This is a genomic window from Streptomyces sp. NPDC049915 (assembly GCF_040656475.1).
Classification (GTDB): Bacteria; Actinomycetota; Actinomycetes; order Streptomycetales; family Streptomycetaceae; genus Streptomyces.
This window is the reverse complement of the sequence record NZ_JBFAMH010000009.1, coordinates 1-56138: the sequence shown is the minus strand read 5'-3', so window position 1 is coordinate 56138 and position 56138 is coordinate 1. Positions and strand designations below refer to the sequence as shown.

At 70.8% G+C, this 56138-nt stretch carries 50 protein-coding genes, 1 tRNA gene and 4 pseudogenes (1 of these 55 running past the window's edge); 29 read left to right on the top strand and 26 right to left on the bottom strand.

All coding sequences use genetic code 11. The features are described from left to right. Positions 1-1815, top strand: partial view of a peptidoglycan recognition protein gene (locus tag AB0J12_RS17640; protein WP_363265196.1) — the 3' portion only. Its footprint begins 432 nt before the window's first position; 1815 of the gene's 2247 nt are visible here — the last part of the coding sequence; its start codon lies off the left edge, out of view; its stop codon occupies positions 1813-1815. A 57-nt stretch (positions 1816-1872) separates the two neighbouring features. Here the strand turns inward: AB0J12_RS17640 and AB0J12_RS17635 are convergent, their stop codons facing one another. Beyond that, the gene (locus AB0J12_RS17635; protein ID WP_363265195.1) at positions 1873-3000 is read right to left on the bottom strand and encodes a serine/threonine-protein kinase; all 1128 of its coding nucleotides are present in this window, start codon (positions 2998-3000) and stop codon (positions 1873-1875) included. Positions 3001-3217: 217 nt separating this feature from the next. On the opposite strand from AB0J12_RS17635, the pseudogene AB0J12_RS17630 reads away from it, so the two are divergent. From AB0J12_RS17630 to AB0J12_RS17620, 3 genes and pseudogenes are all read left to right on the top strand, one after another. Further along, a pseudogene (locus AB0J12_RS17630) lies at positions 3218-3645 on the top strand (cupin domain-containing protein); the annotation flags it as partial. A gap of 127 nt (positions 3646-3772) precedes the next feature. Continuing rightward, positions 3773-4753, top strand: coding sequence for an ATP-binding cassette domain-containing protein (locus AB0J12_RS17625; RefSeq protein WP_363265194.1), 981 nt, complete (start codon positions 3773-3775; stop codon positions 4751-4753). Continuing rightward, a complete protein-coding gene (locus AB0J12_RS17620) occupies positions 4750-5544 on the top strand; it encodes an ABC transporter permease (RefSeq protein ID WP_363265193.1) in 795 nt (264 codons plus the stop codon). The genes AB0J12_RS17625 and AB0J12_RS17620 overlap by 4 nt, the downstream gene beginning before the upstream one ends. Positions 5545-5583: 39 nt before the next feature. Here AB0J12_RS17620 and AB0J12_RS17615 read toward each other — a convergent pair whose 3' ends face one another. Beyond that, on the bottom strand, positions 5584-8736 hold the full coding sequence (locus AB0J12_RS17615; protein ID WP_363265192.1) for a BTAD domain-containing putative transcriptional regulator: 3153 nt from the start codon (positions 8734-8736) through the stop codon (positions 5584-5586). Between the two features lie 112 nt (positions 8737-8848). Here AB0J12_RS17615 and AB0J12_RS17610 point away from each other — a divergent pair, with 112 nt between their 5' ends. Continuing rightward, positions 8849-10366, top strand: a complete 1518-nt coding sequence (locus tag AB0J12_RS17610; protein ID WP_363265191.1) for a multicopper oxidase domain-containing protein — start codon at positions 8849-8851, stop codon at positions 10364-10366. A gap of 92 nt (positions 10367-10458) precedes the next feature. Here the strand turns inward: AB0J12_RS17610 and AB0J12_RS17605 are convergent, their stop codons facing one another. Then, on the bottom strand, positions 10459-13455 hold the full coding sequence (locus AB0J12_RS17605) for a protease pro-enzyme activation domain-containing protein (RefSeq protein WP_363265190.1): 2997 nt from the start codon (positions 13453-13455) through the stop codon (positions 10459-10461). Positions 13456-13840: 385 nt separating this feature from the next. Continuing rightward, entirely contained in the window at positions 13841-15337 is a 1497-nt protein-coding gene (locus AB0J12_RS17600; protein ID WP_363265189.1) for an MFS transporter, read from the bottom strand. 101 nt (positions 15338-15438) lie between these two features. Here AB0J12_RS17600 and AB0J12_RS17595 point away from each other — a divergent pair, with 101 nt between their 5' ends. Further along, entirely contained in the window at positions 15439-16311 is an 873-nt protein-coding gene (locus AB0J12_RS17595; protein WP_363265188.1) for a helix-turn-helix transcriptional regulator, read from the top strand. Between the two features lie 50 nt (positions 16312-16361). Here AB0J12_RS17595 and AB0J12_RS17590 read toward each other — a convergent pair whose 3' ends face one another. Next, positions 16362-16985 carry a sulfotransferase gene (locus AB0J12_RS17590; protein WP_363265187.1) on the bottom strand — a complete coding sequence of 208 codons (624 nt, stop codon included), beginning with the start codon at positions 16983-16985 and terminating at the stop codon, positions 16362-16364. Between the two features lie 394 nt (positions 16986-17379). Here AB0J12_RS17590 and AB0J12_RS17585 point away from each other — a divergent pair, with 394 nt between their 5' ends. The 6 genes from AB0J12_RS17585 (at position 17380) to AB0J12_RS17560 (ending at position 24069) form a co-directional block, all read left to right on the top strand. Continuing rightward, a complete protein-coding gene (locus AB0J12_RS17585; protein WP_363265186.1) occupies positions 17380-17985 on the top strand; it encodes a MaoC family dehydratase N-terminal domain-containing protein in 606 nt (201 codons plus the stop codon). After that, entirely contained in the window at positions 17982-18416 is a 435-nt protein-coding gene (locus tag AB0J12_RS17580) for a MaoC/PaaZ C-terminal domain-containing protein (protein WP_363265185.1), read from the top strand. The genes AB0J12_RS17585 and AB0J12_RS17580 overlap by 4 nt, the downstream gene beginning before the upstream one ends. Positions 18417-18793: 377 nt before the next feature. Beyond that, a complete protein-coding gene (pabB, locus tag AB0J12_RS17575) occupies positions 18794-20905 on the top strand; it encodes an aminodeoxychorismate synthase component I (protein WP_363265184.1) in 2112 nt (703 codons plus the stop codon). Then, the gene (locus AB0J12_RS17570; RefSeq protein WP_363265183.1) at positions 20902-21918 is read left to right on the top strand and encodes an aminotransferase class IV; all 1017 of its coding nucleotides are present in this window, start codon (positions 20902-20904) and stop codon (positions 21916-21918) included. The genes pabB and AB0J12_RS17570 overlap by 4 nt, the downstream gene beginning before the upstream one ends. Before the next feature lie 6 nt (positions 21919-21924). Continuing rightward, entirely contained in the window at positions 21925-22866 is a 942-nt protein-coding gene (locus tag AB0J12_RS17565) for a diiron oxygenase (RefSeq protein WP_363265182.1), read from the top strand. A 66-nt stretch (positions 22867-22932) separates the two neighbouring features. Further along, the gene (locus AB0J12_RS17560; RefSeq protein ID WP_363265181.1) at positions 22933-24069 is read left to right on the top strand and encodes an acyl-CoA dehydrogenase family protein; all 1137 of its coding nucleotides are present in this window, start codon (positions 22933-22935) and stop codon (positions 24067-24069) included. Here AB0J12_RS17560 and AB0J12_RS17555 read toward each other — a convergent pair. Further along, on the bottom strand, positions 24052-24528 hold the full coding sequence (locus tag AB0J12_RS17555) for an ArsI/CadI family heavy metal resistance metalloenzyme (RefSeq protein ID WP_363265180.1): 477 nt from the start codon (positions 24526-24528) through the stop codon (positions 24052-24054). The genes AB0J12_RS17560 and AB0J12_RS17555 overlap by 18 nt on opposite strands. Positions 24529-24608: 80 nt before the next feature. On the opposite strand from AB0J12_RS17555, the gene AB0J12_RS17550 reads away from it, so the two are divergent. The 3 genes and pseudogenes from AB0J12_RS17550 to AB0J12_RS17540 all read left to right on the top strand — a co-directional run. After that, the gene (locus tag AB0J12_RS17550) at positions 24609-24986 is read left to right on the top strand and encodes a metalloregulator ArsR/SmtB family transcription factor (RefSeq protein WP_363265179.1); all 378 of its coding nucleotides are present in this window, start codon (positions 24609-24611) and stop codon (positions 24984-24986) included. Beyond that, positions 24983-25123 (top strand): annotated as a pseudogene (locus tag AB0J12_RS17545) (aquaporin family protein); the annotation flags it as partial. The gene AB0J12_RS17550 and the pseudogene AB0J12_RS17545, both read left to right, overlap by 4 nt. Further along, positions 25108-25493 (top strand): annotated as a pseudogene (locus AB0J12_RS17540) (N-acetyltransferase family protein); the annotation flags it as partial. The pseudogenes AB0J12_RS17545 and AB0J12_RS17540, both read left to right, overlap by 16 nt. A 23-nt stretch (positions 25494-25516) precedes the next feature. On the opposite strand, the gene AB0J12_RS17535 reads toward AB0J12_RS17540, so the two are convergent. From AB0J12_RS17535 to AB0J12_RS17520, 4 genes are all read right to left on the bottom strand, one after another. After that, complete coding sequence (locus AB0J12_RS17535; RefSeq protein WP_363265178.1) at positions 25517-25852, bottom strand: SCO5918 family protein; 336 nt, start codon at positions 25850-25852, stop codon at positions 25517-25519. 66 nt (positions 25853-25918) lie between these two features. Next, positions 25919-27412, bottom strand: coding sequence for a DEAD/DEAH box helicase (locus tag AB0J12_RS17530; RefSeq protein WP_363265177.1), 1494 nt, complete (start codon positions 27410-27412; stop codon positions 25919-25921). Positions 27413-27615: 203 nt separating this feature from the next. Further along, a complete protein-coding gene (locus AB0J12_RS17525) occupies positions 27616-27819 on the bottom strand; it encodes a cold-shock protein (protein ID WP_093912074.1) in 204 nt (67 codons plus the stop codon). A 227-nt stretch (positions 27820-28046) separates the two neighbouring features. Continuing rightward, positions 28047-28514, bottom strand: coding sequence for an SgcJ/EcaC family oxidoreductase (locus tag AB0J12_RS17520; protein WP_363265176.1), 468 nt, complete (start codon positions 28512-28514; stop codon positions 28047-28049). A 125-nt stretch (positions 28515-28639) separates the two neighbouring features. Between AB0J12_RS17520 and AB0J12_RS17515 the strand changes: the two genes are divergently transcribed. From AB0J12_RS17515 to infA, 3 genes are all read left to right on the top strand, one after another. Continuing rightward, on the top strand, positions 28640-29089 hold the full coding sequence (locus AB0J12_RS17515) for a MarR family transcriptional regulator (RefSeq protein WP_363265175.1): 450 nt from the start codon (positions 28640-28642) through the stop codon (positions 29087-29089). 195 nt (positions 29090-29284) lie between these two features. Continuing rightward, positions 29285-30049: a GNAT family N-acetyltransferase gene (locus AB0J12_RS17510; protein WP_363265174.1), complete on the top strand. Its 765-nt coding sequence runs from the start codon at positions 29285-29287 to the stop codon at positions 30047-30049. Continuing rightward, a complete protein-coding gene (gene infA, locus AB0J12_RS17505; protein WP_363265173.1) occupies positions 30046-30267 on the top strand; it encodes a translation initiation factor IF-1 in 222 nt (73 codons plus the stop codon). The genes AB0J12_RS17510 and infA overlap by 4 nt, the downstream gene beginning before the upstream one ends. A gap of 40 nt (positions 30268-30307) precedes the next feature. On the opposite strand, the gene AB0J12_RS17500 is transcribed toward infA, so the two are convergent. From AB0J12_RS17500 to AB0J12_RS17480, 5 genes are all read right to left on the bottom strand, one after another. Beyond that, entirely contained in the window at positions 30308-30652 is a 345-nt protein-coding gene (locus AB0J12_RS17500; protein WP_363265172.1) for a MerR family transcriptional regulator, read from the bottom strand. Between the two features lie 563 nt (positions 30653-31215). Further along, a complete protein-coding gene (locus AB0J12_RS17495) occupies positions 31216-31530 on the bottom strand; it encodes an SCO5918 family protein (RefSeq protein WP_363265171.1) in 315 nt (104 codons plus the stop codon). Between the two features lie 60 nt (positions 31531-31590). Then, a complete protein-coding gene (locus AB0J12_RS17490; protein ID WP_363265408.1) occupies positions 31591-31911 on the bottom strand; it encodes a CBS domain-containing protein in 321 nt (106 codons plus the stop codon). A 70-nt stretch (positions 31912-31981) separates the two neighbouring features. Then, positions 31982-33469, bottom strand: coding sequence for a DEAD/DEAH box helicase (locus AB0J12_RS17485; protein ID WP_363265170.1), 1488 nt, complete (start codon positions 33467-33469; stop codon positions 31982-31984). 179 nt (positions 33470-33648) lie between these two features. Beyond that, positions 33649-33852: a cold-shock protein gene (locus tag AB0J12_RS17480; RefSeq protein ID WP_030648194.1), complete on the bottom strand. Its 204-nt coding sequence runs from the start codon at positions 33850-33852 to the stop codon at positions 33649-33651. A gap of 683 nt (positions 33853-34535) precedes the next feature. Here AB0J12_RS17480 and AB0J12_RS17475 point away from each other — a divergent pair. Then, entirely contained in the window at positions 34536-35570 is a 1035-nt protein-coding gene (locus tag AB0J12_RS17475; protein WP_363265407.1) for a DNA topoisomerase IB, read from the top strand. A gap of 7 nt (positions 35571-35577) precedes the next feature. Here the strand turns inward: AB0J12_RS17475 and AB0J12_RS17470 are convergent, their stop codons facing one another. Together AB0J12_RS17470 and AB0J12_RS17465 are read right to left on the bottom strand one after the other, a co-directional pair. Then, positions 35578-36822, bottom strand: coding sequence for a PP2C family protein-serine/threonine phosphatase (locus AB0J12_RS17470; RefSeq protein ID WP_363265406.1), 1245 nt, complete (start codon positions 36820-36822; stop codon positions 35578-35580). Positions 36823-36959: 137 nt separating this feature from the next. Next, the gene (locus tag AB0J12_RS17465) at positions 36960-37697 is read right to left on the bottom strand and encodes a GAF and ANTAR domain-containing protein (RefSeq protein ID WP_363265169.1); all 738 of its coding nucleotides are present in this window, start codon (positions 37695-37697) and stop codon (positions 36960-36962) included. Positions 37698-37917: 220 nt separating this feature from the next. Between AB0J12_RS17465 and AB0J12_RS17460 the strand changes: the two are divergent. Further along, positions 37918-38130, top strand: a pseudogene (locus AB0J12_RS17460) (VapC toxin family PIN domain ribonuclease); the annotation flags it as partial. A 178-nt stretch (positions 38131-38308) separates the two neighbouring features. On the opposite strand, the gene AB0J12_RS17455 reads toward AB0J12_RS17460, so the two are convergent. From AB0J12_RS17455 to AB0J12_RS17435, 5 genes are all read right to left on the bottom strand, one after another. Further along, a complete protein-coding gene (locus AB0J12_RS17455; protein WP_363265168.1) occupies positions 38309-38593 on the bottom strand; it encodes an SHOCT domain-containing protein in 285 nt (94 codons plus the stop codon). A gap of 36 nt (positions 38594-38629) precedes the next feature. Continuing rightward, entirely contained in the window at positions 38630-39052 is a 423-nt protein-coding gene (locus AB0J12_RS17450) for a DUF6325 family protein (RefSeq protein WP_363265405.1), read from the bottom strand. Positions 39053-39485: 433 nt separating this feature from the next. Beyond that, complete coding sequence (locus AB0J12_RS17445; RefSeq protein ID WP_363265167.1) at positions 39486-39752, bottom strand: hypothetical protein; 267 nt, start codon at positions 39750-39752, stop codon at positions 39486-39488. Between the two features lie 184 nt (positions 39753-39936). Beyond that, positions 39937-41553, bottom strand: coding sequence for an MFS transporter (locus AB0J12_RS17440; protein ID WP_363265166.1), 1617 nt, complete (start codon positions 41551-41553; stop codon positions 39937-39939). Positions 41554-41809: 256 nt separating this feature from the next. Next, a tRNA-Gly gene (locus AB0J12_RS17435) sits at positions 41810-41883 on the bottom strand. Positions 41884-42410: 527 nt separating this feature from the next. Between AB0J12_RS17435 and dcd the strand changes: the two genes are divergently transcribed. The 3 genes from dcd to AB0J12_RS17420 all read left to right on the top strand — a co-directional run bounded on the left by dcd (position 42411) and on the right by AB0J12_RS17420 (position 44416). After that, complete coding sequence (gene dcd / locus AB0J12_RS17430; protein ID WP_363265165.1) at positions 42411-42986, top strand: dCTP deaminase; 576 nt, start codon at positions 42411-42413, stop codon at positions 42984-42986. Between the two features lie 8 nt (positions 42987-42994). Further along, on the top strand, positions 42995-43504 hold the full coding sequence (locus AB0J12_RS17425) for a phosphoribosyltransferase (RefSeq protein ID WP_363265164.1): 510 nt from the start codon (positions 42995-42997) through the stop codon (positions 43502-43504). Between the two features lie 417 nt (positions 43505-43921). Next, on the top strand, positions 43922-44416 hold the full coding sequence (locus tag AB0J12_RS17420; RefSeq protein ID WP_363265163.1) for a hypothetical protein: 495 nt from the start codon (positions 43922-43924) through the stop codon (positions 44414-44416). A gap of 390 nt (positions 44417-44806) precedes the next feature. Here the strand turns inward: AB0J12_RS17420 and AB0J12_RS17415 are convergent, their stop codons facing one another. The 3 genes from AB0J12_RS17415 to AB0J12_RS17405 all read right to left on the bottom strand — a co-directional run bounded on the left by AB0J12_RS17415 (position 44807) and on the right by AB0J12_RS17405 (position 47422). Then, a complete protein-coding gene (locus tag AB0J12_RS17415; protein WP_363265162.1) occupies positions 44807-45628 on the bottom strand; it encodes a recombinase family protein in 822 nt (273 codons plus the stop codon). Continuing rightward, on the bottom strand, positions 45568-46233 hold the full coding sequence (locus AB0J12_RS17410; RefSeq protein ID WP_363265161.1) for a recombinase family protein: 666 nt from the start codon (positions 46231-46233) through the stop codon (positions 45568-45570). The genes AB0J12_RS17415 and AB0J12_RS17410 overlap by 61 nt, the downstream gene beginning before the upstream one ends. 196 nt (positions 46234-46429) lie before the next feature. Beyond that, positions 46430-47422, bottom strand: a complete 993-nt coding sequence (locus AB0J12_RS17405; protein WP_363265160.1) for a YIP1 family protein — start codon at positions 47420-47422, stop codon at positions 46430-46432. A 283-nt stretch (positions 47423-47705) separates the two neighbouring features. Here AB0J12_RS17405 and AB0J12_RS17400 point away from each other — a divergent pair, with 283 nt between their 5' ends. After that, positions 47706-48029, top strand: coding sequence for an antibiotic biosynthesis monooxygenase (locus tag AB0J12_RS17400; protein WP_363265159.1), 324 nt, complete (start codon positions 47706-47708; stop codon positions 48027-48029). A gap of 92 nt (positions 48030-48121) precedes the next feature. Here the strand turns inward: AB0J12_RS17400 and AB0J12_RS17395 are convergent, their stop codons facing one another. Further along, complete coding sequence (locus AB0J12_RS17395) at positions 48122-50404, bottom strand: (Fe-S)-binding protein (protein WP_363265158.1); 2283 nt, start codon at positions 50402-50404, stop codon at positions 48122-48124. A 234-nt stretch (positions 50405-50638) separates the two neighbouring features. Between AB0J12_RS17395 and AB0J12_RS17390 the strand changes: the two genes are divergently transcribed. The 5 genes from AB0J12_RS17390 (at position 50639) to AB0J12_RS17370 (ending at position 56042) form a co-directional block, all read left to right on the top strand. Next, complete coding sequence (locus AB0J12_RS17390) at positions 50639-51784, top strand: MraY family glycosyltransferase (RefSeq protein ID WP_363265157.1); 1146 nt, start codon at positions 50639-50641, stop codon at positions 51782-51784. A gap of 93 nt (positions 51785-51877) precedes the next feature. Continuing rightward, on the top strand, positions 51878-53722 hold the full coding sequence (gene dnaK / locus AB0J12_RS17385) for a molecular chaperone DnaK (RefSeq protein WP_363265156.1): 1845 nt from the start codon (positions 51878-51880) through the stop codon (positions 53720-53722). Continuing rightward, the gene (gene grpE, locus AB0J12_RS17380) at positions 53722-54375 is read left to right on the top strand and encodes a nucleotide exchange factor GrpE (RefSeq protein WP_363265155.1); all 654 of its coding nucleotides are present in this window, start codon (positions 53722-53724) and stop codon (positions 54373-54375) included. The genes dnaK and grpE overlap by 1 nt, the downstream gene beginning before the upstream one ends. Positions 54376-54420: 45 nt before the next feature. After that, positions 54421-55590: a molecular chaperone DnaJ gene (gene dnaJ / locus AB0J12_RS17375; protein ID WP_363265154.1), complete on the top strand. Its 1170-nt coding sequence runs from the start codon at positions 54421-54423 to the stop codon at positions 55588-55590. A 5-nt stretch (positions 55591-55595) separates the two neighbouring features. Further along, positions 55596-56042, top strand: coding sequence for a helix-turn-helix domain-containing protein (locus tag AB0J12_RS17370; RefSeq protein ID WP_103779400.1), 447 nt, complete (start codon positions 55596-55598; stop codon positions 56040-56042). The last annotated feature ends 96 nt before the right edge of the window (positions 56043-56138 follow it).

Genomic DNA, 56138 nt, shown 5'->3' with positions numbered 1-56138 from the left:
CCGGGTGTCGTCACCGACGCCGAGACCCGGGTGGGCGGTGCCGAGCCCGCCGCGTTCGTGGCCGAGGGGACGCCGGATGCCTCGCCGAGCGACTCCGCCTCCGCGTCCGCGCCGGTGACGGATTCGCCGTCGCCCACGGATTCCGTCTCCCCCACGGATTCCGTCTCGCCCACCGATTCCGCGCCGCCCACGGACTCCCCGTCGCCGACGGACTCCGTGTCCTCCTCGCCCACGGCCACGGTGTCCCCCTCGCCCACCGTCACCACCCCGCCCCCGCCCACCGCGCCGCCGTCCACCGTGCCGCGGCCGCCGATCAGTTCGCGGGCCGAGTGGGGCGCCGACGAGTCGCTGAGCCCCGACCCGTCGGAGTACAACGCCGACGTCAAGGCCGTCTTCGTCCACCACACCGACGGCGACAACACCTACGCGTGCACCGACTCCGCGTCGATCGTGCGCGGCATCTACGCGTACCACACGCAGGTCAAGGGCTGGAACGACATCGGCTACAACTTCCTCGTCGACAAGTGCGGCACCGTCTTCGAGGGCCGCAAGGGCGGCGTCGACCTGCCGGTGCTCGGGGCGCACACCTACGGCTGGAACCGGGAGTCCACGGGCATAGCCGTGCTCGGCACGTACAGCACCACCGGCGTGGGCAACGCCGTGCTGGAGGCCGTCGCCCGGGTCGCGGCCTGGAAGCTCGGGCAGTACGGCGCCGACCCGGCCGGCACGGTGCAGCTGACTTCGGGCGCCACGCAGACCAACTACGCGGGCAGCACGTACACGGCCGGGACCAAGTACACCTTCCAGCGCGTCTCCGGTCACCGCGACGGCTTCAACACCCAGTGCCCGGGCAGTTCGCTGTACGCGCAGCTGCCGACCGTCCGGGCGTGGGCGGCCGGGCCCGTGCAGGGGCTGAAGGTCACCTCGGTGGCCGGCGGCGCGAGCCTGTCCGGCTCGACGTACTACACCAAGGGCGCCGTCACCGTGAACTGGTCGGCCACCACGCCCCGTTCGCTCGTCAAGAGCTTCGAGCTGCTCGTCGACGGCAAGGTGGCCACGACGGTGGCCGGCAGCGCCTCCTCCGCGAGCGCCACGCTGGCTCTCGGCAGCCACACCGTCGCCGTGCGGGCCGTGCACCAGTCCGGCAGGACCGCCACGACCGCGTCGGTGAACGTCGTCGCCGAGACGACCGCGCCCGCCTTCACCGCCAACCCGGCGCTGTCCCTGCGCACCGGCACCGTCAACACCACGGCCGTCCCGGTCACGCTCGGCTGGAAGGCCACCGACAACGCAGCCCTGCGTTCGGTGACCCTGCTCTCGCCCGGTACGGCCGTCTACGGTCCGACCACCTACAGCGCCGCCCGCACCGCCGCGTCCGGCACTGCCGCCACCTGGTCGCTGCGGGCCGCCGACTGGGCCGGCAACACCCGTACCGCGTCGGCCGCCTTCACCCCGGTGATCCTCCAGGAGAGCTCGGCCGTGAAGTCCGGCAGCTGGGCCGGCCGGTCCAGCAGCAGCTATCTCGGCGGCGCGTCGTACTCCAGCGGCTCCACCGGAGCGAGCCTGACCTGGACCTTCACCGGGCGGTCCGCCGCCTGGGTGGTCTCGCGGGCCTCGACCTCGGGGCAGGCGTACGTGTACGTGGACGGTGTCAAGGCCGCGACCGTGGATCTGAAGTCCGCCACGACGCTGTACCGGCAGGCGATCTGGACGAAGACCTGGTCCGCGAGCGCCAAGCACACCGTCAAGATCGTGGTCGTGGGCACGAGCGGCCGGCCGACCATCACGACGGACGGGCTCGTCTACGTGAAGTGACGCCGAGGTGAGGAACGTGACGAGGGCCCCGCGGTCGGGGCCCTCGTTTTTTCGTGGTCAGCCCTCGCCCTGCGTGGTGCCGGGCGACGGCGTGCCCGTCGCCGGGTTCTGCGGGGTCTCGGCGGAGCTGCGGTCGGGCGCGAACCAGGTCATGCCGGCCAGCAGCGCGCCGACGAAGAGCAGGACGCCGGCGACCATGGCGGCCACCTTCTTCCCGGTACCGCTGAGCCCGCGCGTCCGCGCCGTACCGCGGCGGCTCGCCTCCCGGACCGGGAGGCGGTAGGTGGTCACGGCGGCGGGCGCGGGCGGCGGCGGTACGGGGGCCGCAGGCTCCTGGCTGGGCGGCAGCGGCTCGGGCCGCCCCTGCCAGGCACCGCCGGCGAACCAGTCGGCGATCTGCTGAGCGGTGGGGCGGTCCTCGGGTTCCTTGGCGAGCAGGCCGAGCAGGAAGTTCTCGAACGCGGGCGGCAGGCGGACGCCGAGGTCGCGGGGCGGGACTGGGACGGCGTCCAGGTGCCGGTGCAGGACGCCGAGGGCGGTGTCGGCCTCGAACGGGGGTCGCCCGGTGAGGAGTTGGTACAGCACGCAGCCCAGTGAGTACACGTCGGACGGGGGACCGGCGGGCCGGCCGAGGGCGCGTTCCGGCGCGAGGTAGAGGCCGGTGCCGACGATCTGCCCGGTGGCGGTGAGGGCCGCGCCGGGGTCGTCGAGGAAGCGGGCGATGCCGAAGTCGCCGATCTTCAGGGTGCCGTGGGGGTCGAGGAGCAGGTTGGCGGGCTTGATGTCGCGGTGCACGATGCCCTGCTGGTGGGCGGCGGCGAGACCGGCGGCGGCCTGCGCGGCGATGTGGGCGACCCGCTCGGGCGGCTGCCGCGTGAGGCGGGCGAGGCTGTGGCCCTCCACCAGTTCCATGACGAGGAACAGACGTTCCTCGTGCTGCCCGAAGTCCAGCACGCCGACCACGTGCGGATGGTTCAGCGCTCCCGCGGTCTGGGCCTCCAGCCGGAACCGGGCGGCGGCGGTGGTGTCCGAACTCGCCTGTTCGAGCAGGAGCTTGACCGCGACGGGTCTGCCGAGCATCTCGTCGTGTCCGCGCCAGACCTCTCCCATCGCGCCCCGCCCGATGGGTTCGAGCAGCCGGTACCGGCCCGCTATCAGCACCTGTGACTCATCCTCGTCTCGCACGACCGACGTGACCGCCGCAGGCCGTGCGCACCGCCGAAGCCGGCGGTGACGGTGGGGGAGGCCGCAGCCAGCACAGCGTACTGGCGTGACGATCACGCGGTCCCAACTGCCCCGTGCGATTCAGACGGTGGCCTCGGGGCCGGCCGGGTCGAGGTAGGTCACGCCGGCCCGTGCGGCGTGCGGGGCGAGCAGGCCGAGGAGTTCGTCGGCCGCGACCCGCCTCGCCGACACCCTCGGCATCTCGGTGTCCGCGCTGATGCAGGGGCCGCCGCAGGGCCGGGTGCGCGTGGTGGACGCGCGTGCCGTCGCCCCGCTGTGGACCGGCGAGCACGGCGGCGAGGCCCGGCTCATGCTGACGACGTCGGGGGCGGCCCCGGTGGAGGTGTGGCGCTGGCGGCTGCACCCGGGCGAGGACTACCCGAGCCATCCGCACCAGGCCGGGGTCGTGGAGACGGTCAGCGTCACCTCCGGCCGCATGACGCTGATCGTGGACGGCACCTAGCACCCCGTCGAGGCCGGCCAGACCGCCACCTTCGACGGCGACGCCCCCACACCTACCGCGGCGCGGGCACCGAACCCTGCGACCTGATCATGACCGTCCACCTCCCACCAGGCCCCGCCGACCTGCGCGTTTCAGCCCGCTGACACCAGGCGCCGCGCTCCCTGCGGGAACGACGCCCCCGCCACCCGGTTTCAGCGCCTTCGCCCCGTCCGCGGAGGCTGAAACCGCGCTGAAGCCGTACTGAATGCCCCGGCCCGCAGGCTACGGGGCATGACGACGACCGATCACGAACTCGCGATCGCGGCCACCGGGCTGCGCAAGGCCTACGGGGACAAGACCGTCCTCGACGGCATCGACATCGAGGTGCCCGCCGGCACGATCTTCTCCCTGCTGGGTCCGAACGGCGCGGGCAAGACCACGGTGGTCAGCATCCTGTCCACGCTGATCTCGGCCGACGGCGGCCGGGCGAGGATCGCCGGGCACGACATCACCGCCAGCGCCCAGGCGGTCCGGGCGGCCATCGGGGTCACCGGGCAGTTCTCCGCCGTGGACGGGCTGATCACCGGCGAGGAGAACATGCTGCTGATGGCGGACCTGCACCACCTGTCCAAGCGCGAGGGACGGCAGGTCGTCGCCGGCCTGCTGGAGCGCTTCGACCTGGTGGAGGCCGCGAAGAAGCCCGCCGCCACCTACTCCGGCGGTATGAAGCGCCGCCTGGACATCGCCATGACCCTGGTCGGCAGCCCGCGGATCATCTTCCTCGACGAGCCGACCACCGGTCTCGATCCGCGCTCCCGCCACACCATGTGGCAGATCATCCGCGAGCTGGTCTCCGGCGGTACGACCGTCTTCCTCACCACCCAGTACCTGGAGGAGGCCGATCAGCTCGCCGACCGTATCGCGGTGCTCAACGGCGGCCGGATCGTCGCCGAGGGCAGCGCCGCCGAACTCAAGCGGCTCGTGCCCGGCGGCCATGTACGGCTGCGGTTCTCCGACCCGGTGACCTACGAGCGGGCGGCGACCGCGCTGCGCGAGGCCACCCGTGACGACGAGGCGCTCAGCCTGCAGATCCCCAGCGACGGAAGCCAGCGCGAGCTGCGCGCCGTCCTCGACTGGCTCGACGCCGCCGGCATCGAGGCCGACGAACTGTCCGTGCACACCCCGGACCTGGACGACGTGTTCTTCGCCCTGACCGGCAGCTCCGTACCCGCTCAGACCGCTCAGACCACCGACAAGGAGACCGTCCGATGAGCACCGCCGGCCACGCCTTCCGCGACAACCTCACCATGCTGCGGCGCAACCTCCTGCACGCGCGCCGCTATCCGTCCCTGACCCTGAACCTCCTGCTCACCCCGGTCATCCTGCTGCTGCTGTTCGTCTACGTCTTCGGCAACGTGATGAGCGCCGGCATCAACGGCGGCCACGCGGACCGGGCCGACTACGTCGCCTACCTGGTCCCCGGCATTCTGTTCCTGACCGTGGCCATGACCTCGCTCGGCACGGCGGTGTCCGTGTGCACCGACATGACCGAGGGCATCATGGCCCGGTTCCGCACCATGGCGATCTCCCGCTCCTCCGTGCTGATCGGTCATGTGATCGGCAGCGTGATCAAGACGCTGATGGCTCTGGTGCTCGTCCTGGGGATCGGACTGGCCATCGGCTTCAGGCCGAACGCGACGCCCGTGGAGTGGATCGCGGCGGCCGGGCTCATGGCGCTGATCAGCCTCGCGCTGACCTGGATCGCGGTCGGCATGGGCCTGGTGAGCCCCAACCCCGAGGGGGCCAGCAACATCGGCACCCCGCTGGTCATGCTGCCCTTCCTGTCCAGTGCGTTCGTACCGGTGGACGCCATGCCGGGCTGGTTCCGCTGGTTCGCCGAGTACCAGCCCTTCTCGCCCTTCATCGAGACGCTGCGCGGACTGCTGCTGGGCAGCGGGATCGGCACGACGAACACCGTGCTGACCCTGGGCTGGGCGGCCGGGCTGTCGGTGCTGGGGTACCTGTGGTCCAAGGCGCAGTTCAACCGCGAACCCAACCGGTGAGTGGTGCGCGGCCGGCCCCCGCCGGCCCGCGGCTGACGATCAACCCCGCGGAACGAGTTCCCGCAGCGCCTCCGCCCGCAGTTCCTCCCGCCCCAGGGCGGCGTACCTCGACCTCGCGTCGGTGTACGCCGCCTTGTCGGCGTTCTCGGCCGCCTCCCGGGAACGGGTCAGGGACAACGCGGGGAACTCGCGTACCACCGGCATCCGTTCGGCCAGCGCCAGCAGCCGTACGGCGGCACGGTCGCCCTGCGCCAGCCGGGCGTGCCCGAGCGCCAGCAACAACGTGCCGTAGACCGGGAGTTCCACCGGGGCGCCGTCGGCCGGCGAGCCGTCGGCCAGAGCACCGGACAGCAGCCCGAGCAACCGCGTCCGCAACTCCTCGGTGAGCCCGGCGACCGGCTCGGGCCGGCCGTGCAGCGCGTGCGCGGCCACGGCGGCCGACTGCAGCTGCAGCGCCCACGGGTCCACGAAGGGGTCGTCGGCGGCGTACAGGGCGCTGATCTGCCGTACCTGCTCCGCGGCCCGGCGCCACAGCCCGAGCCCGAGCTCGGTCAGTCCCCGGGCCAGCGCGATCTCCGCCCGGGCCGCCAGTTCCGGGCTGTACGTGCCGTCCGACTCCGGCGGCTGGTCCAGCACGGCGCGGTCCAGCCAGTACTGGGCCTCCTCGATCTCGCCGTTGTGCAGACAGGCCAGCGCCAGCCCCCAGCGCACGCCCAGGGAGTCGGACGAGTCGCCGAACGCGTCCAGCGCGCCCAGGGCGGCGCGCAGATGGTCGTAGGCCTCCGCGCCCCGCTCGGTCTGCAGGCACAGCTCGCTGACCCGGCCATGGCTGAGCAGGTGCATGGCCGGGTTGTTCAGCGGGGCGAGCGCGTCGACCATCCGGCGGGCGCTCGTCAGCGCCCGCTCCACGTCGTGTCCCGCCTCCCAGACGTAGCTGGCGACGGCCGCGGCGACGCCCGCCAGCAACGGTTCGTCGGCCTCGCACAGTTCCTGCAGCCGGGCGAATCGCGGAGGCCGCATCTCCGGCATGGCGCACAGCACCGCGGACAGGGCCCGCAGCACGGTGTCCGGCGAGGCGGGCGGCAGCCGCCGCAGCGTCACCAACTGGCGTACGGCGTGCGGGCCGTGGCCCATGAAGAGGCTGGCCGCGCACACCGCCGCCGCGCTGCGGGCCGGTTCCACGTCCCTGGGGTCCTCGGGCCGGAAGTGGGACAGGGGTCCGCCGGTGTCGGCGGCCAGCGAGGCCAGCCGGGCGTAGCTGGAGCCGGTGGACCACAGCGAGGACAGTACGGCCGTGACGGCCGCGGTGGTGGGCCCGTCGGCGCGGGCCAGCGCGTGCCGCAGCGCGAGGACGAGGTTGTCCTGCTCGGCGCGTATGCGGGACCAGGCGCGCACCGGGTCGTGGCTGAACAGCAGGTCGTGGTGGGCCCGGCCGAAGTCGAGAGCCCAGGCGAGGAAGCGGCCGGTCACCGCCTCCTCCTCGCCGGCCTCGGCACGCTTGGCCGCGCCGAACTCCCGCAGCGTCTCCAGCATGCGGAAGCGCACTCCCGAGGGACTGTCGTCCACCTTGATCAGGGACTGCCCGGCCAGCTGTTCCAGCAGGGTCAGAGCGTCCGCGGTCTCACCGAGGACGTACTGCGCCGCGTCCTCGGTGAATCCCCCGGGGAACACCGACAGGGCGCGCAGGGCGGCCCGGCCGCCGCTTTCCAGCAGGTTCCAGCTCCAGTCGACCACGGCGCGCAGGGTGCGGTGCCGCTCGGGCGCGTCGCGGGCGCCGCCGCGCAGCAGCGCGAACCGGTCCCGCAGGCGCCTGGAGATGTCGGCGACGGAGAGCACCCGCACCCGGGCCGCGGCGAGTTCCACGGCGAGCGGCAGCCCGTCCAGGTGGCGGCAGATCTCGGCGACCGCTCCCGGGGGCAGTTCCACGCCGGGCCGGGCGGCGCGGGCCCGCTGGGTGAAGAGTTCCACCGAGGTCGCCTGGGACAGTTCGGGCAGGGCGTACACGGACTCCGAGCTCAGTCCGAGCGGGGCGCGGCTGGTGGCCAGGACCCGCAGCTTGCTCGACCGCGACACCAGCGCCTGGACGAGGGCGGCCGCACCGGCGACGACCTGCTCGCAGTTGTCCAGCACCAGCAGCACCGGCCCGGCACCGAGCGCGGCGACGATGCCGCTCACCACGTCCGTGCCGCCCGCGAACTGCCGGCCCTCCGCGGCGCCGACCGCCGAGGCCACCTCACCGGGCACGTCGTCGTCGGCGGTGACACCGGCCATCGGGACGAAGTGCACCACGGGCTGTTCGGCCGCCCGGCTCACCGCGTGGCAGAGCCGGGTCTTGCCCAGTCCGCCGGGTCCGACGACGGTGACCACCCGGGCCTCGCGCAGCAGCGCGGTCACGGCGGCGAGGTCGGCGTCCCGGCCCAGGAGCGGGTTCGGCTCGTGCGGCACGCCGTGGCGCACCGGCGCCGCTTCCGCGCTCAGCAGCTCCTGGTAGACGGCCCTGAGGCCGGTGCCGGGATCGGTTCCCAGCTCCTCACGCAGCCTGCGGCGGTAGGCGTCGTACCGGGTGAGGGCCGCGGCCCGGCCGGCGGTGGCGGCCTCGCAGCGCAGCAGCTCCGCCAGCACCTCCTCGTCGCGGGGCAGGCCGCGGGCGAGGTCGAGGAGGGGCGCCACGGCCTCCTGGCGGCGGTCCAGGCGGGCCAGGGCCAGCGCGCGGGAGCGCACCAGCGAGCGGTGCGCGGGGACGCAGCCGGCGCGCAGGGCGGCCACCGGGTCGTGCAGGTCCTCACCGGCCCCCGCGTCCACGGTCCCGTCCCACAGCGCCAGGCCCGCCTCGGCCTGCGTCAGGGCGGCCGCGTGGTCCCCGGCGCGGGTGCGTTCGGCGCTCGCCTCCGCGTGCCGGGACAGCGCGCAGGCGTCGACCCGGGTCTCCTCCAGCGCCAGCCGGTATCCGGTCGGGGTGCTCACCACCAGGTCGGCGCCGAGCTGCGCGCGCAGCCGGGACACGAGGACCTGGACGGCCTTGCCGGGCCGCTCGGGCAGTTCCTCGGGCCACAGCCCCTCCACCAGCCGGCCCGTGCTGCAGCCGGTGCGCAGGTCGCCGGCGAGGAGGGCGAGAAGGCCGCGCAGCCGGGGCGCGGTGATCTCCCGCCCGCGGAAGGCGACGGTGGACAGGAGGGTCAACTCGGTGGTCACGCCTGCAGAGTAGTCACCAGGGGAAACCCTGAGGGGGTGTCGGGGTCGGATCCGGGTGAGGGTGGGGGATGTGCCCGATGTCCCGGCGCGCACGGTCCGGGAGTCTTGCACCATGTCCCGTCTCAGGCGCGTCCTCATCGTTCTCGGTTCGCTCGTCGTGGTGCTCGCACTCGTCGTCGGCGGGCTGTTCTGGTGGCTGTGGTCGGGTGCCCGGGTGAGCACGGTCGGCGACGAGGCGTTCGACCACCAGCTGGCCGTGCCGCCGCTGGCCGCCTCCCACCTCGACCGGGACGGCACGCGCGTGTTCGACCTGAGGATGCAGGCGGGCGAGACGGAGTTCGTCCAGGGCAGGCGGACCGCGACATGGGGCTTCAACGGCAGTTATCTGGGGCCGACGCTGCGTGCCGAGCGCGGCGAGAAGGTCCGCGTGCGGGTGCACAACACCCTGGATCAGGCTTCGACGGTGCACTGGCACGGCATGCACCTGCCCGCGAAGATGGACGGCGGCCCGCACCAGATGGTGGCGCCCGGGGCGACCTGGACCCCGCAGTGGACCATCGAGCAGCCGGCGGCCACGCTCTGGTACCACCCGCATCCGCACGGCGAGACCGAGGACCACGTCCAGCGGGGCCTCGCGGGCCTGTTCCTCCTCGACGACGCGGTCTCCGGCCGCCTGCCCCTGCCGAAGCGGTACGGCGTCGACGACCTGCCCCTGATCGTGCAGGACGTGCGCTTCGACGGCGCCGGCTTCGACCACGGCCACAAGATGCTGCAGAACGTGGGCTTCCTCGGCGACCGCACGATGGTCAACGGCACCCTCAGCCCGTACCGCGTGGTGTCCGACGAGGCGGTCCGGCTGCGGCTGCTGAACGCCTCCACGGCCCGCACCTACGACTTCGGCTTCTCCGACGACCGTGCCTTCGCGCTGGTCGGCACCGACGGCGGACTGCTGGAGCGGCCGGTGTCGCTCAAGCGCGTCCAGCTGTCACCGGGTGAGCGGGCCGAGGTCGTGGTGCGGATGCGGCCGGGTGAGCGGACGGTGCTGCGCAGCTTCGCGCAGGACAACTACGACGACAGCTTCCAGCAGCGGTTCAACGGCGGCGACGACTCCTTCGACGTTCTGCAGCTGCGCGCCGCCGACACGCTGCGTCCCTCGCCCGAGCTGCCCGTGCACCTGGCCGGGCTGGAGGTCCCGGACGGCAAGGACGCGGTGCGCGGGCGCTTCTTCGAGCTGAAGAAGTCGGGCATCAACGGCCGCAAGATGGCCATGGACCGCATCGACGAGACCGTCACCCGCGGCACCACGGAGATCTGGACGATACGCAACACCAACGGCATGCCGCACAACTTCCATGTGCACGACGTGCAGTTCCGGGTCCTGGAGGTGAACGGCCACGCCCCGCCGCCGCAGTTGCGCGGGCCCAAGGACACGGTCTTCGTGCCGAACGGGACGACGATGAAGTTCGCCCTGCGCTTCGACGGCCCGGCCGACCCGGACACGCCGTACATGTACCACTGTCATCTGCTGTACCACGAGGACGAGGGCATGATGGGCCAGTTCGTGGTGGTCGACAAGGGCCAGAAGGCCGGCCGGCCGAGCGCCGGCGCGGGGGAGCACCACCACCACTGAGCATCCGTGGAACGCCGAAGGGCCCTGCCCCCACCGCTCGGTACGGCGGCGGGGGCAGGGCCCTTGTTCCGGGGGTGCTGTGTGCGGCGCCCTTACATGTAGTAGCCGAACAGGTCGGCGATCACGTGCACGCTGCCGGCGTTCGGACGGAAGTCGATCTTTCCGTTGACGACCGGCACGGTCACCAGGTTGGCCACGGTCTGGCCCTTCACCCAGTTGACGCTGGAGGCGTTGGGCAGGGTGGACCCGTCGGGCCAGACGGTCAGGAAGCCGTTGGACGTCGGGGCGGTGACGGTGACGTTGAGGACCACGGCCTTGGCGTTGGCCAGGGTGTGGCCGTCGTTGACGTTCAGCACCAGCGTGGCGCCGCCGGGCACCGGGGTGTTGCGGGCGGTGCCGAGGGCGTAGCGGGTGTCGAGCAGCCGGCTCGGGCCCGCGGTGTGGAACGAGGAGCCGGTCGTGTCGGCCGTGAAGTAGCCGGCGACGTCCGCGATGAAGTGCACGGTGCCGGTGCCGGCGTTGTACAGGTTCACCTTGCCGTCGGCGCCGATGGGCAGGACGACCATGTTCGGACGGGTCTGGCCGGTGAGCCAGTTGATGTTCGACGACTCCGTGCGGGTGGTGCCGCTCGGGTAGGCGATGAGGTGACCGGTCGAGGTCGGCGCGGTGGCGGTGACGTTCATGACCACGGCGGTGGCGCCCGTGGCGGGCACGCCGCCGGCACCCGCGACCTTCAGGGACACGGTGCCCTTGCCGGCGACCGGGGTCCGGGTGGTCACGCCGATGGCGTTGCGGGTGTCCAGGACGCGGGACGGACCGATGGGCAGGTAGGTGCTGCCGCCGGCCTCGGTGCTGTAGTAGCCGGCGACGTCCGCGACGAAGTGCACGGTGCCGCTGGAGGCGTTGAAGAGGTCGACCGAGCCGTCCTTGCCGACCGGGACGGTCACCAGGTTCGGGATGATCTCGCCCTTGAGCCAGTTGCTGTTCGACGACTCCGGGCGGGTGGTGCCGCTCGGGTAGGCGATGAGGTGACCGGTCGAGGTGGGCGAGACGGCGGTGACGTTGATGACGACCGAGGTGACGCCCGTGGCGGGGACGCCGCCGACTCCGGTGACCTGCAGCTTGACCGTGCCGTTGGCGGCGACCGGCGAGGTGCCGGGGCGGCCGGTGCCGTAGCGGGTGTCCAGGATGCGGGCCGGGGCCAGCGGGTTGAACGTGCCGGCCGGGGAGCGCGGAACGGAGGCGCACAGACCCTTGACGATCTCGCGGCCGTTCGGCGTGCCGAGGCCGGTGGCGAGGTCGTAACCGGCGGCGGCCTGGTACTTGCCGCTGACGTTGCCGGAGTCCATGACGTTGTTGTTGCCGCTGGTGACGTCACGGAACGCGGCGGCCGGCAGGCGGTACAGCGCGTTGTGCGCGTAGCCGACGGTGCCGTTGGCCTGGCAGGCAAGGTCCTGGTCGGCCTGCCCGATCAGCGCGGACCACACCGGGGCGGCGCCGCTGGTGCCGCCGATGATGTTCCAGTACTGGGCGCCCGTGCTGTCGTGACCGAAGGCGACCGGGTAGCCGGTGGCCGGGTCGCCGACCGCGGAGACGTCCGGCACCTGGCGGCAGACCTTGCCGGTGGCGGCGGCGCAGGCGTCGTTGTAGTCGGCGCCGGTGCGGTTCTGGAAGCCGTTCGCGTCGACGCTGAAGCGCTGGGAGACACCGCCGCCGGAACCGGTCCAGGTGGTCTGGGAGGTGACGGCGGAGCGCATGGTGGTGCCGCCGACACCGAGGACGTACGGCGAGCCGGCCGGGAAGTCGGTCACGAGCTGGTCCTGGCCGGGGATGCTCTCGCCGGGCTGGTAGCAGCCGGTGGAGCCGCTGTCGCCGGAGGCGGCGACGACGGTCTGGCCCTGCGCGGCGGCCTGCTGGAACAGCAGGTTCTCCGCGTCCATCACCTCGGCCGGGGTGTACGTCTCGCAGCTGCCCCAGCTGATGGAGACGACCTTGGCGCGGTTGTCGGTGACGATCCGGCGCAGCGTGGCCGTGCCGTCGTCCCAGGTGTTCTTGCCCTGGTAGACGAGGACCTTGGACTGCGGGGCGAGACCGACGATGGTCTCGATGTCGAGCGCGGTCTCCAGACCTACGCCGGTGTCGCCGCTCGCCGGGTCGGTGGGACCGCCGTTGACGCGCACGGAGCTGACCGAGGCCTTGGTGCCGTGGCATGCCTGGTAGCTGTTGATGTCGCGCAGGTCGTAGTTCTCCAGCGAGTAGACCGCGATGGTGGTGCCGGTCTGCACGTTGGGCTGGTCCGCCATGTTGTACGCGGCCGCGAGCGACCGGGCGCTCCAGTAGTCCTGCTTGTCGTAGGCGGCCGGGTAACCGTCGCCGGGCGTCGCGTACAGGTTCTTGATGTCGGTGCACATGGTGCCGGTGGTGCCGGTCAGCCGGGACTGACGGGCGCCGTCCGTGGCCTGCTGCACCCGGGCCGGGCCCCTGGCGCCGGTGTTGCGCGGGGCGCGGGCGGCGAGGGTGTTGAGGCCGACCACCGCGCGGACGTCGCCGGCGACGGAGCCGTCGAGCTGCGGGGCCCGGGTGTTGGTGAACCCGGAGCTGCCGTCCTTCAGTTTGTAGCCGTCGAAATCGGTGGCGAAGGCCTTGGCGGCCTTGCCCACCGTCGCGTGCACGGGCAGCGTGAGCCCGTCGGACTCCAGGTCGCCGACCTCGAGGCCCTTGGCGGCGAGCTGCGCGCGGACCCGCTCGACGGTCTGCGGCAGCGCGCCGAAGCGGTCCGCGAACTCGCCCGAGCCGAGGTACTTGCGGTAGTTCGGGGACGCCGGGTCGGAGACCTCGGCGACGAAACGATTCAGCGCCGCGGGGTCGCGCGGCTCCAGAACGACGCTCAGGTCGAGCGCCTCACCGGCCGCCGGGTCCGCCGCACGCACGGCCCCCGCCGGCACCTTCGGCGCGCCGCCGACCCGCTGCGGGGCCGGCTCGCCGGACGTGGCCGCGTACGACACCGGTGTCACGGTGGCGGTCACGGCCAGGGCGGCTATGGTCGCCGCCCCCCATCGATACGCCTTTTCACGGGCGGTACGGCCCATGCACACTCCCTCTTCGTCATCTGCGTCGCCTCAAGGCGTGGGCAGGTGAGACCGCGGAAGGGTGCGCCGGTGCGGGCACACGGGCATACGGAATGCGGTGTGCGGGCACGGCGAGAGCGCGAAGAGTTACGTTCAGCGGTTCCGGCCGCAGCCGGACCACGTGGAGCCCCCCCGGCGGTGTCACCGCTCCCAAGCGGTGGACGACGGCCAGAAACGAATCTCTATCAGCCGTGGGATCGGACCGCCAAGGCAGGGGTGGCTATTTTGCTAGACCGTGATCATGACAAGCACATCGTAAGCGGGCATAGCGGCCACCGGCCGGTGCCGGGGGTGTCTCGCGCTTCCCGATCCGGCGGATCGACGAGACACCCCCGGGGACCGACGGTCAGGCGGCCTGGGCCGGCTTCTGCCGGGGCAGCGCGAGGAGCAGCGCGGTGGCGACGGCCGCGATGGCCAGGTTGAGGATCGCCGCCGTGCCGAAGGCGTGCGCGTACTGCGCCACCCGGCTGCCGTGCGGGGTCAGGGCGTTGAAGAAGAACACGCCGATGACCGCGACGCCCACCGCGCCGCCGACCTGCTGGCCGGTGGACAGCACGCCGGACGCCATGCCGACCTCGCTGGGACGGATCCGGCCGAGCACCGTGTTCAGCAGCTGGGGGAGCAGCAGGCCGTTGCCGAGACCCACCAGGGTCAGCGGTGCGATCAGCGGGCCGGCCGAGAGCCGGCCGCCCTCGGCGAGGGCCAGCACCAGCGTGGCGAGGAATCCCGCCGCGGCGAGCACGCTGCCGAGTTCCAGCACCCGCCGGCCGTAGCGCGGCGTCCAGCGGGCGGCCAGCAGACTGGTGGCGAAGAAGGCGACCGCCAGCGGGGTGTATGTGAGCCCGGCGCCCAGCGCGGACATCCCGAGACCGTCCTGCAGCATGAGGGACAGGATCAGGAAGAAGGAGTTCACCCCGGCGTAGGCGACGACCACCAGGGTGATGCCGATGGCGAACGGACGCTCGGCGAACAGGCGCAGGGTGACCAGCGGCGCACGCCCCGCCCGTTCCACCCGTCGCTCGACCACGACGAACAACGCGAACGCGATGACGCCGGCGACGAGAGAGACCCAGGTCCAGGCCGGCCAGCCCGCCTCGCGCCCCTCGACCAGCGGGATCACCAGCAGGAACAGTGCCACCGTGAGCACCGTCAGACCGGGCAGGTCCAGTGAACGGGCCTGCGGCGCACGGGTCTCGGGCACCAGCCGTGCCGCGAGCACCAGGGTGATCAGACCGACCGGGACGTTCACCCAGAACACCGGGCGCCAGGTGGTGCCGAACAGGTTCGCCGCGATCAGCAGGCCACCGACCAGCTGGCCGATGATCGTCGACACACCGATCACCGAACCGAGCGCGCCGAACGCGCGGGGCCGCTGCTGTGCCGGGATCAGGACCTGGATCATCGAGAAGACCTGAGGGAACATCAGCGCCGCGCTCAGCCCCTGTGCGAGGCGCGCCCCGATGAGCACCCCCGCGTTCGGCGCGAGCGCGCAGGCGACCGAGGTGAGCGTGAACAGCGCCATGCCGAGCATGAACAGCCGCTTGCGGCCGTAGGTGTCACCGAGCCGCGCCCCGGTGATCAGGGCCACGGCGTACGTGATCTGGTAACCGGCGACGATCAACTGGATCTCGCCGTCGGAGGCGTGCAGGTCGGACTGGATGGCCGGGGCGGCGACCAGGACGATGAAGGTGTCGAGGACGGCCATGAAACTGCCGACGAGGATGATCGGCAGCGCCCACCGGGGCGATGCGGCGGCCGACGGCGCCGGGGCGGCTCCCCCGTCGGTCGCTTGCGGCGCGCTCGTTGGTTCCTGGGCAGCCGTGTCGGCCTTTCGGTGCGTCATGGCCTCAGCGTTCCATCGCCGTCGGCCGCTGCACATGGGCGCGGATATGCTAGTGGTGGCGGCACCAGCATCGATGGTGGCGGTCCGTACCGGGGGATGGGATGGACAACACGGCGCAGCGGCAGGAACTCGCGGATTTCCTTCGTGCCCGGCGGGCCCGGATCTCACCGCGCGAGGTGGGGATCGAACCGGGGCCTCGGCGGCGGACGCCGGGGCTGCGCCGCGAGGAGGTCGCCCAGCTGTCCGGGGTGAGCGTGACCTGGTACACCTGGCTCGAGCAGGCCCGGGACATCACGGTCAGCCGGCAGGTGCTGGACAGCCTGGCGCGCGCCCTGCGGCTGACCACGGCCGAGAAGCAGTACATGTACACGCTGGCCGACACGCAGGGCGTCGTACGTCAGGAGCCCGCCGACGCGCCGAGCGCCGAGCTGCAGCGCCTGGTGGACGCGCTCAACCCGTATCCGACGTACCTCATCGGCCCGAGCTGGGACCTGCTGGCGTGGAACGCGGCCGAGGCCGGGCTGATCGGTGATCCGGCCCGGCTGCCCGGCCACGAACGCAACATCATCCGGATGGTGTTCACCGACCTGAAGACCCGCGGACTGCTGGTGGACTGGCGCGCCCAGGCCTCCGGGCTGCTCGCGCAGTTCCGCGCGGACGCCGCCCGTAATCTCGGCGATCCGCGCTTCGAGCAGCTGAGCAACGAGCTGTCCGCCGTCAGCGACGACTTCCGCCAGTTGTGGGACGAGCACCGCGTGGCCGACTTCGGCTCGGCCCGCTGGGAGTTCGACCACCCCCGGCTCGGCCGGCTGGCCGTGGACTACGTGCGGCTGGCCGCGCTGCAGTCCCCCGGGGTGAAGATGTTCACCTGCCTCCCGGCCGACCCGGAGACCGAGGCCAAGCTGCCCGCGCTGGTCGACCCGGCCCGCGTGGCCGAGCCGACCGGCGCGAAGGTCGTGGCCGGAGCCTTCTGAGGGCGGTCGCTCACCCCTCTTGCGCCGCCCGTGGGCGGGCCTTCAGTGCCCTACCCGCGTTCGCAGAGCAGCGTCACGGCCGTGACCTCGCTCGTGTGCGAGGCCAGCACGCGCACGGCCACCACTCCGTGTTCCGCGTGGTGCAGCCGGCGTTCCTCGTCCCCGATGCCCGTGGGCGCGTCCTCGATGTGCCGCGTGTGCGGGTCGCTCTGGACGGCGTCACGCAGTTTGCGCAGCACCGGGTCGTCCGGGTGCCGGGCGCACGCCAGACGCAGGTCCGCGAGCAGATAGGGCGCCCAGTCCCGCTCCCAGTTCTGCAGGACGTCCTCGCGGGCCTCGTCGGACAGCAGGGCCCACTCCGTGATGTTGGCGGGCGATCGGCCGGACGGGAACATGCGCCGGAAGGCGTCGTTGGCCGTGATGACGTGGCCGGCGGCGGAGCGGACGTAGGCCATCTCGGTCTGACCGTCCGCCCAGCGCTGCCAGTGCGGGGACGCCGGCCCCGCCGGCAGCACCGGATCGGTCTTGAAGAGGTCCAGATGCGCGATGCGCAGATGGTGGTCGCTGAAGTTCAGGGCCCTCGCGACCCGCAGGAACAGTTCGGGCGACGGAACCAGGACGCCGTTCTCCAGTTTCTGATAGGTGCCCGTACCACCGCGCAGCGCCTCGTCCATGTCGGATTGACGGAGATGAGCGCTGCGTGAACGTCGTGTGGAGATCCGTGGCGGTAATCCGATGAGCTCTCGGGTGCCCTTTGCGCGATATCGCCTCAGAAGCTCCTGGTAATCGCGGTCGGTCGGCCGCTTGTGTTGCATTCTTCCCCCGGTTTTCGACTGTGTCGATGAGTTGATGCTTATTCAACTTCTGTCGGAATGGCTGATTCCGTATCAGCTCCAGGGTGCGGGGTCGCCTGTCGGCGCCGACAGGCACGCACCTGAACAGCATGCACTGGTACGGCATGCACTATAAGTGCGCTCACAAGACCGCCGTTGTCAGGAAGCTCGCCATCCCTGAACCATTGGTGTCCGGAACCGATCGGATGCTTACCCGTCCGGTTCTCACGGCACAGTGACGAAGGACACGGCGGACGCAAAAGGTTCGTCAATTCTTTCTTTGGAGTCTGTCTCCAATCACGGGGGAGCCCCGATTCACTCGGGGAGGAAAGGTGATTCCATCATGCCGCTGAATCGAGCGGTCATTGGTCGCAGTACGAAATCGGAAACCGTCCTGGTGGTCACCGAGGACACGTTGCGCGACGCGGCGGCGCAGTTCGAGGAGCCGCTCGCGGTGTACCGGGACCCCGAGGCGGCCCGGGCGCTCGGACATCCGGCACCGATCGCGCCGCCCGCTTTCGCCGCCCGCCTGTGGTTCCGCATGGTGTGGGCCTGGCCGATGTACGAACCCGACCTCGGACGCAAGCCCGGCGCCAATCTGCTGCTGGCCGACCTGCACACGGTCGCGCACCGCCCGATCCGCCTCGGCGACCGGCTCTCCCTGACCTCGACCGTCGCGGACATCACCGAGATCAGCCGGCAGCGCGACATCATCCACATCCAGAACGAGATCACGACCGAGGACGGCGAAGCCGTCTGCAGCACGGGCTACAAGTTCGTCATCTCCCACGCGGACACCTTCGAACCGGCCGCCGCGACCGCGCAGGAGGGTGTGGCATGACCGCGAACGTGCGCTACGAGGACATCGGTGTGGGACACGTCCTTCCGGAGAAGGAGGTCGCGGTCGACCGTCTCGCGCTGTTGCTGTTCGGCGGCCAGACCATGCGGCTGGACTTCGCCGCGACCCACTGGAGCGAGCGCATCTCGCGATCCGTGGGACTGCCCGATGTGATCATGCACGGGCCCTTCACGCTCGGCAAGGTGCTGGAGATCGTCAACCAGTGGACCGGCGACCCCGGTGCCCTGGTGGAGCACCGGGTGCGCCTGGCCCGCCCGGTCCCGGTCCCGGACGACGGGACCGGTGCGGTCTTCCGGCTCTCCGGGAGCGTGGAGGAGAAACTCGACGGCAACCGGGTGCGGATCGGGGTGACCGCCGCCTCCCCCGAGGGGGAGGTGCTCGCCACCTTGCAGGCCACCGTTCAGCTCGCCTGACGACCGGGCCGCCGGCCGATCGGCAGCCCTGACCCGCGGCGGGACGTCGGCCCGCCCAGCGGTGCCCCAGCCCGGCGGCCGGACCCACGTGACGCCTGCGCGCACCGCCGCACGCCTGCGCCACCCGCGGAACGCCCGCGCGCACCGCCGTACGCCTGCGCCACCCGCGGAACGCCTGCGCGCATCGCCGGGCGCCTGTCATCGACGTACCCCCGAACCGAACGGCCCGCGGGCGCGCATGCCGTCCACAGCCCCGCACGCGCTGGCCCGCGGCGTGCTCGCACGCCGACCGCGTCGAGCAGCAGCGGCTCCCCCACCCCGACCGTCCGAGGCGAGCCCGACCGGCTGCCGAACGCCCTTGAACCAGGAGTATTCGAGTGCGCACCCTGCTTGTCGACAACCACGACTCCTACAGCTTCAACCTCTTCCAGCTGATCGCCCAGGTCACGGGCGTCGACCCGGTGGTGGTCGTCAACGACGACCCCGCCTTGGCCACCATGCCGCTGGACGGGTTCGACAGCATCGTCATCTCGCCCGGGCCCGGCCGCCCGCAGAACGACCGCGATCTCGGCTACGTCGGTGACCTGCTGCACCGCACCGACCTGCCGGTGCTGGGTGTGTGCCTGGGCCACCAGGCCATCGCGCACCTGGCCGGCGCCTCCGTCACACCGGCCCCGCAACCGCGGCACGGCCACCTGACCACGGTCAAGCACGCGGACGACGAGCTGTTCGCGGGGATACCCACCGAGTTCACCGCGGTGCGTTACCACTCGCTGTGTGTGCAGGAGCCGCTGCCCGCCACCCTGATCGCCACCGCCCGCTCCGAGGACGGCGTGCTGATGGCGCTGCGCCATCGCGACCTGCCGCGCTGGGGCGTGCAGTTCCATCCGGAGTCGATCGCCTCGGAGTTCGGCCGGGAGCTCATCGCGAACTTCGCCGAGCTGACCCGGCAGGCCGCGGCCACGCGGGTCCAGGACGACCGTGAGCCGCGCGCCGCGCGGATCCCGGCCGACGCACCGGTACGGGCCACCGGCTCCGGCCCGGCCGGCCGGATGCGGTTGCTGAGCACCGATCTGCCCGAAGCGGTCGACGCCGAGGCGGTGTTCCTCGAGTTCTTCGCCGACAGCCCGGACAGCTTCTGGCTCGACAGCAGCCGGGTGGAGGAGGGACTGTCGCGCTTCTCCTTCCTGGGCGACGCCGGCGGGCCGCTCAGCGAGGTGCTCACGTACCGGGTCGACGCCACGGCGGTCAAGGTGCGGGACGCCGCCGGCATCCGCGTGCTCAGCGGCAGCGTGTTCGACGTGCTGCAGGCGCGGCTGCGCGAGCGCGCGGTCGATCCCGGCACGCTGCCGTTCGACCTGACCGGCGGCTATGTGGGCTATTTCGGCTACGAGTTGAAGGCCGAGTGCGGTGGCGGTGCCCGGCGCAGCGCCGACACGCCGGACGCGGCCTGGATGTTCGCCGACCGGCTGATCGCGGTGGACCACCTGGAGAACCGCACCTATGTGCTCGCCCTGCACGACGAGCGGACCGAGGACGACGCCCGCGCCTGGGTCGACCGCACCGCGGCCCGCCTGGTCCAGCTGCGCCCGGCACCCGCGCCGCCCCAGGCGGACACCGGCCCCGCTCCCGACCCCGCCGAGCACCTGGTGCGCGGGCGGGCCGGATACGAGGACGACGTCCGCGCGGCGCAGCGCCAGTTGATCCGCGGCGAGAGCTACGAGATCTGCCTGACCAACAAACTGCACCTGCCCTTCGACGACGACGACACGGCCTTCTACCGCCGGCTGCGGCGGCTGAACCCGGCGCCGTACGCCGCGTTCCTGCGGATCGACGGCGTGACGGTGTTCTGCTCCTCACCGGAGCGCTTCCTGCGGATCGAGCGGGACGGACGGGTGGAGAGCAAGCCCATCAAGGGCACCGCCCCGCGCGACGCGGACCCGGAGCGGGACGCCGCGCTGGCGGCCGAACTCAGGGCGAGCCAGAAGACGCAGGCGGAGAACCTGATGATCGTCGACCTGCTGCGCAACGACCTCGGCCAGGTCTGCGAGGTCGGCAGTGTGCACGTCGATCCCTACATGGCCGTGGAGAGCTACCAGACGGTGCACCAGCTGGTGTCCACGGTCAAGGGGCAGCTGCGTCCCTCGGTGGGTGCGGTGGAGTGCGTGCGGCACTGCTTCCCCGGAGGCTCCATGACCGGCGCGCCCAAGACGCGCACCATGGAGATCATCGACCGCCTCGAGACCGAGGCGCGCGGGGTCTATTCCGGCACCCTCGGCTACTTCGGCCTGTCCGGCGGCACCGATCTGAACATCGTGATCCGTACCGCCGTACGCCGCGGCAACGACCTGAGCATCGGCGCCGGCGGTGCCATCGTGCTGGACTCCGATCCGCACGAGGAGTACCTGGAGATGATCCTCAAGGCCGACGCCCCGCTGCGGGCCTACCGGGCCCCGCTCCCCGCTCCGGCGAGCAGCGCGGCGCGATGACCACCTCACCGCCGGCACCGGCCGGACGCTACGTGTGGGACCCGGCCGCCGGCCCGGACGGCGCCCTGCTGCCCGAGCGGACGGCGGAGGCGGCGCCCGCCCTCGTCGCCGACTCCTGGCTGGTCGAGGACGGCAGGGTACGGGCCCTGCCCGCCCACGCGAGGAGGTTCCGGGACGCCTGCGGCCGCCTGCTCGGCACGCCGCCCGGTCCGGTCACCGCCTTCCTGCGGGCGGCCACGGGCCTGCTGCCGCAGCGGGGCCGCTGGTTCCCCAGGGTCGAGGCCCGGCCCGGCATCCACGGCCCGCACCTGACCCTGTGGCTGCGCCCGGCCCCGCCGCGCGGCGGGCCGGTGGTGCTCTGGCACCCCGGCATGGTGGATCCCCGCGCGGTGCCGTGGGCCAAAGGACCGGACCTCGTCCTGCTGGGGCGGCTGCGCGAGGCGGCCCGTGCCGCCGGCGCCGACGAGCCGCTTCTGCTGTCGGCGACCGGACAGGTCCGCGAGGGCGGTACCACCAGTCTCCTGTGGTGGCGCGGTACGACCCTGTGCGCCCCGCCACCCGGGCCGGACCTGCTGCCCGGGGTGACGCGGGCACTTCTGACCGCCGAAGTGGCCGATGCCGGCCACCGGGTGGTCTTCGAGACGGCCACCGCGCAGGACCTGGCCGGCGTGCCCGTGTGGGCGGTCAACGCCCTGCACGGCATCCGGCCGGTCGCCGGTTGGCTGAACCTGGCCGACGAGCTCCCACCACCCCCGGACTCGTCGGCCGAAGCAGAGCGCTGGCAGGCGCGCCTCGACCGGCTCGCCCTGCCCGCCCACCCCGGCCTGGTGCCCGACGCCGACGATCCGGCGCCGGGCACCGCGGGGCCCCTTCCGCAGACCGACGTGGTCCGGCCGGCCCGCGCAGCTCACCGGCCGCCGGCCGGCCGGACACACCGGCGTCCTCTGCCCGACAGCCGACTTCCCTTGCCCGACAGCCGACTTGGTTCGGCCGACCCGCAGCAGCGAGGCTGACATCGCATGTCCACCGACACCCTCACGCAACGACCGAGCTACGAGCGCGACCTGCTGGCCCAGCTCACCCGGCGCTGGGGCCGACGGGTCGCGGTGAAGAAGGACGAGCTCGACCTCGACGGGCACTTCGACCCCGGGCTGCCGGACTTCCCCGAGCATCTCGTGCCCGTGTTCGCGCTCCCCGGCGTCGAACCCCTCGACCCGGCGGCGCGCAGGCAGATCCTCGCGGCCGCGTGGATCGCGTACAACGCCAAGACCGCGGCGATCGAGAACGAGATCATCCTGCCCGCCTGCCGGCTGATGCTGGAGGAGCGCATACCGGTACGCCGCGACGACGTGTCGTACACCGCCCTGCACCAGACCATCGTCGACGAGCACTTCCACATCCTGATGTGCCAGAACGCGGTCGGGGTCACCAAGCGCCGGCGCGAGCTGGACGGGCTGGCCTTCGACCCGCGTGGCTGGGCGGTGGTACAGGGCCTCGACCTGGCCCGCGAGGGACTGTCGGGCTTGGACCGCGACCTGGTCGAGATCGCCTTCTCCCTGGCCGCCGAGACCACCATCAGCGGCTTCCTGTCGAGCCTCGCGACCGCGCAGGACATCCAGCCGATGAACCGGATCACGGTGGACATGCACCGGCGCGACGAGAGCGGGCACGCCGTCGTGTTCCGCGAGCTCGCCGGCTCGCTCTACCGCTCGCTGGACGCGGCCGAGCGGGCGCTGTTCCGCGACGCGCTGATCAGCGGGCTGGCCGCGTTCCGCGCCGCGGACCTCGACCCCTGGGTCGGGGTGGCCGCGGCCGGCGGCCTGCGGATCGAGACCGGGCAGCTGGCCGAGTGGGCCTCCGCCCGCCCGGCCCCACGGCGCGACACCGGCCCGCTGCAGCTGCTGCTCGACGACCTCGGCATCGACCCGTCACTCGTCGAGGCGGTACCGCGGCACGGCTGAGCCGGTCCGCGCGGCCGCACCGCGCGCCGCCGCGTTCGATCCGCCACCACGGAAACCGAGGAGAAGATGTTCACCCTGACCGACGAGCTCCAGGACATCGCCCGCACCGCACGGGACTTCGCCGACGAACACCTGGCCCCCTGCGCCGTGGAGTGGGACGAGACGCACCACTTCCCCGTCGACACCCTGCGCAAGGCCGCTCAGCTCGGCATGGGCGGCATCACGGTACGGCAGGACGTGGGCGGTTCCGGCCTGTCCCGGCTGGCCGCCTCCCTCGTCTTCGAGGCGCTGTCCACGGGCTGCCCGGCCGTGGCGGCGTATCTGTCCATCCACAACATGGTCGCCACGATGATCGACACCTTCGGCGACACCCGCCAACGCGACCGTTTCCTCCCTCATCTGTGTTCGATGCAGTTCCTGGCCAGCTACTGCCTGACCGAGCCGGGCTGCGGCTCGGACGCCGCGGCCCTGCGCACCACCGCGGTGCGCGACGGTGACGCGTATGTGCTGAACGGCGTCAAGCAGTTCATCTCCGGCGCCGGCGTCTCGGACGTCTATCTCGTCATGGCCCGCACGGGCGGCCCCGGCCCGGCCGGCATCTCCGCGGTGCTGGTCGAGGACGGCACGCCGGGGCTCTCCTTCGGCCCCGAGGAGCGCAAGATGGGCTGGCATGCGCAGCCCACCCGCCAGGTCGTCCTGCGCGATGTGCGGGTGCCCGCCGCCAACCTGCTCGGCGGCGAGGGCAGCGGCTTCCGTATCGCCATGACGGGCCTGAACAGCGGGCGCCTCAACATCGGGGCCTGTTCGCTCGGCGGCGGTGCGGCGGCGCTCGAGCGCGCGGTCGCCTATCTGCGCGATCGGGAAGCCTTCGGCCGGCCCCTGATCGAGTCGCAGGCCCTGCAGTTCCGGCTGGCCGACCTCGCCACCGAGCTGGAGGCCGGCCGCGCCCTGCTGTGGCGTGCCGCGGCCGCGCTGGACGCCGGCGACGCGAACGCGCTCACCCTGTGCGCGATGGCCAAGCGGGTGGCGACCGACGCGGGCTTCGCGGCCGCCGACGGCGCCCTCCAACTGCACGGCGGCTACGGCTATCTGACCGAGTACGGCATCGAGAAGATCGTCCGTGATCTGAGGGTCCATCAGATCCTGGAGGGCAGCAACGAGATCATGCGCCTGATCGTGGCGCGCTCACTGGTCGCGTCCTGAGAGCCTGAGACCGCCCTCCTCCTCCCCGGCGGCCTGGCGGGCGCAGCAGCCCGCGCCGGCCGGGTCGGAGTCCGCGGTCCCGGTGAAGGTGTCCGCGTCCGCCTTCACCACGTACACCTCCCACGCCTCCCGGCCCGGGCCGTGCACCCAGACCTTGTCCTGGAGGGCGTAGCAGCAGGTCGTGTCGTCCTCCTCGGCGGTGGTCAGGCCGGCGTCCTGCAGCCGGCGGGCGGCGGCGCCGACCTGTTCCCCGGACTCGACCTCGACGCCGAGATGGTCCAGGCGGGTCTCCTGGCCGGGCTCGCCCTCGATCAGGACGAGCTTGAGCGGGGGCTCGGTGATGGCGAAGTTGGCGTAGCCGGCGCGCCGCTTGGCCGGTTCGGTGCCGAACAGCTTCGCGTAGAAGGCGATCGAGGCTTCCAGGTCACTGACCCGCAGGGCCAGCTGGACACGTGACATGGCGCGACTCCGGTCTGCTTGCATCGATGTCTGTCGATACAGAGCGTGCGCCTTGAATCGAAAAACGTCAACATAGAAGAATGTCGAAGCAAGAACGTGTGGTGCTCGGGCAGGACGATGCGTCCGCATGCTGCCCGGGACTGGTGGCCGCGCCCCTGGACCAGGACCGGGCGGCCGAACTGGCCAGGATCTTCAAGGCGCTGGGCGACCCGGTCCGCCTCCGCCTGCTTTCCATGATCGCGTCACGCTCGGGCGGCGAGGTCTGTGTGTGCGACCTGACCCCGGCCTTCGATCTGTCGCAGCCCACGATCTCCCATCACCTCAAGCTGCTCCGGCAGGCAGGTCTCATCGACTGCGAGCGCCGCGGCACCTGGGTGCACTACTGGGTGCTCCCGGCCGCCCTGGACCGGCTCTCCGCCTTCCTGACCCCGGCGCAGAAGGCCGGCAGGACGGCGTGAGCGCGTCACTCCGGCGGCGCGCTCTCGGCGAGGCAGTCGGCACGGCCGCCCTGGTCACCGTGGCCGTCGGCTCCGGCATCCAGGCCGGCGAGCTGACCGACGACGCGGCCGTACAACTGCTCTCGCCCTCGACGGCTCCGGCCGGGTCCTGGGCTGGATCGCCGTGACCCACGCCACCGCGGCGCCGGCCTCGGCGGCGGTCACGACGAGCGCGAGCGTGTCTCCGACCGCTGCGCCCACGCCGGCGTCGTCGAACACTCGGTGTACGTCCACCTCGCCGCACGCGGCCGCGGTATCGGGGCGGCCCTGCTCCGGCAGCTGAGCACGTCCACCGAGACCGCCGGGATCTGGACGATCCAGTCCGCCGTGTTCCCCGAGAACACGGCGAGCATCGCCCTGCACCGGCGGGCCGGATTCCGCGTCGTGGGAACGCGCGAACGCCTCGGCCGGCTCCACGGTGTGTGGCGCGACGTCATCCTGATCGAACGACGCAGCCCCACCGTCTGAGCCGGCCGGTACCCGAAGGGTGGTCACGCCTCCCGGGGGATCACCGGAGTCGGGTCGTCGAGCAGGTTCTGCGGGGCGTGCGGCGAAGACGACGGCGAGCCGAAGTCCGGCGAGGGCTCGGCGTCGGGATGCGGGTGGCAGGTGAAGCCGAGGCGGGTCATCGCCAGGGTGACCTCCCGGCCGGTGAAGTCCCGTCGGTCCTGCCGGGTGACGACTTCGCCCACCTGCTTCACGGGGTAGCGGCGGCGCCCGATCGTCACGGACTCACCCGTGACGGGCTCGGGCGTGACGCCCTCCATGGAGGCCAGCACCCCGGCCTTGGTCAGCTCGAACGGATAGCGGGCGATGACACAGCGCATGATGCCTCCCAGGAAGGGTGAACGGGCTGCCGGACAGGGGACGTTCCGGCCGGTCGGCCGGTGGTGCTAGGCCGCCCGGCCCAGGGCGGACCCGCGCCCCGCGCTGCGCCGTGCCGCTTCGCCGGGAGTCCTCCCGCGACCCGAACGGCCGCGGCGGGAGCGGGACGACGAGGAGCCGGGAGCCGCGGCGCGGCGGCTGGGTTCCGCGGCGGGCACGGCGACGACCACGGGCACACCGGAGGGGGTCCGGGCCCCGGTGATGCGGCTCAGCTCCTCCTCCCCGGAACGCACGGCCGTGATGCGTGCCGTGACGCCGGCCGACGCCATCAGCCGCTTGAATTCACCGCGCTGGTCGGGGGTCACCAGGGTGACGACGGTGCCGGACTCGCCGGCGCGGGCCGTACGGCCGCCGCGGTGCAGATAGTCCTTGGGATCGGTGGGCGGGTCCACGTTGACGACGAGGTCGAGGTCGTCGACGTGGATGCCGCGGGCGGCGACGTTGGTCGCCACCAGCACCGTGACCTGGCCGTCCTTGAACTGGGCGAGGGTGCGGGTGCGCTGCGGCTGGGACCGGCCGCCGTGCAGGGCCGCGGCGCGGACACCGCTGTTCAGCAGGTGCTTGGTGAGCCGGTCCACCGCGCGCTTGGTGTCCAGGAACATGATGACCCGGCCGTCGCGGGCCGCGATCTCGGTGGTCGCCTGCCGCTTGTCCGCGTCGTCGACGTGCAGCACGTGGTGCTCCATCGTGGTGACGGCGCCGGCCGACGGGTCGACGGAGTGGACCACCGGGTCGGTCAGATAGCGGCGGACCAGCAGGTCCACGTTGCGGTCCAGGGTGGCGGAGAACAACAGCCGCTGGCCGTCGGGGCGTACCTGGTCGAGCAGCGCGGTGACCTGCGGCATGAAGCCCATGTCGGTCATCTGGTCGGCCTCGTCGAGGACGGTGATGTCGACGTCGTCGAGGCGGCAGTCGCCGCGGTCGATGAGGTCCTTGAGCCGGCCCGGCGTGGCGACGAGCACCTCGGCGCCGGCACGCAGCGCGCCGGCCTGCCTGCCGATCGACATCCCGCCGACCACCGTGGCGAGCCGCAGGCTCACGGAGCGGGCGTAGGGGGTGAGCGCGTCGGTGACCTGCTGGGCCAGCTCACGTGTGGGCACCAGCACGAGGGCCAGCGGGCGCCGCGGTTCGGCGCGCTGCCCCGCGGTGCGGGCCAGGAGTGCCAGGCCGAAGGCGAGGGTCTTGCCCGAGCCGGTGCGGCCGCGGCCGAGGACGTCACGGCCGGCCAGCGAGTTCGGCAGGGTCGCCGCCTGGATCGGGAACGGCACGGTCACGCCCTCCCGGCGGAGGGCGGCCGGCAGGGCCGGCGGCAGGCCCAGCTCGTCGAACGACTCCACCGGCGGCAGCGCGGGCGTGATCGTCGTCGGCAGGGCGAATTCACCCGACGGACGCGAGGCGCTCGGTGCCGAGGAGGGCCGACGCCCACGGCGGCTCTGGGAACCACCGGAGTTACCGGATCCGCCGGATCGGTTGTATGTGCGAGCGGAACGAGCACGGCTCATGCGAAATCTTCACGCTTTCCTGGACGCGGCACGTATCCGTCAAGGAAATCGCGCGGCGGAAAACAGCCGCGCGAAGAACCGCGAGAACGAGCCGGAATTGAGGGGGCGGACCGGATCGGTCGACGACGCCCCGAACGACGCGAGCTGGGGCCCGCACCCCAAGGTGCGGGCCCCAGCTGCTGTGTAACGCGATGGTGCGCAGGTCAGGCGGGGACGATGTTCTCGGCCGTCGGGCCCTTCTGGCCCTGGCCGATGTCGAACGACACCTTCTGGCCCTCCTGCAGCTCGCGGAAGCCCTGGGTGGCGATGTTCGAGTAGTGGGCGAAGACGTCAGCGCCGCCGCCGTCCTGCTCGATGAAGCCGAAACCCTTTTCCGCGTTGAACCACTTGACAGTACCGGTCGCCATTTTTTTCTCCTTCGGGACGGTGTTCGAAGCCGCCCTGCGCGGCTTCGGTCGCCGCGATGATCACTCCGCAGGAAAAAATTCCCGGCAACCACAACTGCAACTGACGCCGACAGTACCATGCCGCAATCGCCCCCGCACGGAAAAAACAAATTACGCTCCGCTTGCCGATCCGGGAATATCCGGCGGCTCCCCGGTCGGCGGCAGCAGTCCTCTTTCCCTGCCGCGCGTCACCGCGCCGCGGGCCGGGTGGCGGGCTGGAACCGGAAGGAGACGGCCTCCATCAGGCGCTTGCGCTGGGTCTTCTGGACGGCGGCGATCAGCCACCGACCTCCGGCGTCGCGCACGACGGTGTAGGTGGCGAGCTTGCCGAGCCGCTTCGGCCGGCCCTTGCCGACGTCGCCCCGGGTCACGACAACCGCGGTGTCGGTCCCGTGGAAGCGGATGTCGGTGATGTCGAGGGTCAGCCGGGTGCCCTTGAGGAATCCGCCGAAGAGAGCCTGGTGCGCGCGGCCGATCTCGTCGCCGCCGCGGTACACGGTGCCCACGAAGGTGACGTCGGTCGCGTCCTCGGTGAAGCACCTGCCGTACGCGGTTCCGTCGCCGCGCATCCAGGCCGCGCTGCTCTCGTCGAGGAGGGAACGGATCGCGGCGGTGTCGCTCTCGCGGGCGGGCTCGACGGGGGTGCGGGTCGTCACTTCTCTGCCTCCGGTTCGGTGGACGTGCAGGACGTGGTAGCTTCGCGGGCGAAGTTTCTGCTCGAGAGATGTTTCTTCCTTGAGGAAGAGATTAGGGAAGGGAAGGACCCGTGTCAACGCCGTCGATGCGATCCGATGCGAGCGAGGTCTACCGCCGGTACCTGAGCGCCGTGATGCTGCACGGACACGCCGGCGCCAAGGCGTGCGGCCTGGGTGCCACCGACCTGTACGCGCTGAACATCCTTCAGCTGTCGGGCCCGATGTCCCCCGGGGAACTGGCCGAACGCACGGGGCTGACGACCGGCCCGACGACCCGCCTGATCGACAGGCTGGAGCAGGCCGGCTACGTCCGCCGCGCCCCCGACCCCGGCGACCGCCGCAAGGCCGTCGTGGAGCCGGTGGGCGAACCGGCCGACCTGGACCGCGTGATGGCCCCGGCCCGCCAGAAGATCGGCGACATCCTCCGCGACTACGAGCCGGACCAACTGGCCGTGCTCTTCGACTACTTCACCCGGTCCGCCGCGGCCTACCAGGCGGCGGCGGAAGAACTCCGCACCGCGAACCCCGGCACCTGACCCGGGGTGGAAAAAGGGCTGGCCGGGCCGATGAACGAGCTGCTAGCTTGCGCTCGACCGTGACTTCGCCCGAGGAGGTGACACCCATGAACGCTGTATCGAAGTGGGTGCTCCCCCTTTCCGTCACGGTGTGCGACTGATCCAGGTGTCGTCGGGAGCGCCTCTCCACAAGGCATTCCCGAAAGGCGAACACCCATGAACACTGTGACGATCACGCGGGTCGCTCCGGCACGGTGGGAGGCGGTGGCAGACGACCGGATCGTCGGCCACGGAGATCTCTCGCACCGGCCCGACGGGCGGCTCTTCATCAGCATCGACGTGTGGCAGGGCGCGGTCTTCGACGAGCTCGCCGCCGCGATGCTGGCGGACCTCCCCGAGCCGCTCCACACCGTGGTCGGCGAGGCCGACCACGACCTGAGGGCGAGCTGGGAGGCGCTCGGCTTCACCGTCGGACGCCGCGAGCGGGAGTACGACCTGCCCACCGACGTACGCGAAACCGGGCTCGGCGGTCTGCGGCTCCCGCCGGATGTGACGATCCTGCCCGCCGGCGCGGCGGACGAGAGTCTGCTGCGCGCGCTGGACCGCGTGATCCGCGAGGAGGTGGAAGCCACCGTCGGCTGGCGCACCATGCCCGCCGAGGTGCTGCCCCTCCCGGCCGGGTCCATGCCGGTGGACCCGGCGAAGTACGCGACGGCGGTCCGAGGCGGCGAGTACGTCGGCCTGGTCCGTGTCGGGCGGGTGCGCCGCCGGGCGCGGATCGGGCTGCTCGCTGTCCGGGCGGATCACCGCCGGCACGGCATCGGGCGGGCGCTGCTGGCCCACGCGCTGGGCGCGTTGCACCGGGACGGGGTCGACTCCGCCTGGGCCGAGGTGGACGAGTCCAACGCCGCGGCGATCGCGCTGGCCGAGGGCGCAGGCGCCCGGCGTTCGGGCGGCTGCCTGGAGCTGGTGCGCCGATGACGCCCGCGAAGAGCGTGGACGTCGAGGGCATCGTCCTCGAATGCCTGCGCAACGCCACCTTCAAGGTCGAACTGCCCAACGGGCACCACGTGCTCGCGCACATCAGCGGGAAGATCCGGAAGAACCACATCAGGATCCTGCCGTTCGACCGGGTGCTCGTGGCGCTCAGCCCGTACGACCTGACCCGCGGCCGGATCCTCTACCGCTACCGGACCTGAACAGCGCGAGCGGGTGACGAGTCGGCCCGCTCCCACCTGATCAGGCGGAGCCGGAACCGCCCGCCGACTCGCTGGCGGCACGGCGGTACTCGGCGTTGATGCGCTGCGCCTCCTCGAGCTGGTCCTCCAGGATGACGATGCGGCACGCGGCCTCGATCGGAGTCCCCTTGTCGACGAGCTCCCGGGCCCGGGCGGCGACCCGCAGCTGGTAGCGGGAGTACCGGCGGTGTCCTCCCTCCGAGCGCAGCGGAGTGATCAGACGAGCCTCCCCGATCGCCCGGAGGAAGGCCGGGGTGGTGCCGAGCATCTCGGCGGCCCGGCCCATCGAGTACGCGGGGTAGTCGTCGTCGTCCAGACGATCATTCAGTGGGTTGTCCGATGTCATGTCACCTCGCTGTGCCAACGCGTCGAGGGGCCCTGGTGCCGTACGGCACCAGGGCCCCGAAGGAAATTCAACACCATCCGTCGGCACTACTGCTGTGCCGACCTGTCTGTTACCGCTCCCCGGCCCGGCAAGGCGGAGCGGGGGATCGCAGCTGCGTGACCGGGGACCACCTCCACTGAAGGAACCGGCATTGCTGGCGGCGGCTCCTCGATGTGCGAGCCGCCCAGTGCGGCCCTCAGTCCCGTCACCATTTCGGGAACGCTGTGGCTTCGAGGCTCGAGGGCCGCACTGACCTGCGTACTTCGTATTCAGCCATCCCACCAGTTCGTGTCTGGCGGGTCTCGATCGACCGTGTCTACGTGAAGGAGCATACCCACGCCGGGTGCGAAAATCTACTCTGCAAGGAGCAGATTTCATCCCTTCGGTGGGTGGGGAAGCTTGCCGCGATCGCCACGTGACCGGCCGCCGGGCCTTTCACCTGGACGGCGACACAGCGATGGGGCCCTGCCGACGCGCGTCGGCAGGGCCCCATCGGGATCTTGAGGGCGGTTTCCCGCCCGTACTCACATGGCCAGGGGGTCGGCGCCGCCGAGCAGGGCCGACGCGACCTGGACGTCCGTGTGAACGGCCGCGGTCACGGGCTCCGGGCGGCCGTGGCAGGTGAAGCCGAGGCGTGTCATGGCCCGCGTGACCTCGCCGGCGGTGAAATCACGCGGATCCTGCCGCGTGAGGATCTGACCCACCTGCTTGACGGGGTAGCGGCGGCGGCCGATGGTCACGGAGTCACCCGTGACGAGCCCGGGCCTGACGCCCTTCATCGAGGCCAGCACCCCGGTCTTGGTCAGGTCGAACGGGTACCGGGCGATGACACAGCGCATGATGCCTCACAGGGGAGAAGTCGCGGGAGAAGGAGGACGGGCTGCCCGGGCGAGGCGGAGTCAGCGCGAGAGGGCGAGTACGCCGGCCACCCGGCCGTACCCACCGATGCCGCCGGAGCGGCCGCCCGGCGCGGGCGGCGTTCCGTCGAGGACGTCCCGCAGACGGATCCGGTCCGTGTACGTGGAGCTGTCCCGCAGGCCGGCGAGCCGGACCAGGGTGATCAGACCCGTGCTCTGGTCGTCCCCGTCGCACACGGTCAGGTACTCGACGCGGGCGCCCGCCATGACGGCCAGAGCCACCTCGACGGTCATGTCGTCGCACACCCGGGGCCCGTGCCCCTCGATGTCGTCGACCACGGTTCCGGCGGCGGAGTCCGGCATGCGGTGGTGCGTCCGCGCTGACGTCAAGAGTGTCTCCTTCGGTGAGGTGGGCTCAGGGGACCGCGCCGGACTATGCGGCCGCGTCGCTCGCGGGCCTGCGCGGCGCCCTGCGGCGCACGCCCGCACCGACGGGCCGCCCCTGGCCGCTGGAGCCCCGACGGCGGGAGGACGACGACGTGCGACGGGGACGCTCCGCGACCGGCGTGGTGATCACCACCGGCACACCGGAGGGCGCCTGGGCGCCGGTGATGCGGCTCAGCTCCGCCTCGCCCGAGCGCACCGGGGTGATGCGCGGGGTGATGCCGGCCGACGCCATCAGCCGGCTCATGCCACGGCGCTGGCCGGGCGTGACCAGGGTGACGACGCTGCCGGACTCGCCGGCGCGGGCCGTGCGGCCGCCGCGGTGCAGATAGTCCTTGTGGTCGCTGGGCGGGTCCACGTTGACGACGAGGTCGAGGCTGTCGACGTGGATGCCGCGGGCGGCGACGTTGGTCGCCACCAGCACAGTGACGTGACCGTCCTTGAACTGGGCGAGGGTGCGGGTGCGCTGCGGCTGGGACCGGCCGCCGTGCAGGGCCGCGGCGCGGACACCACTGTTCAGCAGGTGCTGGGTCAGGCGGTCCACGGCGTGCTTGGTGTCCAGGAACATGATCACCCGGCCCTCGCGGGCGGCGATCTCCGTGGTCGTGCGGTGCTTGTCCGCGTCGTGCACATGGAGGACGTGGTGCTCCATGGTGGTGACGGCGCCGGCCGACGGGTCGACGGAGTGGACCACCGGGTCGGTCAGGTAGCGGCGGACCAGCAGGTCGACGTTGCGGTCCAGGGTGGCCGAGAACAGCAGTCGCTGGCCGTCGGGGCGTACCTGGTCGAGCAGGGCGGTGACCTGCGGCATGAAGCCCATGTCGGTCATCTGGTCGGCCTCGTCGAGGACGGTGATGTCGACGTCGTCGAGGCGGCAGTCGCCGCGGTCGATGAGGTCCTTGAGCCGGCCGGGCGTCGCGACCACGACCTCGGCGCCGGCGCGGAGCGCACCGGCCTGCCTGCCGATCGACATCCCGCCGACCACGGTGGCGAGCCGCAGGCTCACGGAGCGGGCGTAGGGAGCCAGCGCGTCGGTGACCTGCTGGGCCAGCTCACGGGTGGGGACGAGGACCAGGGCCAGCGGCTGCCGCGGTTCAGCACGTCGGCCCGCGGTGCGGGCCAGGAGCGCCAGGCCGAAGGCAAGGGTCTTGCCCGAGCCGGTGCGGCCGCGGCCGAGGACGTCACGGCCGGCCAGCGAGTTCGGCAGGGTCGCCGCCTGGATCGGGAACGGCACGGTGACGCCCTCCCGGCCGAGCGTGGTCAGCAACGGTGCCGGCATGGCGAGCTCGGCGAACGTCTCGACGGCGGGCAGCGCGGGCGTGATCGTCTTCGGCAGCGCGAAATCGCCCTGCGCGGTCTGCCGGTTTCCGTAACCGCCGGAGCGGCGCGGCCCACTGGAGCGGCCCGTGCCTCCGCTTCCTCCGAAGCGGTCATACGTGCGATTGCTGCGTGCGCGAGTGGTACGTGTGGGGTTCATGCGGAACCTTCCTCGATGCGGGCGCGTATCAAGGAATTTCCGCAGCAGAATGAGGCGCGCAGAGAATCGCGAGAACGGGCCGAAAAGACAGGGTCGATAACCCTGGAAAATAAAGCGAGCTGGGGCCCGCACCCCAAGGTGCGGGCCCCAGCTGCGAAGTATGCGTCCGTGCCGGAGTATCAGGCGGGGACGATGTTCTCGGCCGTCGGGCCCTTCTGGCCCTGCGCGATGTCGAACGACACCTTCTGGCCTTCCAGCAGCTCGCGGAAGCCCTGGGTGGCGATGTTCGAGTAGTGGGCGAAGACGTCGGGGCCGCCGCCGTCCTGCTCGATGAAGCCGAAGCCCTTTTCCGCGTTGAACCACTTCACGGTGCCAGTAGCCATTTTGTTTCTCCTTCGGAGACGGTGCAAGGAATGCACCCTGTGTGCATTCCGAGTCGCCGTGATGATCAGCCGTCGGAAAAACCGTCTGGCAACCACACCTGCAACTGATGACGACAGTAGCACGTTGGCGTCGGCCCTGCGCGGTAAGCAATTCCGCGCCGTCTGTGGTCGCAGGAATATTTATCGTGCGCTGCGTCGATTTCTTATGTCGCTACCACAGATATTGACTCCCGGGTGTGCCGGTTTGCCGTCGAGCGCTCCCGGTCACAACGCTGTGACCTCCTGCGATGGCCCGTCCGCGGCCCCTGTCGCCCCCACGAGACGAGATCCCGTCGAGCGCACCCGATTCCCGGAAGGAGACGAAGCCCACAGGGCGCGACAGGCGAGCCGGCCACGCTCGATCAGCCTAGGCGGTGAGGCCGGGCAGGGCGGCGGACCGGGCGTCCGTCCTGATGAAGCCTTTGAGGGGGACCATCGTCGTGCCGCTTCCGGCAGCAAGATCCACGGCATTCCCGCGCGGCTGCCCGGGGCGTACGCCACCGAGGCGGAGCTGGTGCGGATTTCGGCATGTGGTCCGGGGTAGACGCTTTTCGGCTCGTCATACGGCGTGGGAGCTGCGAACGGTCGGTGGACGACGGTTCGCCGGAGGAGCCGGCGTGTGCGTGGCGTCGGAGAAGGTCGGATTGCGTCTTCACCACAGCCGTCCCACCGACCCCGGATACCGCAGGCTGCGCCATGGCCGCGGCTTCCGTTACCTCGACGCCCGAGGAGAGCCACTGCGGGACCCCGGAGAACTGGCCCGGATCCGGGGGCTGGTGATACCGCCGGCCTGGCGGGACGTGTGGATCTGCACCCGGGCCAACGGGCACCTGCAGGCGGTCGGCACCGATGACGCCGGTCGCCGCCAGTACCTGTACCACCCGCAGTTCCGTGCCGAGCAGGAGCAGGCCAAGCACGAGCACGTTCTCGAGGTCGCCGAAGCCCTGCCCGCCGTGCGGGAGACGGTCGAGGGGCATCTGCACGACCGCGGACTGACCCGGCAGCGGGTCCTCGCGACGGCCGTGCGCCTGCTCGATCTCGGCTTCTTCCGCATCGGCAACGAGCGCTACACCGAGCTGAACAACAGCTACGGCCTCACCACGCTGCTGCGCGAACACTCACGCTGCCAGGCCGGAGCGGTCCAGTTCACCTACACCGGCAAGCACGGCAAGGAGCTCGTCCGGACCGTCGTCGACCCCGCCGCGTGCCGTTCCCTCACCGCACTGCTGCGGCGCCGAGGCGGCGGTGACCGGCTCCTGGCGTACTGGGAGCGGCGTGCCTGGCACGACGTGAGCAGCGACGACGTCAACGCGTACCTCAAGGAACTGGCCGGCCTGGAGATCACCGCGAAGGACTTCCGTACCTGGCACGCCACCGTCATGGCCGCCGTGGCACTGGCCGTCTCCCAGCCCGTCGCACGCAGCGAGACCGCCCGGCGCCGCGCCATCGCCCGGGCGGCGCGGGAGGTGGCCGGATATCTCGGCAACACACCCGCGGTCTGCCGCGCCTCGTACATCAACCCGCGGGTGATCGAGCTGTACGAGGAGGGCGTGACGATAGCCGCCGCGCTCCCGCACCTCGGCGACGAGGGAACGCAGGGCGTCCCCGCCACCCAGGGCCCCGCCGAAAGGGCCGTACTGCGCATGCTCCGGACCGGACGCCCACCCGAGGGGGAGTGAGGGGTCGTCAGTCGGCGGGCGCGGCGTGCGGGACTCCCGCTAGGGAGGCGACGCCCGTGGTCGGACCGGCCCGGGGGCCGAGCCATTCGCACAGCAGGATCGTGGCGTCGTCCTGCAGCCGGTTGTCGTGGTGGCGAAGATGCGCGCGGATGAGGCGACGCAGGGTCTCGGGCACGGTGAGGCCGTCGATGTGGTGGCGGACCAGGAAATCGATGAAACGGGTGAGTCCGAACTCCTCACCTTCGGGGGTACGGGCTTCGGTGATGCCGTCGGTGTAGAGGACGAGGCGGTCACCGGCCTGCAGTTGCTCGCGGCAGACCGTGGTGGGCAGACGCAGATCGGCGCCCATGGGGTGTGCGGGCGGGCAGCGCAGCAGGGTGGTCCAGCGTCCGTCACGGATCAGGACGGGGGGAGCGTGGCCGCGGTTGACCCAGGTCAGCAGGCCGGTGGACGTGTCGAGGTCGGCGAGGATGCCGGTGACGTAACGGGTGGCGCCGAACTGTTCGAGCAGCACCCGCTCGATCGCGTCGCCGAGGTCGTCCAAGGGCGTGCCCTGCCTGCGGTGGTTGCGGCAGGCGCCCACGGCGAGGTTGGCGGTGAGACCGGCCGAGGTGTCGTGTCCCATGGCGTCGAAGAGCGACAGATGGACCACGTCGTCGGCGGTGGCGTAGTCGTAGGCGTCCCCGCTGACCTCGTACGCGGGCTCCATCACGGCGCCGATGACCACCCGGTGGTCGGCGTAGGTGCGCGGCGGCATCAGCGTCCACTGCATCTCCGCGGCGACGTTCATGGGCCGGGTGCGGGTCAGACGGGCGTAGGAGTCGCTGGTGTCCCGGCTTCCGACCACCATCATCGCCACCAGGGCGGAGAGTGCCCGCATGTCCCGGCGGACGTCCTCCCCGTCCTCCTCGGGACAGGCCAGGTACAGCACCCCCAGGCGTTCGGTGCCGTCCAGGAGCGGGACCCAGCATCCGTGCAGCCCGTCCTCCCGGTCGGCGACCGGGAGGACGAGCCCGTACTGGAAGGCGCGGCCGGCGAGCGTGCCCTCGACCGACAGCTCGGCCTTGTCCTCCGGGGCGCCCTCGGCGGCGTTCGGCCCCCTGCCGGTGAGCAGCCGCAGGGTGTCGCGTTGCAGGTCCCCGAGGTAGATGGCCACGTCGCGGAAGCCCGCCGCCGCCGCGTGCTCGGCCACCCGCGACGGCAGGCGCTCGAACGCCATCAGATGGCTCTCACCCAGCAGCCCCGTCAGCATGCGCCGGACCGCACGGTCCCGATCTGTCACGAGACACCTCTCTGTACCTCACCGTCCCGATGCCACGTTCGGTACGTCCGCCCCTCCCCGCCGGCGTACGGGACGGCTCGCCGACGCGGCGGACGGCGGCCCGCCCGTCAGGGACGGGGCCGCAAGGCCCGGCCGGCCGACGGCGGACCGCCGCCGACGTCCCTGATCAGCTCCGCGCACACGTCACGGAGTTTGATGTTGCGGTGCTGGGAGGCCTTGCGCAGCAGGTCGAACGCCTCGTCGGCCGGGCACCGCTGCCGGCCCATGACCACGCCGATCGCCTGGTCGATGACGGTGCGGGACTCCATCGCCCGCTGCAGGTCGGCGGCGTACTGCTGCGCGTCGGCGATGCGCTGAGCGAGCGCGATGGCGCCGGAGGCCTGGGCGGCGAGCGCCCGCAGACCGGTGAGATCGGCGTCGGCGAATCCGGAGACCTTCGGCGAGTACAGGTTGAGGGCGCCGGCGGTGTGCGTGTGCGCCGCGATCGGCAGGGACAGGGACGAGCGCGTGCCGCAGGCGGCCGCGTAGTCCGGGTAGGGCCCCCAGCGGTGCTCGTCCAGCATGTCCGCCACGACGATTTCCTCGCCCGTGCGCAGCGCCTGGAGACAGGGCCCGTCGTCCTGCCCGTACTGGGCCTCGTCCAGCTCGGGAGCGCTCGTGCCGGCGCTGACCACGGTCAGCGGCCGCTGCTGCCGCTCCAGGGTGATTCCCACTCCCTCGGCCACGGTGGCCAGGTTCAGCGCGCCGTCCGCGAGAACCTGGAGGAACTGCTCGAGGGAGTCGGTGCTGAGCAGGAGAGAGGTCACATCCGGCACGTCCGGCACTGCATACGGTTGGTCGGTCACGATCGCTGTGTCCTTCCGGGCGCGAGGCCCGCGGGTCGGCATGGTGTGAGCCGCCAAAGACCACGGGGATCCAGCCCGAAGAGATACCTCCAGCGAGGTGGCCGGCCCGCTCCGGAACGAAGACGGAAGCGATGGCCTCCTGATTGCCACTATCCTCCCTTTTTCCCGTTTTGGTCTTCAGGTCCGTCGCCGCAGGAGCCCCCTCTCCATGGCCACCACCGAGATCACGGAGGGCCACCTGGGCGCGGCCCAGTCCGTCCGTGCCCGCTACCGCGCGCTGGACCTCGACCTCGCGGACGCGGTGAACGTGGCGCTCGCTGCCGACTACGACACGGACGCGATCCTCACCCTCGACCGACGGGACCTCCGGGCCGTACGCCCGTTGGGCCGCCACAAGGCGTTCCGAGTGCTCCCCGACGACCTCCCGCTCTGACACAGGAACCCTCGGCGGTCGAGTGCCCGCTCCTGCAGCGGGCTTGTACACAGCCCGCGACGAACACCAGAAGGTCGCGTCGGGCTGCCGAGGGCTCGCAGCAGCGTCATCAGGGGAGCCGTGGGGTGGATCGAGTCAGTTGCCCCGGGGGATCCGCGGCCGCAACTGCCGGAGCGGGTCAGGAACCGAGGAGCCTGCGCTTCTGGTCCGCGAACTCCGCTTCCGTGAGGACGCCCTGGGCTTTGAGCTCGGCCAGTTGCTTCAGCTGCTCGATCTTGCTGGTCATGTCGGCGGCCGGCGGAGCGGCCGGCTCGGCAGCGTAGGCCGGCTGCGGTTCGGGCGCCTGGTACTCCTGCTGGGCTGCCCATCGCCCCTGCTGCCGGCGGGATACACGGTTCGACACGGCGGTCGCCGTTCCGGCGACGACGGCCGTACGGGCGACCCCTCGGAGAAGTCCCGGCATGGCGATCTCCCTTCTCGCTCCCCCGAGGTCCTCACCTCAGGGTGCGGTTTCGGTCGCGTCGAGCGCGGCCAGAATCGCGGGCACCGGGATTCTCCCGGAGGCGACCAGCTCGGCACCGCCGCGGCGCAGGGCGGCGGCGAACGGCGCGGCCCACAGGTTCTCGTAGATCAGGACGCCCGCGGAGTTGCCGGGTTCCAGGGCGGCGGCCGCCTCTTCGAGGTCGTCCTGACCCAGCAGACCGGAGGACGCGCCCTCGAAGACGGCCAGGTCGAGTGCGCCGTCGCCGGTGAGATCGCCGATCTCCAGGCCGGTGACGGATCCGTCGGCGTCCTTCCGGATGAACGTGAGGTCGAGGATGCGGATGACGCCCCGGTCCACCAGATCGACCAGGAGGGGCAGGCCCTCGCCGGTCATTCGGTTGCCGGGAAACTCCACGACCAGATAGTCGACCGGTCCCATTCCGATCTCGCCGGATGTGTCGACTTCATCGAATGCGTCGCTCACGGCGTCACCTCTGGGCTCGTGCGATGCGTGATTCCCCATGCCATTGCATCACCGGACGGGGAGGGCCGCACGTCGTGTGCATTGCGGCACCGCACGGCCGTTCGGGGGCGGAACAGCATCGTGCGGGACACGGACCTCTCGGTCATGCCCCGTCCGCGGATCAACCTCGTCACCCGTGCACACGCCGCATCCGCCAGGGGGCACGACGCGGCACGGGTGGTCGGTCCTGCGCGCTCGTCGGCGCAGCGTCGGGGCGGGTGGTCGTGCCCTCCCGCCCGTCACGCCGCGTCGCCGTCTGCGGTCTTGCTCGCTGATCGGCCAGTGCCACGGCAGGCCGGTCGTCGAGGAGCGGCGTAGTGGCGCCCCGGGTCAGCGAAGCCGGGTGCGATCAGCTCTGGGCGTCGGACGCGGACTGCCACGCCTTCATGCCCGCTCGGGACGCCTCCTTGGCCTGCTGCCACTTCATGGCCGCCTGCTGGGACGGGGGCACGTCCATGTCGCGGATCAGACGCCGGCCCGCTGCGAACACGGCGGAGGCCGCGAGGGCCATGCCGGCGCACGCCACCACGGCACCGGCCGCGGTGAGCACGGCACCGGCCGTGACGAGCCGAGTGTTGATGTCGATCGTCCGCTGGGACTGGTGGTGATGGTTCATGACTCCACCATCCAACGGGGGGAACCACATCGCATCCCGGCCAACGGATCAGAATATCGCTGATGGGCTCCGAAGGCGCCGGATGGCGGTGCGGTGCGGTGCGTGCAGCCGGTCGCCGGCCGCAGCCGGCTTCCTGTCGATCCCCGAGGTCCTGACCCGGGAGCCGCGGCCATCCGCCCGAGGGCTACGGCCTGCTCGCGCCCGGCTGAATCTTCGGGATCCGCGAGGTGAAGAACAGGGCAAGGAGGGCAGCGAGAGCAAGGATGGCGAGCGCGGCGCGCAGCCCGTCGAGTCTCGCCTCGGTGTTCGCGTCGAGCACCGCCTGGGACGTCTGGTCGCTCACGTGGGCGTCGTCGAGGGCCTTCTCGAGCTGAGCGTCCGAGAGGAAGGGCGCGCCGCTCTGGAGTTCGACGTTGGCCTGGCTCTTGACCTGTTCCGGGACCGCCGGGTTCTGTTCGACACTGCTCAGGAACGACGAGGTGAGCGCGGCGATCATCATCGACCCGGCGAGTGCCGTACCGATCGATGCGCCGAGGTTGGTGACGGCGTTCTGGACTCCACCGACTTCCGCGCTCTGTGCTTCCGGCACCGCGGACACGGTGACCGAACCGAGCTGGGAGGCCAGCGCCCCCATGCCGAGCCCGATGAGCAGGAGGGGGATGGTGACGATCTCCCCGCCGGCGTCCGTGTCGAGGGCGGCCATCAGGATCACCGCGCCCGCGAGCAGCGCCAGGACCCCCAGCCGCACGACCCGGCGCGGTGAGACGTCCGGAAGGAGACGCGGGATCAGGATCGCGGCCGCGAGCAGGGTCAGCGACAGAGGCAGGATGCGGACGCCGGTCTCGAGCGCGGACAGACCCAGGGCGACCGACAGATAGAGCGGTACGACGAAGAACACGCCCATCTGCACGAGGTACTGGAAGAAGAACATCGTCAGACCGCCGGTGAGCTTCTTGTTCTGCAGCATGGCCGGGTCGACGAGGGGTTCCTTGTGCTGCTTCACTACGCGGGCCTCCCAGTGCAGGAAGAGCCAGATCAGCAGCAGACCGGCCAGCATCAGCCACACGACCAGCGACACCCCGAGCCACGAGGGCGCGTCGGGCCTCGGCTGGAACCAGCCCCATTCGTCCGAGCGGAGCACCCCGTAGACGAAGATGCCGAGTCCGAGGGCGGAGAGGACGGAACCGACGAGATCGATCCGCGCGCCCTCGCCGGTCGGCGCGTCGGCGATGCGGCGGGCGAGCAGCACGATGCCGAGCACCATCACGACCTCACCGGCGAACACCCAGCGCCAGGAGAAGTACGTGGTGGCGAGACCGCCGATGAGCGGCCCCAGCGCGATCGCGACGGCTCCTGCGGCGGCGACGAGTCCGTAGGCGGCGGGACGGCGTTCCACGGCGAAGTTGCTCGCCACGAGCGTCACGATCGCGGGCAGGATGAGCGAGGCCCCGATGCCCTCGAGGAGCGCCCAGCCGATCAGGAGGACGGTCAGGTTGGGTGCGAGCGCCGTGGTCAGGGAGCCGAAGCCGTAGACGATGCAGCCGATCATGAACGCGCGTTTGCGGCCGATCAGGGCACCGACCTTGCCGCCGGGGATCATGAACATCGCCATCACGAGGGTGTAGGCCGTGATGGCGCCCTGGATCCCGGTCACCGTCGTGTCCAGGTCCTCGGCCACCGCCGCGATCGACACGTTCATGACGGAACTGTCGAGGGCCATCAGGAACTGGCCCGCCGCGAGTGCCAGCAGGACGACACGCACTGTCGCCGGCCTCGGGACAGTGTTCGCAGTAGGTGCCATGAACGAAGCGTGGCATTTGTCCCGAGGCCGCCCCCGCGACCCGCAACGGAAGTCAGCCGCTTGGCGGCGACCGGGTGAGCACGATCAACGGGAGGCAGCCGCCGGAAGTCGGTAAGAAGTGATGTCACCGAAGCCCACCGTGCGCCTCACCGCGCCTTCGACGGCGAGCGGGCAGTGAGATGCGTTGACATCCCGCCGCCTCCGAGTCGGACCACGCGACAAACAAACCCCAGGCCGATGACCTGGGGTTTCCATCTGGAGCGGGTGACGAGAATCGAACTCGCGCTCTCAGCTTGGGAAGCTGATGTTCTACCATTAAACTACACCCGCGTAAGTTGCCGACGCCCCCGAGTCCGGTGGTGTCGGAACCGCCGCCCACTGTACCTCATGCCAGGCCCCCGGTGTTCATGGACGGGGGCCTGCGTGTGTTCGCGGGGGCGGGGTATGCGGCTGCGGGGGACCGGAGTTGGGGCGTACGGTGGGGGCGTGCCGGAGGGGCTGCGCGAGGTCGGAGTGCCGCCTGGAGGGGCGTCCCTTTCATCCCGTAATGTGTGGCTTCGTCGTCAGGGCAGTCCAGCCCGGCGCGGCTCTTTGGGGAAGGGACTTCAGGACTTGATGGAGCGCACCCTCGTCCGTTGTGCCGATGGGCACGTGTTCACCGCCGCTTCGTTCCCGATGCAGCAGGCCGAGCGGCTCGGTCCCGGACGCCTCGTCCGGTGTCCCCGGTGTGCCCGGCTCCGCAGCGTGGTGCCGGTCACCCTGGTCGAGAAGCGGTAGCGGAACCCGGGAAAGATCATCATCGGCGTGCGGGACCCTCACGATTGGGGGGCTCCGCACGCCTTGCGTATCCTCGCTACGTGCTTCTCTCAGACAAGGACATCCGGGCCGAGATCGATGCCGGGCGGGTCCGCATCGATCCCTACGACACCGACATGGTGCAGCCGTCGAGCATCGACGTACGGCTGGACCGGTATTTCCGGGTGTTCGAGAACCACCGGTACCCGCACATCGACCCCTCCGTCGAGCAGGCGGATCTGACCCGGCTGGTCGAGCCGGAGGGCGACGAGCCGTTCATCCTGCACCCCGGTGAGTTCGTGCTGGCCAGCACGTACGAGGTGATCTCCCTCCCGGACGACCTCGCCTCCCGGCTCGAGGGGAAGAGCTCGCTCGGGCGGCTCGGGCTCGTCACCCACTCCACCGCCGGGTTCATCGACCCCGGCTTCTCCGGACACGTCACGCTGGAGCTGTCCAACCTCGCCACCCTGCCGATCAAGCTGTGGCCGGGGATGAAGATCGGCCAGCTGTGCATGTTCCGGCTCAGCTCGCCCGCCGAGTTCCCGTACGGAGCCGAGCGGTACGGATCGCGCTACCAGGGGCAGCGCGGGCCCACCGCCTCCCGGTCGTACATCAACTTCCATCGGACGCAGGTGTGAGCGCGAGCATGAGTGACGTGCGTGAGAATCTGACCTACGAACTGTTCGGCAAGGCCGTGCGCGAACTCGCGCAGACCATCGCCGACGACGGCTACCAGCCCGACGTCGTGCTCTCCATCGCCCGCGGCGGCGTGTTCGTCGCCGGCGGGCTCGCCTACGCCCTCGACTGCAAGAACATCCACCTGGTCAACGTGGAGTTCTACACCGGCGTCGGGACCACCCTCGAGATGCCCGTCATGCTCGCCCCGGTGCCGAACGCGATCGACTTCACCGACAAGAAGGTGCTGATCGCGGACGACGTCGCCGACACCGGCAAGACGCTCAAGCTCGTCCACGACTTCTGCCTCGACCACGTCGCCGAGGTCCGCTCCGCCGTCATCTACGAGAAGCCGCAGTCCCTCGTGAAGTGCGAGTACGTCTGGAAGCGCACCGATGACTGGATCAACTTCCCGTGGAGTGTCTTGCCTCCGGTACATAGGTCGGGCGAGACCCCTAAGGAGAACAAGGAAGCACTCTGACCTGCGCCTTTACGTCATGCGTAGATGAAAAGGGGTCCCTCGTAGCGTCGAGGGGCCCCTTGCGTAACCTGAGGCTGAGGCGCACTACTTCGGCCGTTGGCTCCACGACATCCTCGGGTTCGAACGTCGTTCGGCTTCGCCTCACACCTAGAGGCACCTAGAGGCGGTCTTGAAGACGTCGTGGCAGTGAAGTCACCGTGGGTTCAAATCCCACCGCCTCCGCGTTGAGAACAGCGCGAACGGCCCTTGACCTGGTAGTTGGTCGGGGGCCGTCGTCATGTGCTCCCGTCTGTGACTGCCCCGTGTTCCCCGTGGTTCCCCGTCGTATCGGGCACGGAAGGGGCACGGAGGTCTTCAAAGCAGTTCTCAATGTGGGCGGTCAGCCTCAGTGTCAGTGCTGCATGGCACTGTGCCGCCATGACGACAACGACAGAGCTCACCCTCTTCGCCGACTACTTCCAGATACACGTGTCCGATGCGGATTCGGACGGTGATCTGAGCGACGCGTGGACGGACCAGGCCGTTGCCGATCACCTCGCGGTTGCCCAGGATGCGTTGGGCATCGGCACGGCTGTCAATGTCAACGTATCCGTCACTGTGGTCGTGCTGCCTCAGGGGCCGAGTGATGACACCTCGGATTTCGATCACGTGGTTGAGGCCAGCCTCGATGTGTCGTTGGGTCGCCTGATGGTTCTGGGCTGCACGGATTACGGCCCCGATGCGGCTACGTTCCAGGTCTCGCCAGGCTGGAATCGCGTCCGCGTGGCCCGGAGCAACTTGGCTCGGGCAGCTCAGGCCGACATCGACTCTGACAAGAGCCCCGAAACGACTGAGAAGATCCGTATCCAGGTCTGGCCAGCCCCGCAATCCCCTGCAAAGATCATCAAACGCTGGTCGCAGCCCGGCGCATAAGTTGGCGAAGTCATCGATGGCTGGCTCGCGTGCCCGTCGAGCCGCATCTTCATCCCGTCCGTTACCCACCACCCTCCCCTGCTCCCATCACGTCCGCCGTCGACCCACACACCGTGGAGCGGGCGTGGTCCATGGCGTCCACGTGGAGCGCGCATGTACGAACGACCTGGACGCCATGGGCCGCGTCTGCTCGGCTTCGCCTGGGTCGACGACGCTGGCTGGGTGCCATGTGGCCGTGCGTGCCCAGCTCAGACGACATGCAGGCGGTCGGCCAACTCCGCAAGAGTTCGGCTTGGCCGGCAGCGCTGGTTCCGCACCCATGTGAGCACCAGCTCGCGTTCGCTCACCCCTGTCGTGAGTCGGTCACAATGACGTAGGCACGCTGATTCCCTACCGCCAGACTGGCTCGATCAACGCAGGGTCGAAGATGCGCTTGCCACGTCCCGCAGGGTGGATGATGACTGCGGACAGGCTGTGAAGCACGATCTCTTGCTGACGCTCGATCGGCAGCCCAAAGAAGTCGTCGACCGTCAGGTTCGCCGTCTCGCCCTTCGCCTCCGCCTGCTTCTGCTCCTTGTAGAACCGGGCTCGCTCCAACTTCAGCTCGTCCCGGGCCCGCTCCTTGGCCGGCAAGAGCTGCAAGAGGGTGGACACGGTGATCTGCTTGGTCCGCTCGGCCTCGACCAGTTGGGCGATGTCCGCGTTCACCTGCTCCAACTCGGCCTCCTGCGTCCACCGCTGGTCAACAGGTACACCCGTCACCGACGCCCGCGCCCGCTGCTCCTCCAATACGAGTTGAGCCATCAGCCGGTCAACGGATTCTCCGGTGCGGCCGACCTTGCCGCAGCCGCCGTTCACCACGGAGCACTGATAGGTGAACCGCGCGGCCTTCGATCCCGGTGTCCAACGCTGGTTGATCTGGCCTCGGATCTTGGTCTTGCACAGTCCGCAGCGGGCGATCCCGGACAGCAGGTACTTACGGGCGAGCGACTTCCCCGGGTGCTTCTGTTTCCGCTCGGCGATCGCCGCACATACCGCCTCCCACTCTTCGAGCGTGTTGATCGGCTCCCACTCGCCCATGACGGGCTGGCCGCCGTCGGCGTAGAGGATCTCGCCGTGGTAGGTCCGGTACCCGACCAAGCGGGGGTTGGTCAGGATGTGCTCGACGTGGTGGTGGGCCATGCGCTTGGTCCCCTCGCGCGGGTTGCCCAAGCCCTGTTCCTGCCACCTCGTGCGGATGGTTCCGATGCGGCCAGGATCTCGCGCTGTGCCTCGCGGATCGCCTTGGCCGCATGCGGGTCGACCTTGGTCCGGTCGTCCTTCCGCCATCCGTACGGTGCCGGCCCCCCGCTGTCCTTGCCCTGCTGGGCCAGCTCCAGGTGCTTGCGCTTGATGCGGCGCGACGCGTCGTGCGACGACTTGTTGGCGAAGGCGACCATGATGCGCGCCATGGTGCGGCCGTCCGGCGTACCGATGTTCACGTCATTGGTGACGGTGGCGAACTCCAGCCGCGGGCGTTCGTCGTAGATCTCGATCAGGCGTTCCAGGTCCCTCGGCTGCCGGGCTAGCCGGTCGAGGTCGTAGGCCACGATGCCGTCGATCAGGCCGGCGCGGAGGTCCTTCAACATCAGCTCGAACTCGTCGCGGACGACGTTGCGCTTGAAGGCGGACACGTCGTTGTCCTCGTATACCTTCACGGCCTGCCACGACCGCAGGTCCGCCAGACGCTCGCAGTCCTGCTGCTGCCGGGCGACACCCAGTGCGTCACCTTCGTCGTCCCGCGAGATGCGGGTGTAGATCCCCACCCTGCGTGCCACGATCGGGCCTCCCCTGCCTCCGAAGCAGGGCTCAGGCTACTACCGTCATCTAGGCAAGTCAGCCAAAGTGTCGAACCGCCCGTGGTGAGGCGTGTGGGTCAGGTGCTCGACGCCTGAGTCGTCCGGCGCGCAAGTCAAAGGCCCCCGGCGTTCACCGCCGGGGGCCTTTCGTGCGGCCGTACCGCAACGCAGGGAACTAGAACGTGCCCAGCTTCACGATCGACAGCAGCGCGATCAGCTGGATCGCCGACGCGCCCAGTGCCTTCGGCCACGGCAGGTCGTGCGAGCGGCTCACCATCAAGGTGAGCAGCGCGCCGCACGCGACCCACGTCGCCCAGCCCAGGACCTGCACGAACGGCGCGTCGCCGCCCGCGAACATCGCCACGATCAGACGCGGCGCGTCGGTCAGGGCCATGATCAGCATGGACAGGCCGACCGTGGGCTGCCACGCCCCGTCGCCGCCGAGCTGACGGGCCAGCGTGTGGGTGACCGCGCCGAGCACGAACGACGACAGCACCATCGCCACCGCCGTGGTCAGCACGATCGGGATGGCGTTGGAGAGCGTGGCGTTGATCGTGTCCTGGCGGGCGCCGTCGAAGCCGAAGACGGCGAGCAGGCCGTAGAGGAACGTCACGACGAGGGCGGGGCCCCACATCGCGTAGTCCCGCATCCGCAGGAACGTCTGGTTCGGGGACAGCACGATCCCCTTCAGCAGGGCCTTCCAGTGCAGCCGCGGGCCGATCGGTCCGGCCGGGGCCGCCGCGCCGGCCTGGTAGGTGCCGCCCTGCGTGTAGCCCTCGTCGTACTGGACCTGCTCGTCGACGGAGAAGGCCTGGGTGTGTCCGGGCTGGTTCGCCGCGTACGGGTCCGCCGGGCCGGGGCCGTAGCCGCCTTCCGGGCCGCCGAAGTACTCCGGCTCACCCTGCGGTGGGTGCCCGCCGGCCTGCGGCCACGGCGATGCCGGGCCGCCGGCGCCGCTCGGTGGGTACGCCTGCGGGTAGCCGTACGACGGTCCCTGCGGCGCCTGCTGTCCGTACGGGGGGTGTTGCGGTCGCGATTGCGGGGCACGGCCGTCCCGGCCGCCGCGTCCGATCCTGAATCCAGCCACGTCATCGAACGTACCTGGTTCCGCAGAGTGACGTGCCCATGGCCGTGTCCCCGGCGGGGGTTTGCGGCCGAGCTGTGACATCCCCTAAGGGACCAACGCCGGGGACTCCGGGGTCCTTTCAGGGGTGGATCCGGGGCGGATCCGGGGCCGGTGACTCAACCCCGCCGTTAGGTCGACGGCGTCGAGCGCCGAGCCGGTTGGCGGGGATCGATGCGGCGGCCGAGTGCGGGGCGCCCGTTCGGGTGAACGGGCCGCGCAGGAAGCTCTCCTTCCCGCCCGTGACTCAAGGTCCCGTACACGCCCGCCCCCCTCCGTGAGCGCCCCGACGCGTTCCCCGACGGGCCCCGTGGGCGAGGATGGCTGCATGAGCGTCGTAAAGATCAATGTGCTGACCGTTCCCGCCGAGCAGCGGGAGGTCCTGGAGAAGCGGTTCGCCTCGCGGGCCCACGCCGTGGAGAACTCCGACGGCTTCGAGTGGTTCGAGCTGCTGCGCCCCGTCGAGGGCACGGACCAGTACCTGGTGTACACGCGCTGGCGGGACGAGGCGTCCTTCCAGGCCTGGATGGAGGGGCCGATGAAGACCGCCCACCAGGGCGGCGCCGAGGGCGAGCGACCCAAGCCCGCGGCCTCCGGCTCGACCCTGTGGTCCTTCGAGGTCGTGCAGCAGGCCGGCCCCAAGAGCGCCTAGGCGCCACGTCGCTGCGCGCAGACGACGGCGCCCCCTGCCTGTGCGGGTCAGGGGGCGCCGTCGGGCTTTGCGGGGCGGTGGGCCCGGGGCCGTTACTTCACCGGCTCCGGCTCCGGCGCGCTCTCGGACTCGGCCTCGCCCGCCGGGTCGACCGGCGTCTTGACGGAGTCGAGGAGCAGCTGGGCGACGTCCACGACCTGGATGGACTCCTTGGCCTTGCCCTCGTTCTTCTTGCCGTTGACCGAGTCGGTCAGCATGACGAGGCAGAACGGGCAGGCGGTGGAGACGATGTCCGGGTTGACGGACAGGGCCTCGTCGACGCGCTCGTTGTTGATGCGCTTGCCGATCCGCTCCTCCATCCACATCCGCGCGCCGCCGGCGCCGCAGCAGAAGCCGCGCTCCTTGTGGCGGTGCATCTCCTCGTTGCGGACGCCCGGGACGGCGGCGATGATCTCGCGCGGCGGCGTGTAGATCTTGTTGTGCCGGCCCAGGTAGCACGGGTCGTGGTAGGTGATGATGCCCTCGACCGGGGTCACCGGGATCAGCTTGCCCTCGTCCACCAGGTGCTGGAGCAGCTGGGTGTGGTGGATGACCTCGTAGTCGCCGCCGAGCTGCGGGTACTCGTTGCCGAGCGTGTTGAGGCAGTGCGGGCAGGTGGCGACGATCTTCTTCGCCGACTTGGGCTTCGCGGACTCCGCGACGACCTTGCCCTCGTCGTCCAGCTCCTCGCCGAACGCCGTGTTCAGGGCCATCACGTTCTCCATGCCGAGCTCCTGGAACAGGGGCTCGTTGCCCAGGCGGCGGGCGGAGTCACCGGTGCACTTCTCGTCGCCGCCCATGATCGCGAACTTCACGCCCGCCATGTGCAGCAGCTCGGCGAAGGCCTTGGTGGTCTTCTTGGCGCGGTCCTCGAGGGCGCCGGCGCAGCCGACCCAGTACAGGTACTCGACCTCGGTGAGGTCCTCGATGTCCTTGCCGACGACCGGGACCTCGAAGTCGACCTCCTTGGTCCACTCCAGGCGCTGCTTCTTCGCCAGGCCCCAGGGGTTGCCCTTCTTCTCCAGGTTCTTGAGCATCGTGCCCGCCTCGGACGGGAACGCGGACTCGATCATCACCTGGTAGCGGCGCATGTCGACGATGTGGTCGACGTGCTCGATGTCCACCGGGCACTGCTCGACGCAGGCGCCGCAGGTGGTGCAGGACCACAGCACGTCCGGGTCGATGACGCCGTTCTCCTCGGCGGTGCCGATGAGCGGGCGCTCGGCCTCGGCCAGCGCGGACGCCGGGACGTCCTTCAGCTGCTCCTCGGACGCCTTCTCCTCGCCCTCCATCGTCTTGCCGCCGCCTGCGAGCAGGTACGGCGCCTTGGCGTGGGCGTGGTCCCGCAGCGACATGATCAGCAGCTTCGGGGAGAGCGGCTTGCCGGTGTTCCAGGCGGGGCACTGCGACTGGCAGCGGCCGCACTCGGTGCAGGTGGAGAAGTCCAGCAGGCCCTTCCAGGAGAACTGCTCGACCTGGGAGACGCCGAAGACGTCGTCCTCGCCCGGGTCCTCGAAGTTGATCGGCTTGCCGCCGCTGGTCATCGGCTGCAGCGCGCCGAGCGCGGTCTCACCGGTGGCGTTGCGCTTGAACCAGATGTTCGGGAACGCCAGGAAGCGGTGCCAGGCCACACCCATGTTGGTGTTCAGGCTGACCGTGATCATCCAGATCATGGTCGTGCCCAGCTTGATCATGGCGAACAGGTAGACCAGGTTCTGGAGCGTGGGGACGCTCAGGCCCTTCAGTGCCAGGATCACCGGGTACGAGGCGAAGTAGCCGGCCTCGTAGTGGTCCACGTGATGCAGGGCGCCCTCGAGGGCGCGCAGCACGTAGATCGCGAGGCCGATGATGAGGATGACGTACTCGACGAAGTACGCCTGGCCCATCTTCGAGCCGGCGAAGCGGGACTTGCGGCCGGGCCGTGAGGGCAGGCTGAGCAGGCGGATGACGATCAGCGTCGCGATGCCGAGCGTGGTCATCGCGCCGATGAACTCGATGTACATCTCGTACGGCAGGAAGCCGCCGAGGACCGGCAGCGTCCAGTCGGCCTGGAACAGCTGGCCGTAGGCGTTGATGATCGTGGGCGGCAGCGTCAGGAAGCCGATGGCCACGAACCAGTGGGCGATGCCGATGATCCCCCAGCGGTTCATGCGCGTGTGGCCGAGGAACTCCCGCACCAGGGTCACGCTGCGCGCGTAGGGGTTGTCGGTCCGGCTGCCCGCCGGGACCGGTTGGCCCAGCTTGAAGTACCGGACGAACTGGCCGATGGCGCGGGCGAGCAGGGCGACGCCGACCACGGTCAGGGCCAGCGACACGATGATCGCGGCGAGTTGCATGGGGGCTCCTCGGGCCTGCGAGGGGTGAATCGAGGGAGATTACTAAGCGGTAACTTATTCAGTTCGTCTGAGACTACCCCTATCTTCCGATGCAATGTAGCCAGCCGTTCGGTGATCTGTGTCGCTGAGGCTTGCCTTAAAGGATCACAAGAAACGCGGGGCCTCGGGGAAGTCGACCGCAATCTGAACGTGTTATTCGTACCAAATCCGTACATTCACCTCTAACTTATATCCGTGCTCTACGGGATCTCCGCTGCCACCGCCGCCCTGCTGCTCACCGCCCTGCTGGCGGGAGCGCTCCACACGCCTGCCCTGCGCATGGGGCTCGTCGACCGGCGCCGACGCGCGCGACCGGTGCCGCTGCTCGGCGGCGCGGCCATGGTGCTCGCCACCTGCCTGGTCGCCGCCGCCGGCAACTGGACCCGGCTCGCGCCGCTCGGGGACGGCAACGACCGGCTGCTCATCGCGGGCGGCGTGCTCGCCGCGCTGGGTCTCGCCGCGGACGTGTGGCGGCTGCGGACCCGGTTCCTGCTGCTGGGTACGGCCGTGGCGGCGGCCTGTGTCGTGCCGTACGACGAGACGGGCGTACTCGGCGGGATGCTGGGCGTCGTCTTCATCGCCTTCGCCTCCCTCGCCTTCCGCTCGCTGGACCACACCGACGGTGTCGCCGGGACCGTGGGGGTGCTCACCGCCTTCGGAGTGGCGGCGTGCGCCGCGGCGGAGGTGATGGACGGGCTCGCGGTGCTGCTGAGCGTGCTCGCCGCCGCGCTGACCGGCTTCCTCATGCACGGCTGGCCGGCCGCCCGCATCGGGCTCGGCTCCTGCGGCTCGCTGTTCACCGGCTTCGTGCTGGCCTCGGCGGCCGTGGTCACCCGGTCGGGCTACGACCTGACCGGCACCGCCGCCGTCCTCGGGCCGCTTGTCGCCCTCGGCGCCGCCGACGTCGTCCTCGTCGCCCTCTCGCGGCGGCTTGCCGGACGGCCGCTGGCGCGCGGCGGTCCCGACCATGTCGGCCACCGGCTGCGGCGGCTCGGACTGACCGCGCAGGGCACGGCCGTACTGCTGGGCGTGGCCGCGGGTGCCGGGGTACTCGTGGGAGTGCTGGTGCACGCCGGGTGGGCCCGTCCGAGTGCCGCGCTGTGGGTGGCGGGCGGTGCGCTGATCGTCGTTCTCGCGCTGCTGCGGGTGCCGGTGTACCGGGTGCCGCGCCGGCAGGGGCCTGGGCAGGGACCGGGGTCGCGGCAGGGGGCCCAGACGATGGCGCGGGCGCCCCGGCAGTCCGTCCCGGCGAGTGCGCGACCGACTTCTTCCCGGGTGCAGCCACCGCGCCGACCGCCGTCGTCGCAGGTCAGAGCGCCATTGCGTGTAAGGAACGGATAAGAGTTGAGTCCGGGTGACTCAGGTCTGTTGACCGAGCCGTGAGCCTCATGCACACTTGAGCCTGTTCCACTCAAGTCAGTTGGAGGAATTGCAATGGCACGTGCGGTCGGCATCGACCTGGGCACGACGAACTCGGTGGTCTCGGTCCTCGAGGGCGGCGAGCCCACCGTCATCACCAACGCCGAGGGCGCCAGGACCACGCCGTCCGTCGTCGCCTTCGCCAAGAACGGCGAGGTGCTGGTCGGCGAGGTGGCCAAGCGCCAGGCCGTCACCAACGTGGACCGGACGATCCGTTCGGTCAAGCGTCACATGGGCACCGACTGGAAGATCGAGCTGGACGGGAAGCCGTTCAACCCGCAGCAGATCTCCGCCTTCATCCTGCAGAAGCTGAAGCGGGACGCCGAGGCCTACCTGGGCGAGAAGGTGACCGACGCGGTCATCACCGTCCCGGCCTACTTCAACGACTCCGAGCGTCAGGCGACGAAGGAGGCCGGTGAGATCGCCGGTCTGAACGTCCTGCGCATCGTCAACGAGCCGACCGCCGCCGCGCTGGCGTACGGCCTCGACAAGGACGACCAGACGATCCTCGTCTTCGACCTCGGCGGCGGCACCTTCGACGTGTCCCTGCTGGAGATCGGCGACGGCGTCGTCGAGGTGAAGGCCACCAACGGTGACAACCACCTCGGTGGTGACGACTGGGACCAGCGCGTCGTCGACTACCTGGTCAAGCAGTTCCAGTCCGGCCACGGCGTGGACCTGTCCAAGGACAAGATGGCCCTGCAGCGCCTGCGTGAGGCCGCCGAGAAGGCCAAGATCGAGCTGTCCTCGTCCACCGAGACCTCGATCAACCTGCCCTACATCACCGCGTCCGCCGAGGGCCCGCTGCACCTGGACGAGAAGCTCACCCGCGCCCAGTTCCAGCAGCTGACGGCCGACCTGCTGGAGCGCTGCAAGACGCCGTTCCACAACGTCATCAAGGACGCCGGCATCTCCATCAACGAGATCGACCACGTCGTTCTCGTCGGTGGCTCGACCCGTATGCCCGCCGTCGCCGAGCTCGTCAAGGAGCTGACCGGCGGCAAGGAGGCCAACAAGGGTGTGAACCCGGACGAGGTCGTCGCCATCGGCGCCTCGCTCCAGGCCGGTGTGCTCAAGGGTGAGGTCAAGGACGTCCTGCTGCTGGACGTCACCCCGCTGTCCCTCGGTATCGAGACCAAGGGCGGCATCATGACCAAGCTCATCGAGCGCAACACCACGATCCCGACCAAGCGCTCGGAGATCTTCACGACGGCCGAGGACAACCAGCCGTCCGTGCAGATCCAGGTCTACCAGGGCGAGCGCGAGATCGCGGCGTACAACAAGAAGCTCGGCATGTTCGAGCTGACCGGTCTGCCGCCCGCGCCGCGCGGCGTCCCGCAGATCGAGGTCTCCTTCGACATCGACGCCAACGGCATCATGCACGTCACGGCGAAGGACCTCGGCACCGGCAAGGAGCAGAAGATGACCGTCACCGGCGGCTCCTCGCTGCCGAAGGACGAGGTCGACCGCATGCGTGAGGAGGCCGAGCGCTACGCGGAGGAGGACCACAAGCGCCGCGAGGCCGCCGAGGCCCGCAACCAGGGCGAGCAGCTGGTCTACCAGACGGAGAAGTTCCTCAAGGACAACGAGGACAAGGTCCCCGGCGAGGTCAAGACCGAGGTCGAGGAAGCGGTCGCGGAGCTGAAGGAGAAGCTCAAGGGCGAGGACACCGCCGAGATCCGCTCCGCCACGGAGAAGGTCGCGGCCGTCTCGCAGAAGCTGGGCCAGGCGCTGTACGCCGACGCCCAGGGCGCCCAGGCCGCCGGCGGTGCTGCCGGTGCCGGTGAGCAGCCCAAGGCCGACGACGACGTCGTGGACGCCGAGATCGTGGACGACGAGCGCAAGGACGGTGCCGCGTAATGACGGAGGAGACCCCGGGCTTTGAAGAGAAGCCCGACGTCCCCTCCGGCGCCACCCCTGACGACGCCGAGCCGAAGGCCGCCTCCTCCGAGGAGGCGGCGGCCCCGGCCGGGGACGGGAACGAGAACGCGGGCCTGGTCGCCCAGCTGGATCAGGCGCGCAAGGCGCTCGACGAGCGCACGGCGGACCTCCAGCGCCTCCAGGCCGAGTTCCAGAACTACCGCCGCCGGGTCGAGCGGGACCGCGCCGCGGTCAAGGAGCTCGCCAACGCGAATCTCCTGACCGAGCTGCTGCCCGTGCTCGACGACATCGGGCGCGCGCGGGAGCACGGTGAGCTGGTCGGCGGCTTCAAGTCGGTCGCCGAGTCGCTGGAGACCGTCGTGGCGAAGCTGGGCCTGCAGCAGTTCGGCAAGGAGGGCGAGCCCTTCGACCCGACGATCCACGAGGCCCTGATGCACTCCTACGCGCCGGACGTCACCGAGACGACCTGCGTGGCGATCCTGCAGCCGGGGTACCGCATCGGCGAGCGCACCATCCGCCCCGCGCGGGTGGCCGTCGCCGAGCCGCAGCCCGGCGCGCAGGGCACGAAGGCGGAGGGCGCCGAGGACAAGGCGGCCGACGACAAGGAGAGCGGTGGCCCGGACGAGGGCTGACGTCGCAAGCAACCAGGGGATCATCGGAAAGGGGGTACGTCGGGGATGAGCACCAAGGACTTCATCGAGAAGGACTACTACAAGGTCCTCGGCGTCCCCAAGGACGCCACCGAGGCCGAGATCAAGAAGGCGTACCGGAAGCTCGCCCGCGAGTTCCACCCGGACGCCAACAAGGGCAACGCCAAGGCCGAGGAACGCTTCAAGGAGATCTCCGAGGCGAACGACGTGCTCGGCGACCCCAAGAAGCGCAAGGAGTACGACGAGGCCCGCACCCTGTTCGGCAACGGCGGCTTCAGGCCGGGGCCGGGTGCGGGCGGCGGCTCCTTCAACTTCGACCTGGGCGACCTCTTCGGAGGCGGCGCCCAGGGCGGAGGCAGCTTCGGCGGAGGAATCGGTGACGTCTTCGGGGGCCTGTTCAACCGGGGCGGTGCCGCGGGGACGCGGACCCAGCCCCGGCGCGGCCAGGACATCGAGTCCGAGGTCACGCTCAGCTTCACGGAGGCCATCGAGGGCGCCACGGTTCCGCTGCGGATGTCCTCCCAGGCGCCGTGCAAGGCCTGCTCCGGCACCGGCGACAAGAACGGCACGCCGCGCGTGTGCCCGACCTGCGTCGGCACGGGGCAGGTGGCGCGCGGCTCCGGTGGCGGCTTCTCCCTGACGGACCCCTGCCCGGACTGCAAGGGCCGGGGCCTGATCGCGGAGCACCCCTGCGAGGTCTGCCACGGCAGCGGCCGGGCGAAGTCCTCCCGCACCATGCAGGTCCGCATCCCGGCCGGCGTCTCGGACGGGCAGCGGATCCGGCTGCGCGGCAAGGGTGCGCCGGGCGAGCGCGGCGGACCGGCCGGCGACCTCTATGTCGTCGTGCACGTCGACGCCCACCCGGTGTTCGGCCGCAAGGACGACAACCTCACGGTGACCGTGCCGGTGACGTTCACGGAGGCGGCGCTCGGCGGGGAGGTCAGGGTGCCGACCCTGGGCGGCCCGCCGGTCACGCTGAAGCTGCCGCCCGGCACGCCCAACGGCCGCACGATGCGCGCCCGCGGCAAGGGCGCGGTCCGCAAGGACGGCACTCGCGGTGACCTGCTGGTCACCGTGGAGGTGAGTGTTCCCAAGGACCTGTCGGGGAAGGCTCGTGACGCGCTCGAGGCGTATCGCGAGGCGACCGCGGACCAGGATCCGCGGGCGGAGCTGTTCGAGGCCGCGAAGGGAGCTTGAGTGGGATGGACGGCCGTCGACGTAATCCGTATGAACTGACGGAGGACACCCCGGTCTACGTCATCTCGGTGGCGGCCCAGCTCTCCGGCCTCCACCCGCAGACGCTGCGTCAGTACGACCGCCTGGGCCTGGTCTCCCCGGACCGCACCGCGGGCCGCGGGCGGCGTTACTCGGCCCGCGACATCGAACTGCTCCGCCAGGTGCAGCAGTTGTCGCAGGACGAGGGCATCAACCTGGCCGGCATCAAGCGCATCATCGAACTGGAGAACCAGGTCGCCGCGTTGCAGTCCCGTGTCGCGGAGCTGCAGGCGGCCCTGGAGGGCGCGGCGGCGGCGATGCAGCAGCGCGAGGCCGCCGTCCACGCCTCCTACCGCCGCGACCTGGTCCCGTACCAGGAGGTCCAGCAGACCAGCGCGCTGGTGGTGTGGCGGCCGAAGAAGGCCAAGGACTAGCGGGCGCGCGCACAGAGACCGCCCAGCACGTCCGCGTCACCGAGGGCGACCTCCTCTTCGTCCGGGTCGGCCATCGACGACGCCGCGGCGAACTGG

Coding starts and splice junctions, on each gene's coding strand:
- AB0J12_RS17625 (WP_363265194.1), top strand. CDS start 3,773: ATGACGACGACCGATCACGAACTCGCGATCGCGGCCACCGGGCTGCGC.
- AB0J12_RS17620 (WP_363265193.1), top strand. CDS start 4,750: ATGAGCACCGCCGGCCACGCCTTCCGCGACAACCTCACCATGCTGCGG.
- AB0J12_RS17610 (WP_363265191.1), top strand. CDS start 8,849: ATGTCCCGTCTCAGGCGCGTCCTCATCGTTCTCGGTTCGCTCGTCGTG.
- AB0J12_RS17605 (WP_363265190.1), bottom strand. CDS start 13,455: ATGGGCCGTACCGCCCGTGAAAAGGCGTATCGATGGGGGGCGGCGACC.
- AB0J12_RS17600 (WP_363265189.1), bottom strand. CDS start 15,337: ATGACGCACCGAAAGGCCGACACGGCTGCCCAGGAACCAACGAGCGCG.
- AB0J12_RS17595 (WP_363265188.1), top strand. CDS start 15,439: ATGGACAACACGGCGCAGCGGCAGGAACTCGCGGATTTCCTTCGTGCC.
- AB0J12_RS17590 (WP_363265187.1), bottom strand. CDS start 16,985: ATGGACGAGGCGCTGCGCGGTGGTACGGGCACCTATCAGAAACTGGAG.
- AB0J12_RS17580 (WP_363265185.1), top strand. CDS start 17,982: ATGACCGCGAACGTGCGCTACGAGGACATCGGTGTGGGACACGTCCTT.
- AB0J12_RS17570 (WP_363265183.1), top strand. CDS start 20,902: ATGACCACCTCACCGCCGGCACCGGCCGGACGCTACGTGTGGGACCCG.
- AB0J12_RS17565 (WP_363265182.1), top strand. CDS start 21,925: ATGTCCACCGACACCCTCACGCAACGACCGAGCTACGAGCGCGACCTG.
- AB0J12_RS17560 (WP_363265181.1), top strand. CDS start 22,933: ATGTTCACCCTGACCGACGAGCTCCAGGACATCGCCCGCACCGCACGG.
- AB0J12_RS17555 (WP_363265180.1), bottom strand. CDS start 24,528: ATGTCACGTGTCCAGCTGGCCCTGCGGGTCAGTGACCTGGAAGCCTCG.
- AB0J12_RS17550 (WP_363265179.1), top strand. CDS start 24,609: ATGTCGAAGCAAGAACGTGTGGTGCTCGGGCAGGACGATGCGTCCGCA.
- AB0J12_RS17535 (WP_363265178.1), bottom strand. CDS start 25,852: ATGCGCTGTGTCATCGCCCGCTATCCGTTCGAGCTGACCAAGGCCGGG.
- AB0J12_RS17530 (WP_363265177.1), bottom strand. CDS start 27,412: ATGAGCCGTGCTCGTTCCGCTCGCACATACAACCGATCCGGCGGATCC.
- AB0J12_RS17525 (WP_093912074.1), bottom strand. CDS start 27,819: ATGGCGACCGGTACTGTCAAGTGGTTCAACGCGGAAAAGGGTTTCGGC.
- AB0J12_RS17515 (WP_363265175.1), top strand. CDS start 28,640: ATGCGATCCGATGCGAGCGAGGTCTACCGCCGGTACCTGAGCGCCGTG.
- AB0J12_RS17510 (WP_363265174.1), top strand. CDS start 29,285: ATGAACACTGTGACGATCACGCGGGTCGCTCCGGCACGGTGGGAGGCG.
- infA (WP_363265173.1), top strand. CDS start 30,046: ATGACGCCCGCGAAGAGCGTGGACGTCGAGGGCATCGTCCTCGAATGC.
- AB0J12_RS17500 (WP_363265172.1), bottom strand. CDS start 30,652: ATGACATCGGACAACCCACTGAATGATCGTCTGGACGACGACGACTAC.
- AB0J12_RS17495 (WP_363265171.1), bottom strand. CDS start 31,530: ATGCGCTGTGTCATCGCCCGGTACCCGTTCGACCTGACCAAGACCGGG.
- AB0J12_RS17490 (WP_363265408.1), bottom strand. CDS start 31,911: ATGCCGGACTCCGCCGCCGGAACCGTGGTCGACGACATCGAGGGGCAC.
- AB0J12_RS17485 (WP_363265170.1), bottom strand. CDS start 33,469: ATGAACCCCACACGTACCACTCGCGCACGCAGCAATCGCACGTATGAC.
- AB0J12_RS17480 (WP_030648194.1), bottom strand. CDS start 33,852: ATGGCTACTGGCACCGTGAAGTGGTTCAACGCGGAAAAGGGCTTCGGC.
- AB0J12_RS17470 (WP_363265406.1), bottom strand. CDS start 36,822: ATGCTGACGGGGCTGCTGGGTGAGAGCCATCTGATGGCGTTCGAGCGC.
- AB0J12_RS17455 (WP_363265168.1), bottom strand. CDS start 38,593: ATGCCGGGACTTCTCCGAGGGGTCGCCCGTACGGCCGTCGTCGCCGGA.
- AB0J12_RS17450 (WP_363265405.1), bottom strand. CDS start 39,052: ATGGGACCGGTCGACTATCTGGTCGTGGAGTTTCCCGGCAACCGAATG.
- AB0J12_RS17445 (WP_363265167.1), bottom strand. CDS start 39,752: ATGAACCATCACCACCAGTCCCAGCGGACGATCGACATCAACACTCGG.
- AB0J12_RS17440 (WP_363265166.1), bottom strand. CDS start 41,553: ATGGCACCTACTGCGAACACTGTCCCGAGGCCGGCGACAGTGCGTGTC.
- AB0J12_RS17425 (WP_363265164.1), top strand. CDS start 42,995: ATGAGTGACGTGCGTGAGAATCTGACCTACGAACTGTTCGGCAAGGCC.
- AB0J12_RS17420 (WP_363265163.1), top strand. CDS start 43,922: ATGACGACAACGACAGAGCTCACCCTCTTCGCCGACTACTTCCAGATA.
- AB0J12_RS17405 (WP_363265160.1), bottom strand. CDS start 47,422: ATGTCACAGCTCGGCCGCAAACCCCCGCCGGGGACACGGCCATGGGCA.
- AB0J12_RS17400 (WP_363265159.1), top strand. CDS start 47,706: ATGAGCGTCGTAAAGATCAATGTGCTGACCGTTCCCGCCGAGCAGCGG.
- AB0J12_RS17395 (WP_363265158.1), bottom strand. CDS start 50,404: ATGCAACTCGCCGCGATCATCGTGTCGCTGGCCCTGACCGTGGTCGGC.
- dnaK (WP_363265156.1), top strand. CDS start 51,878: ATGGCACGTGCGGTCGGCATCGACCTGGGCACGACGAACTCGGTGGTC.
- grpE (WP_363265155.1), top strand. CDS start 53,722: ATGACGGAGGAGACCCCGGGCTTTGAAGAGAAGCCCGACGTCCCCTCC.
- dnaJ (WP_363265154.1), top strand. CDS start 54,421: ATGAGCACCAAGGACTTCATCGAGAAGGACTACTACAAGGTCCTCGGC.
- AB0J12_RS17370 (WP_103779400.1), top strand. CDS start 55,596: ATGGACGGCCGTCGACGTAATCCGTATGAACTGACGGAGGACACCCCG.